Consider the following 52,980-nt stretch of genomic DNA (forward strand, 5'->3'; position numbering starts at 1 on the left):
CCCCGCTCGCCGGCGCGACCCGGCTGGCGCCGCCCTCGCCTCGTGAGCGGAGGGCCGCCCGCCGCGCCGCACGGAGTCCCGGCCGCCGGCGGCTGGTCCGCGCGGCCACGGGCCTGGTGGTCCTCGTCGGCGTGGTCCTCGCCTACCACCTGGGCCTGTACTTCTACGTGGACCACAGCATCCAGCGGGTGGACGCGCTGACGCCCGACGGTCCGGAGGTGCTCGCTCCCGCGCTGCAGGAGGGCGCGGCGACCTACCTGGTCGTCGGCACGGGGCTGCCGGGGGAGGAGGGACCGGGGTCGGTGGCCACCTTGCTGGCGCACGTCAGCCCCGACGAGCAGCGGGCGGTCCTGGTGAGCATCCCGCCGACCGCGCTGGTCGACACGCCGTCCTGCATCCGCCCCGACGGTGAGGTTCGCGAGGCGGTGACCGAGTCCTTCGCCGCTTCACTGCTGGAAGGCGGGCCGGCGTGCACGGTTCGCGCGGTGCAGCAGCTCTCCGGGCTGCGGGTCGACCACTACCTGGGCGTGGACCTCGCCCGGCTGCCCGGCATGGTCGACGCCCTCGGAGGTGTGTCGGTCTGTCTGCCCGCGCCGTCGCCGGCGGTCGCCGCCTCGGCCGATCCGCTCCCGGCCGGCGCCAGCCGGCTGTCCGGGGAGCGCACCACGAGCTACCTCACTCCCGGTGACGCGGGCGCCGACGTCACCGGGGAGGCGGTCGCCGAGCGCGCGCAGCTGGTGCTCACCTCCACCCTGCGGACGGCGATGTCCGCGGGGACGCTCGGGAACCCCGTCACCCTCACCCGCTTCCTCACCCGTGCCTCCGACGCCCTCACCGTCGACGAGGAGGCCACCCTGGGGGACCTGCGCACCTTCGCCGGCACGCTCGGTGACCTCTCCGGGAACGCGGTGCAGCGCATCGGCCTCCCGGTGGCGCAGGTCGGCTACGTGCCGGCCGGCAGCGAGCAGGCCCACGTGCTGCTCGACGCCGCGGCCACCCGCTCGCTGTTCGACGAGGTGATCGAGCGGGGTCGGCTGCCCGAGGAGCTGACCGCACCGGAGGCCGCCGACCCGGCCGTGGCCGCGGCGCCCGCGCCGGCCGCCGCCGAGCAGCCCGTCACCCCACCGGCGCCGCAGCCGCTGACCGCCGCCCCCGCGGACATCACCGTCGAGGTGCTCAACGGCACCGCGACCAACGGTCTGGCCGCCACCGTGGCCGACCTGCTGCGCGCCCAGGGCTTCGGGGTGAGCCAGGTCGGCAACGAGCTCGGCGTGGTGAGCGGGACCCTCGTCCGGTACGGCGCCGGCGCCGAGGAACAGGCCCGCACGGTCGCCGCCGCCATCCCCGGCGCGGTGCTCCAGCCCAGTGACGCGACCGGCGGTGCCGTGCAGCTCGTGCTCGGCCCCGGCTACTCCAGCGTCGTCCCGGTCGTCGTGGGCCCGCCCCCGGCCGCCGAGACGCCCGCGCCCGAGGCCCCCTCCGCGCCGTCCGCCGTGTCGGCCCCCGAGCCGATCGCCTGCTGAGCACAGCCGAGCCCACTGATTGGGCGCTCAGCGTGGTGTCCGCCAGCCCGGAGACCACGCTTTCTGCACAGTCGCGGGAACCGGGCGGGGCAGGGGCGGCCACCCTCCAGGGCACCGCCCCGAGCTTGCGAGGGGTGGGGAGAACGGGGTCCTTCGTCAGCCGAAGCGGCCGGAGATGTAGTCCTCGGTCGCCTTCTGGTCGGGGTTGCTGAAGATCTTCTCGGTCGGGTTGAACTCGATCAGCCGGCCGGGCTGGCCCACCCCGCTGAGGTTGAAGAAGCCGGTCTGCTCGCTCACCCGCGCCGCCTGCTGCATGTTGTGGGTGACGATGACGATGGTGAACCGCTCCTTGAGCTCGGTCATCAGGTCCTCGATCGCCAGCGTGGAGATCGGGTCCAGCGCCGAGCACGGCTCGTCCATCAGCAGCACGTCGGGCTCGACGGCGATGGCGCGGGCGATGCACAGCCGCTGCTGCTGACCGCCGGAGAGGCCGGCGCCGGGGCGGTCCAGCCGGTCCTTGACCTCGTTCCACAGGTTCGCGCCGCGCAGCGAACGCTCCACCAGGTCGTCGAGCTCGGACTTGCGCATCTTCTTGCTGTTGAGCCGCATGCCGGCGGCGACGTTGTCGTAGATCGACATCGTCGGGAACGGGTTGGGCCGCTGGAACACCATGCCGACCTGCCGGCGGACGTCGACCGGGTCGACGTCGGAGCCGTAGAGGTCGACGCCGTCCATGACGACCTTTCCCTCGACGCGGGCGCCGGGGATCACCTCGTGCATCCGGTTGAGCGAGCGCAGGAAGGTCGACTTCCCGCAGCCCGAGGGGCCGATCAGGGCGGTGATGCTGCGCGGCTCGATCGAGACGTTGACGCCCTCGACCGCCAGGAAGTTGCCGTAGTAGATGTCGAGGTCGGACACGTCGATGCGCTTGGCCACTGCAGGTCCTCCAGGGTTGCCCGGTCAGCGACCGGTCTTGGGAGCGAAGAAGCGACTGATGAGCCGGGCGACGACGTTGAGCCCCATCACCAGCATGATGAGCACGAGGGCCGCCGTCCAGGCCCGGTCGGTGGCGAACTCCGGCGGCACGCCCGGCTGGGTCAGCTGGTAGTAGGCGAAGACCGGCAGCGTGGCCATGCGGCCCTCGAACGGGTCGAGGTTGGTCGCGTTGGTGATGCCGAGGGTGATCAGCAGCGGGGCGGTCTCGCCGACCACCCGGGCGATCGCCAGGGTGACGCCGGTGCCCAGGCCGGCGATCGCGGTCGGGATGACGACCTTGACGATCGTCCGCCACTTGGGCACCCCGAGGGCGTAGGAGGCCTCGCGGAGCTCGTTCGGCACGAGCTTGAGCACCTCCTCGGCCGACCGGACGACGACCGGGATCATCAGCACCGAGAGGGCGACCGCCCCGATGATGCCGAGCCGGATGCCCGGGCCCAGGAAGAGCGCGAACAGGGCGTAGGCGAACAGGCCGGCGACGATCGACGGGATGCCGGTCATGACGTCGACGAGGAAGGTGATCGCCCGCTTCAGCCGTCCGGTGGCGTACTCGACCAGGAAGATCGCGGTCATCAGACCGATCGGCACCGAGATCAACGTGGTCAGCGCGGTGATGACCAGGGTGCCCAGGATGGCGTGGTAGGCGCCGCCGCCCTCACCGATGATCCCGACCAGCGAGTAGCTGAAGAACTCGACGTCCAGACGCTCGATGCCGCGGCTGACCACCTCCCAGACCAGCGAGAACAGCGGCACCATCGCCACGCCGAAGGCGCTGACCACCAGACAGGTCACCAACCGGTCGGTGGCCCGGCGGGGGCCCTCCACGGCCCGGGCGAGCGCGTAGACGGCCAGCGTCCCGAGGACGACGGTGTAGAGGACGACGAGCGCGATGTTCAGGTCGAGCACCGGCCAGAGCAGCCCGACCAGGACAGCCGCGCCGGCGAAGCAGGCCCAGGGCACCCAACGGGCCAGGCGCCCGGCGCGCTCGCGACCGCGAGGCGGGGGCGCGCTGCTGCCCGAGGCGACCGGCGCCGTGGAGGTCTGGGTCATCAGTTGGCTCCGGAGAAGTCGGCGCGGCGGTTGACGATGGCCCGGGCCAGCATGTTGACCGCGAAGGTGATGACGAACAGCGCCAGCCCGCTGGCGATCAGCGTGTTGATGTCCAGGCCCGAGGACTCGGGGAACTCCAGGGCGATGTTCGCCGCGATCGTCGACGGGTTGCCGCTGCTGATCAGGTTGAACGTGATGCCGCCGGAGACCGACAGCACGATGGCGACGGCCATGGTCTCGCCGAGCGCCCGGCCGAGGCCGAGCATGGCGCCGCCGACGACGCCGGAGCGGCCGTAGGGGAAGACGGCCATGCGGATCATCTCCCAGCGGGTGGCCCCGAGGGCCAGCGCCGCCTCGCGGTGCAGGCTGGGCACCTGCAGGAAGACCTCCCGGGAGATGGCGCTGATGATCGGCAGGATCATCACGGCGAGGACGAGCCCGACGGTCAGCATGGTCCGCCCCGTGGTGGAGGCGGGGCCGGCGAACAGCGGGATGAAGCCGAGGTTGCGCTCGAGCCACTCGTAGAGCGGCACCAGCTTGGGCGCGAGCCAGAAGATGCCCCAGAAGCCGTAGACGATGCTCGGGATCGCGGCCAGCAGGTCGACCAGGTAGCCGAGCACCTGGGCCAGCCGCCGGGGAGCGTAGTAGCCGATGAACAGGGCGATGGCCACGGCCAGCGGGGTGGCCACCAACAGCGCGATGACCGCGGCGAGCAGGGTGCCGAAGACCAGCGGGGCGATGTAGGAGACCAGGCCGCCGTCCCCCGGGATCTCCTCGGCCGGCGCGATGAGCGCGGGGAACGCCTCGACGAGGAGGAACGCGGTGACCCCGGCGAGGATGACGAGGATGAGGATGCCGGCGCCCTTGGCGGTCCCGGCGAAGACCCGGTCGCCGGGACGGCGGACCGACCGTCCGGTCCCGGGAGGGGACGGGGGTGTGGTCCTGGTGCTGCTCACCGTTGCTCCGTGGGGTGTGGGCCGGACGTGGGGACTCGCGGAGGGTTCAGGGACCGCCCGCGGCCGGGCGGCCGACGGCCCGGGGTGCCGTGGGGCGCCCCGGGCCGCTGCCGGTCATTGTCTGCTCAGCCGGCGGAGATCGCGTCCACCGCGGTCTGGGCCTGCTCGCGCAGCGCGTCGGAGATCGGCGCGGATCCGGACGCCTCGGCGGCGGCCTGCTGACCCTCCTCGCTGATCACATAGCCCATGAAGTCGGCCACGAGGTCGGCGGTCTGCCGGTCGTCGTACCGGACGCAGCCGATGTGGTAGCTGACCAGCACGATCGGGTAGTTGCCGGACTCGGCGGTGTCCCGGTTCACCTCGATGGCGAAGTCGTACTCGTCCCGGCCCTCGAGACGCTCGGAGTTCTCGACCACCGCGGCCGCGGCCTCGGGGGTGGGGGTGACGAACTCCTCGCCGACGCCGATGGCGGCCACTCCCAGGTCGCCGGCCTGGGAGAGGTCGGCGTAGCCGATGGTGCCGATGCCCGCGCTGACCGCGCTGACCACGCCGGAGGTGCCCTGGGCGGCCTCACCGCCGGCGACCGGCCAGTCGCCGCTGGGCTCGTACGGCCACGCCTCGCCGGCCGCGGCGGCCAGGTACTCGGTGAAGTTCTCCGTGGTGCCCGACTCGTCGGAGCGGTTCACCGGGGTGATGGCCAGGTCGGGCAGGGCGACGCCGGGGTTGTCGGCGGCGATCGCCGGGTCGTTCCAGTTGGTGATCTGCTGGTCGAAGATGCCGGCGAGCACCTCGGGGGAGAGGTTGAGCTGGTCGACGCCCTCGAGGTTGTGGACGACCGCGATCGGCGAGATGTAGTTCGGCAGCTCGAAGACCCCGGAGCCGTTGCAGCGCTCCTCGGCCTGGGCGAGCTCCTCCTCGTCGAGGGCCGCGTCGGAGCCGGCGAAGTCGGTGCCGCCCGCCAGGAACTGCTCGCGACCACCGCCGGAGCCCACCGGGTCGTAGTTCACGGTCACGCCCGGCTGCACATTCGAGTAACCGGCTCGCCAGCCCTGCATCGCAGCCTGCATCGCACTGGAGCCGGCACCGGCGATGGTGCCGTCCAGCTGCCCGGAGTCACCGGCGGCGCTGATGCCGCTCTCACCGGCAGCCTCCTCGTTCGCGGCGCCGCACGCGGTCAGCGCGAGCGTGCCGGCGAGCGCGGTCGAGAGGACGGCGGCGCGCGGCCTGGTGCTGAGTCTCACGGCAGTGGCCTTTCGACGGGTGCGCCCGGAGCCATCTGCCGGGCAGCGCGGAGCCAACGGGCACCGACGGTAGGGAGCCGAGGTGGACGTCTCCGGGTCGCTCGATGAACGCGGGATGAACGGCGGTGGAGGCTTCCGTCACGGGCCGTGGGCCGGCTCACGCCCACGGGTGGATGCACCGCGGAGACCGGCGGGGGAAGGGGCTCGCTCAGCCGGTACGGCGCCACGAGACGTCGGCGGCGTACCGGATGAAGCCGCTGCGCTCGTACAGCGTCACCGCCGCCGTGTTGTCCTCCTCGACGTAGAGCAGGACCTGGTGCAGGCCCCGGTCGCGCAGGTGTGCGAGGCCCACGTCGGTGAGCGCGCGCCCCAGGCCCAGGCCTTGCGCGTCGGGGTCGATGCCCAGCACGTAGACCTCGCCGACCGGCTCGGGACCCTCGTCGCCGGGCGGGTGCACCTTCGTCCAGTGGAAGCCGACCAGGGTGGCGTCGCCGTCGACGTCGGGGTCGCCCCGCCAGGCCAGGAAGAACCCGGCCGGGTCGAACCACGGCTCGGCCTCGCGCAGTCGCAGGTCGCCGTCGGTCCAGCTGCCCTGCTCGGGGTGGGTGGCGAAGGCGCGCGCGTTGACCCGCAGCCAGGCCGCCTCGTCCACGCCGGGCCGGAAGGTGTGCACCCGCACGCCCTCGGGCAGGGCCGGCCGGGACGCGGGAGCGCACCCGGCCAGGCTGGGGTTCGGCCGGTCATGAGCGGCCTCGCCGAGGTCGCGGCGCAGTTGCAGGAGGACCCGGGCGCGTTCGTACCCGCCCCGCTGTGCCAGCTCGGCCGAGCCGGGGAGGTCGCCGTGGGCCCACACCCGCAGCGGACGGTCGCCGGCCAGTTTCTCGAGCCGGGCGAGCAGGGCGCGGCCGGTCCCGCGCCGCCGGAAGGCGGGGGAGACGACGAGCTCGGCCTCGGCGTCCCCCGTGCCGACCCCGCCCTCGAACCGCGCGTACCCGGCCAGCGCGCCGTCCGGGGTGGCGGCCAGGACGTCGCGGCCGCCGCCGGGGCCACCGTGCTGCAGCCTCAGCTCGGCCTCCTCCGACAGCGGGCGGACGCCGTCGGCCGCGGTGGCCGCGCGCAGCAGTGCCAGGACCGCGGGCACGTCGGCCGGGCCGAGCCGGTCGACGTCCCGGACGGAGACGAAGGTCAGGACGGGCCTCGGACCAGCTCGGTGTCGTTCTGCGCGGTGTCCTCGGCGACGCGGGCCTCGGCCCGCGCCGCCGCCGCGGTGGCGGCGGCGACCTGCTGGTCGAGCTTGTAGCCCACGTTGCGCACGGTGCCGATCAGTGCCTCGTGCTCGGTCCCGAGCTTGGCCCGCAGCCGGCGCACGTGGACGTCGACGGTCCGCGTGCCGCCGAAGTAGTCGTAGCCCCAGATCTCCTGCAGCAGCTGCGCGCGCGAGAAGACCCGGCCCGGGTGCTGGGCCAGGTACTTCAGCAGCTCGAACTCCTTGTACGTGAGGTCGAGCGGGTGGCCGCGGAGCTTGGCGGAGTAGCTGTGCTCGTCGATCACCAGCTCGCCGGCCTGGGTCACGCCGCCGTCGGCGCCGTCCGCGGAGGAGGCGGCGGACAGGCGGCGGGCGGTGGCCCACTTCAGCCGGGCGTCCACCTCGGCCGGGCCGGCGGTGTCAAGCAGCACGTCATCGACGCCCCAGTCGGCCGACAGCGCGACCAGGCCGCCCTCCGAGAGCACCGCCACCAGCGCCGAGGCGACGCCGGTGGAGGAGAGCAGCCGGCACAGGGTGCGGGCCTGGATCAGGTCGTGGCGGGCGTCGACGAGGACGACGTCCCCCGCGTCGCCGTCGAGCAGGCTCGACAGCTCGGGCGCGACCACGCGGACGTGGTGCCCCAGCAGGCCGAGCGCGGGCAGCACCTCGGTCGTGGCCTGGCGTGCGCCGGTCATGAGCACGAGTCGCATGACGTCTCCTCAAGGGGGAGCCGGGGACGGTGGAGCGCGTCCGGGGGCCCACGACGGCGCTGTCGGTGAGCCAGCAGGATAGCCGACGTGTCGCCCAGCACCCCTCCGATCCATGGTTCGCGACACGTGGGGGTCGGCACGGAGGACGGTGTGCGGTTGGCCGGCGTCGCCGTCCCGTCCGCGCCGCCGGCCTCCGCCACCCGGCCGCTGACCTTCGTCGCCGTGCACGGGCTCACCGGCTCGGTCGCCCGGGCGTCGTTCCTCCGGGTCGTCCCGGGGTCCGGACACGCCGAGAGCGGGGCCACCGCTCCGCTCGTCGAGCGGATCGGGCGCTGGGCGTCTGCCACCATCGACCCGTGACAGCGGCCGAGGTGGGGACGGGTCTGCCCGTCCGGGCGTGGCACCTGGCCGCGGCCGGGGCGGTCGCGCTGGCGACCGCGCTGCTCGTCCTCCTGCCCGGGTACGCCGGCGAGGCGGGACGGCTGGCGGCGGTCGCCGTCCTGCAGGTGGCGCTGGTCGCGGCGTGGGTGCCGGCGACCGGCATCCCGGCCCGGGCCGGCGCCCCGGTGCTCGGGCTGGCCGCAGCGGCCGGTGCGGACCTGCTGCTGGTGGTGCCCGAGCGGCCCGAGATCGGTTCGCTGCTCGCCGTGCCGGGGCTGGGCCTGCTGGCCGCGGTGCTGCACCAGATGCTGCGCCGGGCGCCGCGGCGCGACGTGGTGGGTTCCCTGGCCGGCGTCCTCCTGCTGGTGTGCGCGGTGTCCGCGCTCGCGGTGCTCCTCCTGCTGCCCACCGCCGGGGATGCGCCGGCCGCGACCACGGCGCTGCTCCTCGTCGGGACGACGCTGCTGGTCGGGCACCTGGTCGACCTGGTGCTGCCGCGCCCCCCGGTCGCACCGGGCGTGCCGCGCGGAGTGCCGGCCCTGGTGCTCTCCGTGCTGGCGGGTGCGGTCCTGGCCCTGCTCCGCACCGGCTCCGGCGACGTGGCCACGCTGCTCGCGGCGCTCGCCGCCGGCCTGGTGCTGGGTGCCGTCGCCGCGCTGGTCGGCCTGGCCGCCGGCTACGTCGTCGCGGCCGGGCCGGGTCGGGCCTGGCCGGCGCCGCTGCTCCAGGCGGTGCTGCCGTTCGCCGCCGCCGCGCCGGTCGCGTTCTCCGTCGTGCTGCAGAACGCCCTCTGAGGGGCCGGCCGTGCGAGCGCTGCTGGTGGTGCTCCTGCTCCTGGCCGGCCTGGCACTGGTCGCCGACCGGGTGGGCGAGGAGGTCGCCGAGGCCCAGGTCGGGCAGGTCGTCGCCGAGCGGGCCGGGCTGACCGGCGCGCCGGAGGTGGAGATCGGGGGCTTCCCCTTCCTGACCCAGGCGGCCGGTGGGCGCTACCAGGAGGTCCGGATCTCCCTCGGTGCCGCCGACCTCGGGCAACCCGAGGGCGTCCTCGTCGACGTCTCCCTGCGCGGCGTCGAGGTGGCGCTGTCCGACGTCCTCTCCGGCTCGGTGCAGGAGGTACCCGTCGAACGCGTCGACGGGGCGGCGACCCTCTCCTACGCGCTGCTGGCCGAGCAACTGAGCCCCGGCGCGACCCTGGCCCGGGAGGGCGACCGGGTGCGGGTGGAGCGGACCGTCGACGTCGCGGGGCTGACGCTGCCGCTCACCGCCGTCGGCACGGTGGCGCTCGTCGACGGCGTCCTGGTGGTCGACGTGGAAGAGGCCTCCAGCGGCGGCGTCGACGTGCCCGGCCGCCTCGTCGACCAGGTCACCGACGCACTCGACCTGCGCTACGAGCTCCCGGCGCTCCCCTTCGGCCTGCAGGTCGTCGGGGTCGCGGTCGGCGACGACGGCGTGCGCATCGCCGTCGAGGCGACCGACACGGTGCTGCGCGGCTGACACCCGCGCCGCGCCGACCGGAACACGCGAACGGCGGGCCGGGTTGGTGCCCGACGTGGAGCGGACGGACGGCGCGGTGCTCGAGGGCCCGGGTGCGCACCCGGGCGAGGCCGACCTGACCGTCGTCCAGTTCTCGACGGCGTTCTGCGGGCCGTGCCGCCCGCGGAGCTCGCGACTCTCGTCGATGCGCACGTGCCGGCTGCCGCCTGCCGGGAAGGGAGGGGCCGGTGATCCGTTATTCTCGCGACCGTGGGCCTGCTGCTGACCTCCCGCCGCACAGTCGACCTGTGCCGCGTCGGCAGCTGCCTGTGTCCGGCCTCCTGAGGACGAGGCCGCTCGTCCGGACGCGCTCCCACCGCCGTCCTGCAGCGCTCCGCACAGACGCGCCCGCACCGCCCCGCCGCTGGGTCGCGCCCCATTCCCGCACCGCCTGACCCGTACGCGCACACCCCGACCGCACCCACCGACCACGGGAGGAACACCTCATGAGCCGCAACGACGTGCTCGTCTCCGCCGACTGGGCCCAGGAGCACATCGGCACCCCCGGCACCGTCTTCGTCGAGGTCGACGAGGACACCAGCGCCTACGACAAGGGCCACATCGAGGGCGCGGTGAAGCTGGACTGGAAGACCGACCTCCAGGACCCGCTGCGCCGTGACTTCGTCGACCGCGAGCAGTTCGAGCAGCTGCTGTCGGCCAAGGGCATCGGCAACGACGACACCGTCGTGCTCTACGGCGGCAACAACAACTGGTTCGCCGCGTACGCGTACTGGTACTTCAAGCTCTACGGCCACGGCGACGTCAAGCTGGTCGACGGCGGCCGCAAGAAGTGGGAGCTCGACAGCCGCCCGCTGTCGACCGACGTCGTCGAGCGTCCGACCACCCAGTACGTGGCCAAGGAGCCCGACACCTCCATCCGCGCCTTCCGCGACGAGGTCGTCGCCGCCATCGGCCAGCAGAACCTGGTCGACGTCCGCTCGCCCGACGAGTTCGCCGGCAAGCTGGTCGCCCCCGCGCACCTGCCGCAGGAGGGCGCGCAGCGTCCCGGCCACATCCCCAGCGCGGTGAACGTGCCGTGGAGCAAGGCGGCCAACGAGGACGGCACCTTCAAAAGCGACGACGAGCTGCGCAAGCTCTACGCCGACGCCGGCCTCGACACCGGCAGGGACACCATCGCCTACTGCCGGATCGGGGAGCGCTCGAGCCACACCTGGTTCGTGCTGCGCGAGCTGCTCGGCCACCAGAACGTCAAGAACTACGACGGCTCGTGGACCGAGTACGGCTCGCTCGTCGGCGTCCCGATCGAGAAGGGGGCCTGAGCATGTGCGGCGCTCCCAGGCAGGGCGGCGCGCTCGCCGGCGTGGACCTGACGACCCAGACGGTCATCCAGGGCCAGGTCTGGCACGACGGCGCGCCCGTCGCCGGCGCCTACGTGCGGCTGCTCGACGCCACCGACGAGTTCACCGCCGAGGTGGTCACCAGCCCGGAGGGCGAGTTCCGATTCTTCGCCGCGCCGGGCGAGTGGAAGCTCCGGTCCCTCGCGCCGGTCGGCAAGGGCGAGCGCGTGCTCACCGCCGACGTCGGCCTGAACGAGACCACCGTCGCGATCGACTGACGGCGCCCACCGCGCCCCTCCGACGGCGCCCGCCCGGAACCTGCCCGGCGGGCGCCGTCCTCGTCTCTGGACGGGCTGTTGCAGGTGCAGGCCTGGCAGGACGACGTTCCCGCGGGAGCGAGGTGCAGCCACGCGACCCCCTGGAACAGCCCCGTCTAGGCGATACCGGGCGGCAGGCGGTTGGGGCCTGCCTCGGACGGCCGCGGACGGTCCTCCGGATGGGTCCGGACGGCGACCAGCGCGACGTCGTCCGCCCCGTCCACGGGCAGCATCCGGGCGAGGAGCGTGTCGCAGAGCTCCTCCAGCGGCGTCCCGCCGAGGTCCCGCAGCGCCTCCCGCAGCGCGGCCAGCCCCGTGTCCAGGTCGGAGCCCCGGCGCTCGACCAGGCCGTCGGTGACCAGCAGCAGGGTGTGCCCGTCCTCCAGTTCTACGGTGTGGTCGGCGCGTGGCGCGTGAGGGTCGATGCCGAGCATCAGGTCGGGTCGGGTCTCGAGCAGGGTCGCGGTGCCGTCCGGGGCGAGCAGCACCGGCGGCAGGTGGCCGGCGTTGCTCCACCGCAGCACGCGGGTGCCCGCGACGGGCACGTCCGGGTGGCGCTCGATGCGGGCGAGCACCACGGTCGCCAGCGTGCTGACCGCCAGCCCGCGGGCGACGTGCTCGGTGCGGGACAGCGTCGCCGACGGCGGCTCCTCGTTGTCGTAGGCCAGGGCCCGCAGCAGCCCGCGCAGCTGACCCATCGCCGCTGCGGCGTCGCTGTCGTGGCCCACGACGTCCCCGATGACGAGCATCGTCGCGCCGTCGGGCTGCAGGAACGCGTCGTACCAGTCACCGCCGACCTGCGCCTCGTGGGCGGCGGGGCGGTAGCGCACGGCGACCTGCAGATGGTCGGGCTCCGGCGGCGGGGTCAACAGGGCCTGCTGCAGCCGGTCCGACAGGGCGCGCTGTGCAGCGGCACGCTCGGTCACGCGTCGTAGCTCGGCGGCCTGGCGCTGGGCGGCCAGGCGGTCGGTCAGGTCGCGGAAGGAGACGACCACGCCGGTCACCACGCCGTCCTCCACCGTCGGGACGGCGATCAGCTCGACCGGCACCGGCGTGCCGTCGCTGCGCCAGAAGACCTCGGAGTCGGCGGCGACCGTCCGGCCGGTCCGCAGCGCTCGCCAGACCGGGCACTCCTCCCTCGGGTAGGGCGAGCCGTCGGGTCGGCGGGCGTGGATCACCGCGTGCTGATCGAGCCCGAGCTGCTCTTCCGCGGAGTGTCCGGTGATGCGCACCGCCGCCGGGTTGACGAACTCGACGCGTCCGGAGGCGTCGAGGCCGTAGATGCCGTCGGCCACGTTGGCCAGGACGCGTTCGTAGCGGGCGAGCGCGCGGGAGAGCCGGGTCTCCACCTCGCGGAGGGTCACGCCGTCGGCACCGTGCTCCTCGATGACGCCGTCCTCCTCCGTTCCGCCGGGACCTCCACCTTGCCGCATGCCGACCGGGGACGGGGCGCTGGGTCGACAGACACGCGACGGCGCCCGCTCCGGCCACGTGGTCGGAGCGGGCGCCGGACGAGCGACGTCAGTCGCAGAGGCCGTCGGGGATGGACTCCTCGCACCGGTTGTCGTCGAACTCGACCTCCCCGGTCTCGTCCCAGACGATGTCGGCCGGCTCGTTGCCCTTCGCCTTGTTGTCCTCGACCTCGCCGCTGGGCGCGGTGCCCCCGAAACCGGAGAGGACCACGATGCCGCCCGCGGCCACGGTGGTCTCGGGGCTCTGGGACACGTGGCCGGTGACCTTGTTGTCGCGCACGCGGAACTCGGTCGCGCCGAACATGACGATCCCGGCACCGCTGATGGTCGTGCCGGGCTCCGGCCCCTGGCACTCGGCGTTGTTCTCCTTCACCCGGTTGTCCCGGAGGTCCCAGCCGGCGGCCGGACCCGGGGCGTCGGCCAGCACGAGCATGCCGAGGCAGTTGTGCTCAGCGACGTTGTCCCGCGCCTTGCCGTTGCTGGCGCTGCGGAAGAAGAAGCCGAGCTCGTTGCCGACCGCATGGTTGTCCCGCACATCGGCCTGGGAGTCCGGGCTGTCGCCCACGTAGAACCCCGCTTCGGCGTTCCCGGTCGCCTCGTCGTCCCGGAACGTCGTGCCCGTGCCCACGAAGCTGGCTGCCCCGTAGCCTCCGTTGTCGGCGAACCGGCTGTCGCGGACCTTCAGGTTCTCCGTGCCGACGGCGATCAGGCCGTCACCACTGGCCCCCTTCACCGTGATGCCGCGGATGCTCACCCCCGTCACCGCGTCGCGGACCTCGATCTCGCCGGGGGGTTCTTCGGGGTTGGTGGGCGGGGGCGGAAGGACGACATCGCCCAGGATGCAGATGCCGGACATCCGCGGCTCCTCCGCGGGTGGGGCGGGCTCCTCGCCTCCGGTGCCCTCGCCTCCGGTGCCCTCGCCTCCGGTGCCCTCGCCTCCGGTGCCCTCGCCTCCGGTGCCCTCGCCTCCGGTGCCGCCTTCCTCGGCCTCGCCCTCCCCGAGGGTGTCGCACTCGGTCTGCCCGGCGCCCGCGGGGAGGAGCACCGCGTCGTGGCCGACGAGGGAGAGGTGGTCGGTCGTGATGGTGACGTTCTGCTGGTACTCGCCGGGGTGGAGGACGACGGTGTCGCCGGGCTCGGCGGCGTCCACCGCTTCCTGGATGCTCTCGCCGGGGCGGACCTCGATCTCGTCGCCGTCCCGGTCGCCGTGCTCGTCCCGGTCGTCGTCCCAGTCGTGGTCGTCCCGGTCGTGGTCGTCGTCCCGGCTGTGGGATCTGTCGTCCCCGCCGCGGTACCGGTCGCCGTCGCCCGCGGCGGCCGGTCCGGCCAGTGAGAGGGTCGTGACCGCCGCGACCGAGGCCACCGCCAGGAGTCGTGTCTTGTGGATGCGCATGGGTGCTCCCAGGTCCCGGGCGCCGGCCCCCCGGTCGGCGGACGTCCGTGTCCGCCGCCGCGTCGCCACTGAGTGCGAGGAGCCTCCACCCGGGCTCCGGCGGGCCGGAAGCCCCCGGTTCGGGGGGTCGCGGGCGCCGCTCACCGGGACCGGCCGCCGGCCGGGGCTCAGAGTCCGACGAGACCCGCGAGCTCGCCCATCGCGAGGTCGAAGTAGCGGTCGGTGTCCGTGACGGAGCCGACGAGGTGGCCGAACAGCTCGAAGCTGATCGTCCCGTAGACCGAGCTCCAGGCCAGCAGGGCACGCAGCCGGACGGCGTCGTCGAGCGCGGCGTGCTCCCCGCCGAGGACCGCAGCCGTCTCGTCGCTCACCAGCTCCGGGTCCCGGTCGCCCCCGAGCGCCTCCGGCAGCGCACCGCCGCGGGCCGCGTCGCCGAGGATGCGTCCCAGGACCACGCCCACCCGCGCGGCGGCGGGCACCGTGTCCCGCGGGGCCGCGTAGCCGGGCACGGGGGAGCCGTAGAGCAGCGCGTACTCATGGGGATGCGCCCGGCCCCACGACCGGACGGCGCGGCACACCGCCAGCCAGCGCTCCCGTGGCGGTGCGTCCGGGTCGTCGGCGTCCTCGGCGGCGGCGCCGAGCGCGTCGTAGCCGTCGATGATCAACCGGGTCAGCAGGTCGTCGCGGCTGGCGAAGTAGCGGTAGACGGCCGACGAGGCCATGCCGACCTCCCGCGCGACCGCCCGCAGCGAGAGCGCGGCCGCCCCGACCTCGGCCAGCTGCCGGCGTGCGGCGGCGGTGATCTCGGCGGTCAGCTCCGCGCGGACACGTTCACGGACGGTGGGCGGCACGTCCCCGATCGTCCCCGAAGCGAGCAGTGCACGCAACCGCGAGCGTTGCTCTTGACGCCGGACGCATGCCGTGCGAGCGTCGTCCGCAGCCGAGAGCGCTGCTCTCGACAACGCTCGAGGAGGAGCCATGGCACTGCACGTGATCGTCGGCAAGGGGCCGGTGGGGACGACGACCGCAGACCTGCTCGCCGCCCAGGGGCACCGGGTCCGGGTGCTGTCGCGCAGCGGCGGGACGTCGACCGACGCCGTCGAGCACCGGCGGGTCGACACCACCGACGCCGGTGCCCTCGCCACCGCGGTACGCGGCGCGTCCGCGCTCTACAACGCGGCGAACCCGGCGTACCACCGCTGGGCGACCGACTGGCCGCCGGTCGCCGCCGCGCTGCTCACCGCGGCCGAGCGGACCGGCGCGGTCCTGGTCACGATGTCGAACCTCTACGGCTACGGCCGCCCCGAGGGCCCCATGACTCCGGACACCCCGCTGGCCGCCACCGACGTCAAGGGCCGGGTCCGGGTCGGGATGTGGCGGGAGGCGCTGGTGGCGCACGAGGCCGGCCGGGTGCGGGTGACCGAGGCCCGCGCCGCGGACTTCGTCGGCCCCCAGGTGCCGGCCGCCTCCTCGCACCTGGTCCGGCAGCTGCCGGCGCTGCGCCGGGGGCGGACGGCGTGGGTGGTCGGCGACCCCGACGTCCCCCGCAGCTGGGCGTACCTGCCCGACGTCGCGGCGACGCTGGCGACCCTGGGGACCGACGAGCGAGCGCTCGGCCGGGCCTGGCACGTGCCGAGCGCGCCTCCCCGGTCGCAGCGGCAGGCGCTCACCGACCTGGCGGCGGTGCTCGGCGGGCCGCCGGCGCGGGTGCGCGGGATCCCGTGGCCGGTGCTGCGCGCCGCCGGGTCGGCCTCGCCGGTGATGCGCGAGGTCCTCGACGTCCGGCACCAGTTCGACCGGCCCTACGTCATCGACGCGTCGGCCACGACAGCGGCCTTCGGGCTCACCGCCACGCCGTGGGCCGAGGTGGTCGCGGCGACGGTCGGCGCCGCGCCGGTGACTGCGTGACGAAGGACCCCCGTCCTCCCCGTCCTACGCACGCTCAGGACGGTGCCCTGGACGGGGCCGTTCCAGCACCTCACCCGGCGGTCCTACGGTGGGGCGCATGGTCTCCGCCTGGGTCCTCGTCGCCCTGACCTCGCTCGCGGCGCTCGGCTGCGGATACGGCGCCGCCCGGCTGGCCCGCCGTCCGCGGGAGGCGCGCCGATGAGCGGCGACACCGAGCTGCCGGTTCCCGACACGGTCGACGTCCGCTCCGGCCCGGAAGTCTCCGAGGAGCTGCTGGCCGTGCTGCCGCTGCTCGGCGAGTGGCACGGCGAGGGGCAGGCCGCCGGCGCGGAGGGCGACCACCGCTTCGGCCAGTGGATCCGGTTCAGCCACGACGGGCGCGGTTTCCTGGCCTACGAGTCGCGGACCTGGCGGCTCACCGACGACGGCACGGTCGTCGGGCCCGCCGTCCGGGAGTCCGGCTTCTGGCGGCCGCGCGGCCGGGACGACGTGGAGCTGCTGGTGACCAGCCCCGACGGGCTGGTGGAGCTCTACGTCGGACGGGCCCGGACGACGACCAGCTGGGAGCTGACCAGCGACGTCCTGGCGCGGACGCCGGACGCCCCGGACGTGTCCCGCGCCGTCCGGCTCTACGGCATCGTCGAAGGCGCGCTCATGTACGCCATCGATCGCGCCTCCGCCGACGAGCCGCTGCGGCCCACCATGTCGGCCCGGCTGGAACGGCTCAGGTGAGCACCCCGAGACAGGTCGCCGACCGGTACGTCGACGCCGTCTGCGAGCTCGACCCGATCGTCGCCACCTCGCTGGGCACCCGTCCCGGCGACGACCGGCTGCCCGACCCGAGCCCTGCCGGCCTGGAGGCCGAGGCGCAACTGGCCCGCGGCACCCTCGCCGAGCTGGACCGGGTGCTGGCCGCAGATCCCAGCCTGGACGACGACCCGGTCGAGCGGCGCTGCGCCCGGCTGCTGCGTGAGCGGCTCGGCGCCGAGCTGGCCGCGCACGAGGCCGGCGAGGGGCTGCGGGCGCTGTCCAACCTGTTCAGCCCGGTGCACTCGATCCGCCAGGTATTCCTGCTCATGCCGACGTCCTCGGAGGAGAACTGGGCCGTCGTCGCGCGCCGCATGGCGCGGGTGCCCGAGGCCTACCGCGGGTTCCGCGCCGCGCTGGAGGAGGGCGCCCGGCGCGGTCTGCTCGTCGCGCCGCGGCAGGTGTCGACCGTGGTGGGACAGCTCGGCGAGTGGCTGGCCGGGCCGTTCTTCGCCGGCTTCGCCGCCGGCGGCCCGGACGCGCTGCGCGGCGAGCTGGACGCCGCCGCGGAGGCCGCGGACGAGGCGGTGGCGGAGGTCCGGGACTTCCTCCGCGACGACTACGGCCCGCGGACGGTGGGCACGCCCGACGCCGTCGGCCGCGACCGCTACGCGCTGGCCGCCCGCCGCTGGACCGGCTCCGACCTCGGCGCGGGCGACGGGCTGGAGGAGGCGTACGCCTGGGGCTGGGCCGAGCACCGGCGGATCGCCGCCGAGCAGCGGGCCGAGGCCGAGCGGGTGGTGCCCGGCGGGACGCCGATGGAGGCGATGCGCTGGCTCGACGTGCACGGCCCCGCCGTCGAGGGCGTCGAGGCCATCCGCCAGCGGCTGCAGGCGATGATGGACGAGGCGATCACGGCGCTGGACGGCGTGCACTTCGACCTGGCCGAGCCCGTGCGCCGGGTCGAGGCGATGATCGCGCCGCCCGGCACCGCCGCGGCGCCGTACTACACCCGCCCCGCACAGGACTTCTCCCGCCCGGGTCGCACCTGGCTGCCCACGCTGGGCCGGGAGCGCTTCCCGCTCTGGGACCTGACCTCGATCTGGTACCACGAGGGCGTCCCGGGTCACCACCTGCAGCTGGCCCAGTGGGCGTACGTCTCCGGGCAGCTGTCCACGTACCAGACCTCGCTCGGCTCCGTCGGGGCGAACGTCGAGGGCTGGGCGCTCTACGCCGAGCGGCTCATGGACGAGCTGGGGTACCTCGCCGACCCGGGGACGCGCCTGGGCTACCTCGATGCCCAGCAGTTGCGGGCGATGCGGGTGGTCGTCGACATCGGCATGCACCTGCAGCTGCCGGTGCCGGACGACGCCGACGGGGCCCTCGCCGGGCACCGCGGCCGGCCGTGGACGCCGGAGCTGGCCCGGACGTTCCTGGGCGAGCACAGCGGCGCCGACCCGGCCTTCCTCGACAGCGAGCTGGTCCGCTACCTCGGCCTGCCCGGCCAGGCGATCAGCTACAAGCTCGGCGAGCGGGCGTGGTTGGACGGCCGGGAGGCGGCGCGTCGTACCCGCGGCGACGCCTTCGACGGCCGCGCATGGCACATGGCGGCGCTCTCGCAGGGCTCACTCGGGCTCGACGACCTGGCCGAGGAGCTGGCCCGGCTCTGAACCGAGCCCGGGGGACGGGGTCGGTGGCCGGTCACCCGGTGGGGGTGGGCGCCGTCGGTGTCGTCGCCGGAGGGGGCGCCCCTCCCGGCGGGTCGTCGACCGGGGTCACCTGGCACGCCGCGAGGTCCGCCTCCAGCTGCTCCTGCAGGGGTTGCAGCCGGCGGACGACCTCGTCCAGCCGGGCGGCGTCCAGTGCCGCGGCGGCCTCTCCGAGCTCGTCCACGGCGGCGTAGGCGTCCTGGGCGGCGTTCACGGCGCGCAGGCACGGCGCGTTGACCTCGAACCGGGTCGTGGTCGTGGGGAGGGGTACGTCGGGGAGCAGCCCGCCGTCCGCCGGCAGGTCGCCGGATGCCGAGGCCGGCGGTGGCGCAGCGTCGCTGAGCAGCCCCACGGTGACCGCTCCGACGGTGAGGCCCAGCACGAGGACGACGGCCAGGACCAGCCCCGTGCGGGCTCCTGCCGCCGGGCCGCCCGGAGTCGCCGGCGAGGCCGGAGCCTCCTCGTCGTCGGTTCCGGTGCGCGACTCGGCCATGACGACCTCCTTACACGATGGACGCCGATCTCTACCCGCCGACCGACCGGGGTATCCGGGGCTGGCGGCCGAGCGGACGGCCACGTCGGGAGGCTCCGTGACCGGTCTACCTACCCTCCGGTGGGTCGTCGCCCTGCCCGGGCGCGTGGCGCGGGCGTCGGCACGGGCACTGCGCACCGCGGTGGTCACCGGACGCTGGGTCGTCGTCGCCGCATGGGTGGCCGCTGCCGCCTTCGCCGTGCTGGTCCCCGCAGCCGGGCAGGGCGGTGGCGGCGGCGGGAGCATCGGCAGCCTGCTGCCTCCGGACAGCGAGGCGGTCGCCGTCCAGCAGCGGTCCCTGGAGCACTTCCGCGTCCCCGTCCTGTCGGACACCTCCGTCGTGGTGCACAACCCGGACGGGCTGGACGCGCTCGCCCGTGCGGACGTCGCGCTGTGGGCGCTGGCGCACACCCAGGCCTACCTGGAAGGCGAGGTCCCGCCGGGGACCGGCCAGATCATCGGCGCCGTCCCGCTGCCGTTCGGCTCCTCGGAGACGGCGGTCAGCTACGTCTACACCTCGCCGCGGACCGGGCTGGAGGAACGGGTCGCGCTCGGCCAGCAGTACGCCGCGCACTTCCGCAACCAGCCCGGCGTGGAGACCTACGTGACCGGGGTCCTCCCCGCGCAGGTCCGCCAGGTCCACCACCTCGAGGCCCACCTGCACACCTTCGAGATCGCCACGCTGATCCTCATCGCCGTGGTGGTCGCGTTCGCCTTCCGGTCCGTCGTGGCTCCGCTGGTCGTCCTGTTCACCGCCGGACTGGGCTACCTGGTGGCCCTCCGGGTCCTCGACAGCCTGGCCGCGGCGCTCGGCTTCGCCCTCCCCGACCAGCTGCAGCCGCTCGTCGCCGCCCTGCTCATCGGGGTGGTGACCGACTACTGCGTGCTCTTCTTCTCCGGGTTCCGTCGCGAGCTCGGCCGGGGCCTGCACCGGCACGAGGCGGCCCGCCGCACCGTGCTGACCGAGGGGCCCATCGTGGCGGTCGCCGGGATCACCGTCGCCGCGGGCACCGCCGCGCTCCTCGTGGCCGACTTCCAGCTGTTCCAGGCCTTCGGCCCGGCGCTGGCGCTGGCCGTCCTGGTCGGCATGGTGGTGTCCCTGACCCTGATCCCCGCCCTCATGGCGATCCTGGGGCACCGGCTCTTCCTCACGATCGGGACCGGCCGGCCGGCCTCCGGCGAGCACGCGCCCAGCCGGCTGACGCGCTGGTTGGCCGGCGCCGTCTCCCGGCGCGGCGGCGCGGCGGTGGCGGTGCTGTTCAGCCTGGGACTGCTGATCCCGGCGTCGCTGCCGCTGACCGACCTGCGCATCGACGTGTCCTTCGTGTCTGAGCTGCCACCCGACGACCCCGTGCGCGTGGGGGCCCGGGTGCTCGCGGAGGCCGGTGTCCGCGGGGCCGTGGCGCCCACCGAGGTCCTGGTGGAGGGGGACGGCGTCGTCGCGCAGCGCGCGGCGCTCGAGCGCTTCCAGGCCGCTCTCGAGGAGCAACCGGGGGTGGCCGAGGTTCTCGGCCCGGCGGACACCCCGCTGCAGGATGGCCTCGGCCTGGTCCTCGCCGAGGACGGCGATGCCGCGCGCTTCGTCGTCGTCCTGGACAGCGACCCGCTGGCCGCGCCGGCGATCGCCGACGTGGGCCTCCTGCAGGAGCGGGTGGACGAGCTGCTCGCGGCGTCCGGCGTCGAGGACGTCACCGTGGGCGTCGGCGGCCAGACCGCCATCGCCGCGGAGCTGGCCGAGATCACGCGGGAGAACCTGCAGTCGATCCTGATCGCGGCCCTGATCATCGAGTTGCTGATCCTCTGCCTGTACCTGCGTGCCGTCCTCGCCCCGCTGCTGCTGCTGGCCTGCAGCGCCCTCGGCGTGGCCGCCGCGCTGGGGCTGGCCGTCCTCGTCTTCCAGGGCGCGCTCGACAACCCGGGCCTGCTCTTCTTCGCGCCCTTCACCACGGCCGTGCTGCTCCTGGCGCTGGGCTCGGACTACAACGTCTTCGCGGTCGGCTCCATCTGGGAGGAGGCCGGCCGGCGGCCGTTGGGCGAGGCCATCAGGATCGCGATGCCGGCCACCGCCGGGGCGATCAGCGCCGCCGGCGTGATCCTGGCGGCGACGTTCGCCATGGTCGCCATCATCCCGCTCGGACTGTTCCGGCAGATCGCCTTCGTCATGGCGGTGGGCCTGCTCATCGACACGTTCCTCATCCGCCCGGTGCTCACCCCCGCCGTCCTGACCCTGCTCGGCCGGGCGGCCGGCTGGCCCAGCCGCCGCATCCGCACCTCGCCGCAGGCGCCCGGGGACCGGAACGGGACGGACGACGGCGAGGGCGGGGACGTCGAGCCGGTGGAGTCGGGGCCGGGCGGCCGGGACGTCGCCGAGGCGGGGCGGACCCGGTGAGCCGCGGACGGACCTCAGGCCTGGTCCCCCTGCTGCTGGGCGTCCTCGTCGGGGTGGGGCTCCTGCTGTGGGGGCTCGACCGGCTGGCCCGGGAGGCCGCGGAGTCGTTGCTGGCCGAGGAACTGCAGCAGGCGACGGGGGCGGTGCAGCCGCCGACGGTGGAGATCGAGGGCGGGCCGGTCCTGCTGCAGGCGCTCCGCGGCCGCTACGACGCGGTCGAGGTGACGATGCAGCAGATCTCGAACGGGCCGCTGACCCTCGACGGCGTCCAGGCCGGACTCCGTGGCGTGCACCTGTCCCTGCACGACCTGATCGTCCGGGACGCGGACGCCGTCGTGGTCGAGCGGACCGCCACCGAGGCGCGCCTCGGCTACGACGCCCTCGACCGCTACCTCGGCTTCACCGGCCGGCAGTTGACCGTGGGCCCGGCCGGCCCCGGGGAGGTGCGGGTGGCGGGGAAGGGGCAGGTCCTCGACCGCAGCTACCGGGCCTCGGCCGTGGCACCCGTCGACGCTGCGGCCGCTGCCCTGGTCGTCCGCCCCACCGGCCTGCGGTCCGAGCCGGCCCTCGAGGGAACCGCCGAGCTGCTCGCCACCGAACGCCTCGGCTTCCGGGTGCCGCTGGACCTCCTGCCCTTCGGCCGGGAGATCACCGGGATCGAGGTGGGCGGGGACGCCGTGACCGTGCGGACCACGGGCAGCGGGGTCGTGCTGCGGGACTGAGGCTCAGCCCTCCGGGACGGGGTTGAGCGGGTCGTCGGCCCGCCCCACCCGGTCGTCGGGCGACGCGGGGGCGACCTCGAGGTCGGGTGCGCTCGCCAGGTCGGCGATGCACGCCGCGCTGCCGCCGACGTAGGTGCTCACCAGGTCGATGTCGGTGGTGACGAGCCAGGCGCGGTCGGCCGGCCACCAGAGGTTCGCGCTCTGCTCGTGCGGTTCCGGAGCGAGGTTGCGGGACGCGTCGCGGACGGTGCCGCGGACGAGGACGACGTCGTGCCCGCCGGGCAGCGCGAGTCGGGAGGCGCCGCCGTGGCCGGGGACGTCGTAGCCGAACCCGTCCCAACGGCCGAACCAGCACTCCCCCGGGGTGCCGGTGTGCCGGGCCAGCACCCGAGCCAGCCGGTCGGCCACCGCGACCGGCAGGTGCCCCTCGGCCGGGGCGCCGTCCCAGGTGGGCGGCTGACTGTCCTCGTGGTGGTACTCCCAGCCGCCCGTGATGCCCGCCCACTGCACGAGCGGGTGCGCGACCGTCCCGTTGGCGGCGGCCACCTCCGCCCAGGTCACCTCGACGTCGTCGTCCCCGACGTAGCGGTAGGCGGGGTGGAGGACGGGGGCGTAGGCCCCGAACACCGGCGGCACGAGTGCGGCGACGGTGCCGGGCGCGGGGCGCAGGCTCTCGGCGATCCAGGCGCCGGAGGAGACGTCGGTCACGATGCCGGCTTCCCCGCCGAGGCCCCGCCGCCGAGCTGCACGGCCGCGGCCTCCTCGGAGAACGGACAACCCCCGGGCTGCTCCGCGGCGCCCTGCCTGGCGGTGCCAGGGGGCTGCACGCGGGCCGGCTGGACAAATGCCGGCGGCCCGGGGGTCGGGTGACTGTCCGGTTCTCGCTCGCCGCCGTACGACGGACGGGCGATCATGCCGTCGTTCGGATTCCACTCCGAACGGGCGGCCCATCTGGACGGCGGCTAGCGGACAGCCACCTCACGAGTCCGATAAGAATTCAATTGTTCGGACCACCTCCCTTCTCGTGTACCCCGACGGTACGTCGCGGTCGAGGGGGCGGCAACGCGGATTCTCAGCCGTCAGCGGAATCGCCGACGGTGCGGCCGGGAGGTGACGCCCCCCGCCAGTCGGGGTCGTGCTCGGCTCGGTCGTCGACGGTCTCCCGCTGGTAGACGTCCGGGATCCCGTCGTGGTCGAAGTCGGCGCGCTCGTCCTCGTAGATGCGCTTGTAGCGGCGGTTGCGCAACCGCAGGACGACGGCGGCCAGGAGCGCGGCCAGCAGGGTGCCGGCCAGGATGCCGACCTTCGCGTCCTCGTAGGTGTCCGACCCCATGCCGTAGGCCAGCTCGGTGATCAGCAGGGACACGGTGAACCCGATGCCGCCGAGCAGGGCCAGGCCGAGGACGTCGGGCCAGCCGAGCTCCTCGTCCAGCTCGGCCCGGGTGAAGCGGGACACCAGCCAGGTGGCGGCGGTGATGCCGACCGCCTTGCCGACCACCAGCCCCACGATGATGCCGACGGCCACGCTGTCGGTGATCGACGCCGTCAGCCCGGCGAGCCCGCCGACCGACACGCCGGCGGAGAAGAAGGCGAACACCGGGACGGCGACCCCGGCGGAGATCGGCCGGATGCGGTGCTCGAAGTGCTCGGCCAGACCCGGCCCGGCGTCCGGGCCGCCGGCCGCCGCGCTGCGGACCACCGGCACGGTGAACGCCAGGAGCACCCCGGCGACGGTGGCGTGCACGCCCGATTCGTGCATGAACACCCAGGTGAGCGCGGCCAGCGGCAGCAGCAGCCACCACGAGCGGATCCGCTTCTGCACGAGGAACCCGAAGACGGCCAGCGGGAGGAACGACAGCAGCAGGAACCCGACCGACAGCTCCTCGGTGTAGAAGACGGCGATCACCACGATCGCCAGCAGGTCGTCGACGACGGCGAGGGTGAGCAGGAAGGTGCGCAGCGCGCTGGGCAGGTGGGTGCTGATCACCGCCAGGACGGCGAGGGCGAAGGCGATGTCGGTCGCGCTCGGGATGGCCCAGCCGCGCAGGACGCCGTCCGCCCCGCCCAGGTTGATCAGCACGAACAGCAGGGCGGGCACGGCCATGCCGGCCACCGCCGCGGCGATCGGCAGCGCGGCCCGGCGCGGATCGCGCAGGTCGCCGGCGACGAACTCGCGCTTGAGCTCCAGGCCCGCCACGAAGAAGAAGATCGCCAGCAGGCCGTCGGCCGCCCAGGCGCCGAGGCTGAGGTCCAGGTGCAGCGAGGCCGGGCCCACCCGCGTGTCCCGGAGCGTCTCGTAGGCCGCACCCCACGGCGAGTTGGCCCAGACCAGGGCGACCGCGGCGGCGGCCAGCAGCAGCGCCCCGCCGACGGTTTCCTTCCGGAGGACGGCGGCCATCCGGCTGGCCTCCCTCCAGGAGCCGCGGCCGAAGAGGCGGGTGGGGGTCGTCACGGGGGGCTCCTGTGGGGAGGGGTCGGCGGAGACGTTGCCGACCAGACTTCCCGGCGCACCTGCCGGAACCCTACCGGCGGCCGGCTGCGGACGCCCCGTCCGTAGAAGGGCCCCCTGTCCCCCGCCATGGAAGGACCCCGTCCTCCCCACCCTTCGCAGGCTCAGGGCGGTGCCCTGGACGGGGCCGGCGGCGGGACCCTGCAAGGGGCCTGCTCCGTACAGTGGAGGCCGTGACCCTCCGCTGTGCACGGCCGTCCGGGGACGGTCGGTGAGGCTCGACGGGCTGGCCGGGGGCCGGGTCGGCGTCTGGGGGCACGGGCGCGAGGGGCGCGCCGCGGTCCGCGCCGCGCTGGTCGCCGGCGCCGCGGGGGTGGTGGTCGTCGACGCCGTCCCGCCCACGGACCTCCCGGAGGGCGTGCAGGCCGGCCCGGACGTCGCCGCGCTCGCCGGGTGCGACGTGGTGTTCCGCTCGCCCGGCATCAGCCCCTACCGCGAGGACGCCCGCGCGCTCGCGGCCCGGACCTGCCTCACCTCCGGGACCGGCGTGGCGCTGGCCGAGTTCGCCGCCCGGGGGGTGCCCACGCTCTGCGTCACCGGCACCAAGGGCAAGAGCACGACGAGCGCGCTGGCCGCCGCGGTGCTGGTCGCCGCCGGCCGGCCGGCGGTGCACGCCGGCAACATCGGCACCCCGCTGCTCGACGTGCTGCTGGACGGTCATGTCACCGAGGGCGGGGCCCCCGGCGGGACGTCGCTGGTCGTCGAGGTCTCCAGCTACCAGGCGGCCGCCGTCGAGGGCTGGTCCGGGTGGGGCGCGGTCACCTCGCTGGCTCCCGAGCACCTGGACTGGCACGGCGACGTCGCGACCTACTACCGCGACAAGCTGCACGTCTTCGCCGGCTGCGGGCCGGGCTCGGTGGTCGTCGGCGCGCAGGCCCGGCCGGTCGCCGAGCGGCACCTGGACCCCGCCGTGCTGGTCGACCCGGCCGACGTCGTCCCGGAGGCCCGGCTGGCCGGCTTCCGGCCCGAGCGCCTCGCGGGCGTGCACAACGTCGCCAACGTGCACGTCGCGCTGGCCGCGTGCGTGCGGATGGGCGTGGACCTCGACCGGTCCGGGGACGCCGTCCGCGCCGCCGTCGCGGGGTTCCGGGCCCTGCCGCACCGGCTCTCCCCGGTCGCCACGCGGAACGGCGTCACGTTCGTCGACGACGCGCTGAGCACCACCCCCGTGTCGGTGCTCGCCGCCCTCGACGCCTTCGCCGGGCAGCAGGTCACGCTGATCGCCGGCGGGCAGGACCGCGGGCTGGACTACACCGACCTGGCCCGGGCGGTCGTCGCCCGCGGCGGGACGGTGCAGGCGGTCACCATCCCGGACACCGGCGCCCGCCTCGCCGCCGGCATCCGCGCGGCTGCGGCCGCCGCCGGCGTCGACGCCCCGGTCACCGAGACCGCGTCCCTGGCCGAGGCCGTGGGAGAGGCGCTCCGGACGGCGCGCCCGGGCGGCCTGGTCCTGCTCTCGCCGGGAGCGCCCAGCTACAACCGCTTCCGCAACTACGAGGAGTTGGCACGGACCTATGAACACATCCTCGTCGACGCCGGAGCGCAGCGTGTCTGACCACGTGGCGGACGACGCCTTCGTCGTCGCCGACCGCTCGCTCGACCTCGCCACCGGCGAGGCCGCCTTCACCTACCGGCTGGCCGGTGACGAGTTCACCGAACGGCTCACCCTCGACACCGACCTGCTGCCCGGCGCCGACCCGGCGCGGGTGGACGCGGCACTGGACCTCGTCCACCTCGTCATGGGCACCAGCTACTACAAGCTGCGCGCCGCCGGCCGCGTCGTCGTGCAGCGGCCGGTGACCAAGGCCCAGGCCGCCGTCGCAGAGGCCGCCTACACGCACGGCCTGGGGGAGTTCGCCGCGGTCAACCGGCTGCCCGTGCCGCACGAGGTCGCGTTCGACCTGGAGCTGACCGACGAGCGCCCCGCACCGGTGGACCGCGGCGGCCAGCGTGATGAGCCGGGCGCGCTGCTGCCGGTGGGCGGCGGCAAGGACTCCGCGCTGGCGCTGGTCGTCGTGCAGCCGGCCACCGCGTTGGCGGTCAACCCGACCGACGCCCAGCGGGACGTGGCCCGCTCGGCGGGAGTCCCGCTGATCGGCGTCCGTCGGCGGCTGGACCCGCTGCTGGCCGAGCGCACGCGGGCCGGCGGGCTCAACGGGCACGTGCCGGTCACCGCGATCAACTCAGGCGTGGCCACGCTGGTCGCCGTCCTCGGCGGGTTCGACCCGGTGGTCTTCGCCAACGAGCGCTCGGCCGACGAGGAGACGCTGTCGGTCAACGGCGCGCGGGTGAACCACCAGTACTCGAAGTCCTACGAGTTCGAGCGGCTCTTCGCCGCGGCGGCGGCGGAGGTCGGCGTCACCTACTTCAGCCTCACCCGCCAGCTCTCGGAGCTGGCGACGGTCGCGGCGGTGGCGAACCTGCCCGAACTGCGCGGTGAGATCCTCAGCTGCAACCGCTCCTACACGCAGGCGCACATGGGCTTCCGGGATGGCGGCGAGGCCGTCCAGCGCTGGTGCCTGCACTGCGACAAGTGCCTGTTCACCTTCCTCTGCTTCGCGGTCTTCCTGACCCCGGAGGAGGCGCGGGAGATGTTCGGCGGCGACCCGTTGCGGGACCTCTCGCTGGTCGACGGCTTCCGGCGGCTGTGGGCCACGGAGAAGCCCTTCGACTGCGTGGGGGAGCGCGCCGAGAGCGCCGCCGCGATGGCCCACCTGGCCGGTAGTGCGGCCTGGGGCGACCACCCGGTCGTCCGCGCGCTGGGGGACGAGGCGGCGTCCTTCGCCCGCGTCACCGGTGCGACCGTGGAGGGCTTCCTGCCGCCGCGCGGCGAGCACTCGGTTCCCGACCGGTACCTGGCCTCGCTGCGGCGGGTGCTCGCGGAGGCCCGCCCGCCGGTGACGTGACCGAGCTCGCGAGGTCACGCGGAACACAGCACGGCAGGCGGCACGGAGCCGACCCGCGCCGGCGAGGAGGTCACGTGACGGCCGAGGCGTTCGCGGCGGTCGAGCGGGTGCTGCAGCGCCCCGGCGCCCGCGACGTCACGGGCCTGGCCGGCGCCGTTCCCGGCCAGTTCGCCCGGCTGACCAGGGAGCTCGCCGCCGCCGGGCGGGCCCGCAGCAGGGTCGGCCTGACCACCGGCGTGCACATCGCCTGGGCGCCCACCCCCGCGGCCGAGACCGACGGCCCGGTCGGCACCGCCGTCCTGGCCGCAGCGCTGAGCACGCTCGGGGCCGAGCCGGTCGTGCTCACCGACGACCCGTGCGCGCAGGTGACCGCCGCGTGCCTGGAGGAGCTCGACGCGGGGAGGCTGGAGGTGGTCCCCGTGTCCGCGGGCGGAAGGCAGGTGGCCGACCGGGTGGCGGCGCTGAGGCTGTCGCACCTCGTGGCGGTCGAGCGGCTCGGCCCGGCCGCCGACGGGCGGGTGCTGACGATGCGCGGGTTCGACGTCACCGACTGCACCGCGCCGCTGCATGCGGCCTTCGCCCTGCCGGGCCTGGTCACCGGGGCGGTGGGCGACGGCGGCAACGAGATCGGCATGGGCAACGTGCCGGCCGCCGTGATCGCCGCGTGCGTCGCCCACGGGGAACGGATCGCCTGCCGGGTGCCGGTGGACGCGCTCGTGGTGGCCGGCACGTCCAACTGGGGTTGCTCCGGGCTGGTCGCCGGTCTCGCGCTGCTCGTCCCCGAGCACCGGGCCGCGCTCGCCGCGCTGCTGGAGCCGGCGGTCGACGCGCAGGTGCTCGACGCCGCCACCGCGGCCGGCGCGATCGACGGCGTCACCGGGCGGCCCGGCGCCACGGTGGACGGCGTCCCGGTGGCCGGCTACGCCGACCTGCTCGCCGACCTACGTCACCTGACCCGGGAATAGGCTCGACGGCGTGCCGCACCCGCACCCATCCGAGGACGCCCCGCCGCTGGCCGAGCGCCTGCGCGCCCGCGGGCTGCGGCTGACCACCCAGCGACAGCGGGTCCTGGCCGCGGTCGCCGCGCTCGAGCACGCCACCCCGGAGGCGATCGCCACCCGGCTGCGCGAGGAGGCCGGTTCGGCCGGCGCGGCCCCGGACACCTCGACGGTCTACCGCAACCTCGAGCTGCTCGAGCGGCTCGGCCTGGTGTGGCACACCCACCTCGGCAAGGGCGCGCCGGTCTACCACGCCGCCGAGCACCCGCACCTGCACGTCGTCTGCGCCGGCTGCGGGGAGATCTCCTCGGCCGACCCCGCGTTGCTCGACGGCGCCGCGGAACGTCTGGCCGCCGACCTCGGTTTCCAGCTGGACGTGGGGCACGTCGCGCTGTCCGGGACGTGCCGCGCCTGCCGCGAACGAGCCGGAACGGAGTCCTGATGTCCATCCCGAGCCCCCTGCTGTCACGCCCCGGCGCCGTGCCGGTGGAGGACGGGTCCGTTCCCGGATGGGTCGTCGCAGCGCACTACGGCAGCCCGCTCCGCGAGCAGCGCGAGCTGGCCGAGGGCGCCGGCCTGGTCGACCGCAGCGACCGCGACGTCCTCGTCGTCCCGGGTGCGGACCGGCTGACCTGGCTGCACAGCCTCACCACCCAGCACCTGGAACGGCTCGGCGACGGCACCGGCGCCGAGGCCCTCGAGCTCAGCCCGAACGGGCACGTCGAGCACCACCTCGTGCTCGCCGAGCTCGCCGGCACCACCTGGGTCGACGTCGAGCCCGGCACCGGGGCCGCGCTGCAGACCTACCTGGACCGGATGCGCTTCCTGCTCCGCGTCGAGCCGGCGCCGGCCACCGACGCGTGGGCGCTGCTGTCGCTGGTCGGCCCCCGGTCGGACGCCGTGCTCGCCGCCGCCGGCCTCCCGGTGCCCGCGGAGCCGTACGCGGTCCTCGGCCTGGCCGGCGGCGGGTGGGTGCGCCGGATGCCTCCGCTGGGGGACGGCGCCCCCGCCGTCGACCTGCTGGTGCCCCGCGCGGAGCTCGCCACCCACGCCGACGCACTGCTGGCCGCAGGGGCCGCGCCGGCCGGGCTGGCCGCGTACGAGGCGCTGCGGGTGGAGGCCCGCCGGCCGCGGCTGCACGTCGACACCGACCACCGCACCATCCCCAACGAGACCGGCTGGCTGGCCAGCGCCGTCCACCTGGCCAAGGGTTGCTACCGCGGGCAGGAGACCGTCGCACGGGTGCACAACCTCGGCCGCCCGCCGCGACGGCTGGTGCTGCTGCACCTCGACGGGCTCTCCGAGGAGCTGCCCGGGCCCGGGACGCCGGTGCGGTCGGGCGCCCGCGAGGTCGGTCGGGTCGGCACCGTCGTCCGGCACCACGAGCTCGGCGTCGTCGCCCTGGCGCTGGTGAAGCGGTCGGTCGCGATGGACGTCGAGCTGACCGTGGGCGGGGCCCGCGCCGCGATCGACCCCGACGACGCTCCCGCCGCCCTCGACGACACGGTGGCTGCGGCGCGGGAACGGGTCCAGGCCGTGCGGTCTGGGACCATCCCCCGGTGATCGCCCGACCCCGTGGAGGCCCTGCCGTGACCCCCGAACCGACCCGCGCCGGCGGCACCGCCGTCGACGCGCTGCTGGACCCCGGCTTCCTCGAGTCCGCGGTGCAGCTGCCGATGGCCGACGTCCGCCGGCTGCGCCGCCAGGCCGAGCAGGAGGAGGTCAACCTCTCCTACACCCGGCGGCTGCTGCAGGGCCGGCTGGACATCGTGCGCCGCGAGCTGCAGCGGCGCGCCGAGCACGACGGCCGGTCGCTGGTCGACCTGTTGCCGGAGATCCTGGCGGAGAAGGGCCGCGGCCCGGCCCACGGTCTGGGCCGTCACCAGACGGTGCAGCCGGCGGCGCCCGAGGAGTACGAGGCCTGGGTGCACTCGCTGACGCCGGGCGTCGACCTCTCCGCGGTCCCCGAGCTCTCCGACGCCGAGCTCGAGCAGGCCGCCCGCGGGCTGGCCGAGGCCGAGGGGTCGCTGTCCGAGCGCCGCCGCGGCGTGCAGCGGACCATGGACGGGTTGGCCGCCGAGCTGGGCCGCCGCTATCGGAACGGCGAGGCCGACGTCGCCGCGCTGCTCGCCGACGAGGGCCGGTGACGGACCACCCTTCCTCCCATCGGCCCCGTCCCGAGGCTCACCCCGAGCCTGCGAGGGGTGAGGAGGACGGGGTCCTTCTGCTGAAGGGTGGCCGGTTCCAGCACCTCACCTGGCCGGAGAACCCGGTGCTGGTCGAGGTGTGGCGTTCGGGCTTCCTCGAGTCGGTGCACCGCGGCTCGCTGGTGGTCGTCGGTCCCGACGGCGCGGTGCTGCTGGCCGTGGGGGACGTGGAGCGGCCGGTGCTGCCGCGGTCGTCGAACAAGCCGGTACAGGCCACCGCGCTGCTCGCCGCCGGCTGGACGCCGCGCTCGGATGAGGAACTGGCGATCGGCGCCGGGTCGCACTCGGGCGAGGACGGCCACCGCGAGCTGGTCGCCGCCATGCTGGTCGCTGCCGGCCTCTCGCCGGACGACCTCGGCTGCCCTCCGGCGCTGCCGATGCACGACCCGACCTACGCCGCGTGGCTCGCGGCCGGCCGGGCGCCGGAGCGGCTGGCGATGAACTGCTCGGGCAAGCACGCGGCGATGCTGGCCGCCTGTGTCGCCGCCGGCTGGCCGACGGAGGGCTACCTGGAGCGCGACCACCCGCTGCAGCAGGCCATCGAGGCCCGGCTGGAGGAGGCCGCCGGCACTCCGGTGGCCGCGGTCGTCGTCGACGGCTGCGGTGCCCCGCAGCACGGACTGCCGCTGACCGGCCTGGCCCGGAGCGCCTCCTCGCTGATCGAGGCGGTGGCCGGCACGCCGGAGCGGGCGGTCGCCGACGCCATGCGCGCGCACCCCTGGTTCGTGGCCGGGACCGGCCGGGAGGACACCGACCTCATGCGCGCCGTCGACGGCCTGCTGGTCAAGGGCGGTGCGGACGGGGTGCACGTCGCCGCGTTGCCGGGGCGCGGCGCGGTCGCGCTCAAGCTGGACGACGGCGGGGACCGCGGCCGCACGCCCGCGCTCTGTGCCGGCCTGCTGCGCCTCGGGGTGCCCGCCGGGCAGCTGGCCCCGTGGTCGCTGACCCCCGTTCCGGGCGGGAACGGCGTGGTCGGTGAGGTGCGCCCGGCCGCGGTGCTGGCGGGGTGAGCCCGAACCGGGGCGGTGTGAGGCGCTTCACGCCCGAGTGCTCGCTGCTGCGCTTGCAGGAGCTAGCACCCCGGCCTAGCGTCGGGACGTGCAGAACCCCGGCGAGTTCGTCCGTGAGCAGGTGACCACCGTCCGCGGGAAGGTGGATCTGTTCACGGGCAGTGTCGCGGGGACGGTGGCCGCCGAGCGCTCCAAGGTCGCGGCGACCGGGTCCCAGGTCGGGGAGTTCATCCGGGAGCAGCGCAACGCCGCCCGGGTGTCCCTCCGGGAGCTCGCCCGCGTGGCCGGGGTGAGCAACCCCTACCTCTCCCAGGTGGAGCGGGGGCTGCGCAAGCCGTCGGCGGAGATCCTCGCCGCGATCGCCAAGGGTCTGAAGATCTCGGCGGAGACGCTGTACGAGCAGGCCGGGATCCTCGACCGGCGGCCCGGCAACCCGGACACCGTGGCGGCGATCCGCGCCGATCCGTCGCTCTCGGAGCGGCACAAGGCGGTGCTGCTCGAGCTCTACGACACCTACGTCCGGGAGCACGCCGCGAGCGCCCCCGCCGCAGGGACCGGCCCCTCTGCTCCCACCCCTACCCGTTCCTCGAAGGAGTCCGCATGACCACGCTCAAGGAGTACGGCGAGGCCGTCGCCGTCCGGAACAAGACCGTCCTGCTCGCCGCCGTCGGCGCCGGTGACCTGGCCGTCGAGCGCGCCCGCGCCGTCCTCGGCACGCTGCGCTCGCGCGCCGAGGCCCTCCCCGGCGAGGCCCAGGTGCAGGCCGACCTGGCCACCAAGGAGGCCCGCACCCGCGCCGAGGAGGTCGTCGGCCGCGCCCGCGGTGCCGTGCGCTCCGCCCAGCACGCCGCCTCCGCCGTCCGCCCCGAGGTGGTCGTCAGCACGGTGGCCGGGCTGGTGAGCACCACCCGCACCCAGACGGTCGCCACCGTCGAGACCCTCGCCGTCCGCGGCGCCGAGGTCGTCGAGGAGCTGCGCCGCCAGCCCGGCGTCCGCACGGTCGTCGGCCGCGCCGAGCGCGCGGTGGACGCGGTCGAGGACGCGGTGGAGGAGGTGCTCGAGGAGACCGCCGAGACCGTCGCGGAGGCCTCCGACGAGGTCACCTCGATCGCGCAGAAGACGGCGGCGAAGGCCGAGAAGGCCCTCGACCGGGCCGAGGAGGCCACGCACGAGGTCGCGCAGGACGCCAAGGCAGCCCTCGCCGAGGCCGAGCCCGCGCCGGCCGAGCGCGCGCCCGCCAAGAGGAGTGCGGCGGCGAAGAAGACGAGTGCGGCCAGGAAGGCGGCGCCGGCCGGGACCTCGGCCCGGGTGACCCGCGCCCGCACCGCCAAGCGCACCGACCCGACGGCGGTTCCTGCCAAGCGCAACGGCTGACGAAGGACCCCCTGCCCCCCACCGTGTAAGGACCCCGTCCCTCTCACCCCTCGTAGAAGGACCCCGTCCTCCCCACCCCTCGCAGGCTCGGGGCGGTGCCCTGGACGGGGCCGGTGCCCTGGAGAGGGCCGCGACCCAGGGCCCCGGAGCTGCACCACGCGCTCCGGGGCCCTGTCGTGTCGGGGGCCCGCGTTTCCCGGGGAGGTGTCCGCCGGCGAGTACCCTGCCGGGCATGCTGAGCTTCCAGGGTCTGGTTTACGCGGTGCTCTTCTACGCGGCCCTGGGGCTCGCCGCATGGGCGTTCGTCGACGCCCTCATCCGTCCTGCCGCCGGCTACGTCGCGGCGGGCAAGCTGACCAAGCCCGGCTGGGCGGCCATCCTCGGCCTCGCCGTGCTGATCATCGTGCTGACCCGTACGCCGCTGAGCCTGCTCGGCCTGCCCGCGGTCATCGCCGCGATCGTCTACCTCGTCGACGTCCGGCCCGCCGTCCGCGGGCTGAGCCGGGGCGGCAACAGCTGGTGAGCCGCCGGGGCGCTCAGTACCGGGTGTCCTTCGGGATCACGATCCACAGCAGCACGTAGGCGATGAACTGCGGGCCCGGCAGGATGCACGAGGCCACGAAGGCCACGCGCAGGCCGGTCCGCGAGATGCCGAAGTACCGGGCCAGCCCCGCGCAGACACCGGCGATCACCTTGTGACGCGTGTCGCGGCGGAGGGGCATGCGGGCGGGTGACCTCATGCCCCGACCCTACGGTCGCCGGCCGGCTCCTGCTGGGAGTGTGCGCGACCCAGGCCGAGGACGTGCCGTTGGGCGAATGTGCGCTCATCGGGGTCTTCCCACTGGCGGAAGACCCCGGTGAGCGCACAACGATCATGGGACGGCCGGCTCAGCGGCCGAAGACGCCGTCCGGAGGCTCGGGCGAGCCCACCGCGTCGACGTCGCGTACCGGCTGCACCCTCCCGGCGAAGCGGTCCAGGTCGGCGCCCTCGACCACCCGACTGGGCATCGGGTCGGCGGCACAGCGCCGGACCAGGGCGGGGACCGGCAGCTCGGCGTCCGCGGCGACGGCGACGAGGTTGCCGAACCGCCGTCCGCGCAGCGTGCCCGGCTCGGCCAGCAGGCAGACGTGCACGAAGACCGCGCGCAGCGTGGCCACCTGCCCGCGGGCGAACCGCAGCGGCGGCCCGTCGGCGACGTTGACGACGAACGTGCCCCCGGGACGCAGCACCCGGTGGGCCTCCTGCGCGTACTCCACGCTGGTCAGGTGCGCGGGCGTGCGCGCCCCCGCGAACACGTCACTGATGACCACGTCGACGCTGGCGGCCGGCAGCGCGGCCAGTCCGGCGCGGGCGTCGGTGGCACGCACCCGGACGCGGGCGTCGCGGGGCAGCGGCAGGTGGGCGCGGACGAGGTCGGTCAGCTTCTCGTCGAGCTCGACGACGCGCTGCCGGGAGCCGGGCCGGGTCGCCGCGACGTACCGGGGAAGGGTCAGCGCGCCGCCGCCCAGGTGGACGACGTCGATCGGCCGGCCCTCCTCCGCGGCGAGGTCGAGCACGTGGCCCATCCGGCGCACGTACTCGAACTCCAGGTGGGTCGGGTCCTCGAGGTCGACGTGCGACTGCGGCGTCCCGTTCACCACGAGCACCCAGGAGCCGTCCCGGTCGGCGTCACCGAGGATCTCGGCGGTGCCGCCGTCGACGGGCGTGGGGCCGGGCGGCACGATCGGCTGGGCCTGCCTGCGCGGGCTCATCGGGTCAGTGGGGCGGGACGCACGCCGGTCATCGTGCCCGGCGCGCCGTGCGTGAACGGAGGGAGGGCGGGACGGTGGGGACCGAGGTCGGGCAGGTCTGGCCCGAGGACTGGCGCAGCTGGCGCGACGTCCGGCTGCGAGAGCTTCGCGCGGACCCCGAGGTGTTCGGTGCCACGGCCGAGGCCGAGGCGCGGTACGACGAGGAGCTGTGGCGGTCGCGGCTCGACGGGACGGGCGGCCCGGCGGTGCTGGCCCGCGCCGGGGAGGACGTCATCGGTATGGGCGCGGGTTCCAGCGCGGACGGCGTTCCCGCGGTAACGCCGGTGCGTGTGTCAGACCGGGGCGACGGCGGACCAGCGGACGGTGACCTCGCCGTGCCGCCACCGGCGGCTGGAGCCGACGAACGGCCAGCCCTGGTCGGCGAGTGCCTCGACCGCGGCGGTCCAGCGCTGCCGCGGCCCGAAGGCGGACAGCCCGGCCGCGGTGGCCCACGCGGTGTCCAGCGCCCGGAGGAGCTCGTGCACCGGCTGGCCGGGAACGTTGTGGTGGATGAGGGCCTTGGGCAGCCGCTCGGCGAGGTCCGAGGGCCGGTCGAGGTCCGACACCCGCGCCGAGAGGGTCAGGGTCAGCGGCCCGTCGGCGTCCAGGGCGACCCAGGCCGAGCGCCGTCCCCACTCGTCGCAGGTGCCCTCGACGAGCAGCCCGCCGGGGCCGAGCGCGGCGCGCATCGTGTCCCAGGCATGGGCGGCGGACTCCTCGTCGTACTGGCGCAGCACGTTGAACGCGCGCACCAGCACCGGGCGCAGTCCGGCGAGCTCGAACCCGCCGACGCGGAAGTCGACCCGCGGTGGATCGCGGTCGGCGGCGACGGCGGTCACCCGGTCGGGGTCGATCTCCAGGCCGACCACCTCGAGGCCGTGCACCTCCGGGCCCAACCGGTCGGCCAGCTCGAGCGTGGTCACCGCGGACGAGCCGTAGCCCAGGTCGACGACGAGCGGCCGGGCGGCGTCACGCAGCCGCGGCACCTGGGTGGCCACCAGCCAGCGGTCGACCCGGCGCAGCCGGTTGGCGTTGGTGGTGCCGCGGGTCGGCAGGCCCAGCGCGCGTGCCCGGCCGGCGGCCAGCCGCGGGTTGGCCTTCCTGGGGAGGGTGGCCCGGCGCTTGTGGTCGCCGCCTGCCTCGCTCACCGGCCCAGAGCGTAGACGCGGTTAGCGTGGTGCCGTGCAGGTCCGACGGAACGCCCGCCTCGCGGAGCTGACGACCCTCGGGGTGGGTGGTCCCATCGACCGGCTGGTCGAGGTCTCCGACGCCGACGAGCTGGTCGCCGCCGTCCGCGAGGCCGACGGCGCCGGGCGGCCGCTGCTGATCCTCGGCGGCGGCTCCAACCTGGTCGGTCCGGACGACGGGTGGCCCGGTGACGTGGTCGCCGTCCGCAGTCGGGGCATCGAGCGGGACGGCGGCCGGCTGGTCGTGCAGGCCGGCGAGTCCTGGGACGACCTCGTGGCCCACGCCGTCGAGCAGCGGCTGGCCGGCATGGAGGCGATGTCCGGCATCCCCGGCTCGACGGGGGCGACGCCGGTGCAGAACGTCGGCGCCTACGGCCAGGAGGTCGCCCAGGTCATCACCGTCGTCCGCGTCTGGGACCGGGTGGACGGTGCGGAGCGCGTCCTGAGCCCGGCCGACTGCGGGTTCGCCTACCGGGACAGCCGGCTCAAGCGCGAGCCCGGCCGGTTCGTCGTCCTCACGGTGACCTTCGAGCTCGAGCCGGGGGAGCTGTCCGCGCCGGTCGGCTACGCCGAGCTCGCCCGCACGCTCGGCGTCGCGCTGGGGGAGCGGGCGCCGCTGGCCGACGTCCGCGCCGCGGTGCTGCAGCTCCGCCGCGGCAAGGGCATGGTGTGGGACCCCGCCGACCCCGACAGCCGCAGCGCCGGCTCGTTCTTCACCAACCCGATCGTCCCGGCGACGCACGCGGTGGAGGGCTGCCCGAGCTGGCCGGCCGGCGACGGGCAGGTCAAGCTCAGTGCCGCCTGGCTGGTGCAGCACGCCGGCTTCGGCCGCGGCACGCGCGACGGCCGGGTGGGGACGTCGTCCCGGCACAGCCTCGCGCTGACCACCGAGCCCGGGGCGACCGCCGACGAGCTCCTGGCCTTCGCGGACAAGGTCGTCGCCGGCGTCCAGGAGCGCTTCGGCGTCACCCTGGAGCGCGAGCCGACCGCGGTGCGGCCGTAGCGGAGTCGCAGGCTGACTCTTGCGGTTGTCCGCGCGGTGTCGCGGTCGTGCAGGACCGCAAGACCGTGTACAGGACCGCAAGAGTGGAGTCGGGGCGCGCTAAGCCTCGCGGGCGACCTTGTGCTGGGCGGCCTGTGCCCGCGGGCGGACGACGAGCAGGTCGACGTTGACGTGGTGCGGGCGGGTGAGCGCCCAGGCGATGCAGTCGGCGACGTCCTCGGCGACCAGCGGCTCGCGCACCCCGCGGTAGACGGCGTCGGCCTTCTCCTGGCTGCCGGTCCGGTTGAGGGAGAACTCCTCGGTCTTCACCATGCCCGGCGCGATCTCGACCACCCGCACCGGCTGCCCGCACAGCTCCAGCCGCAGCGTCTCGGCCAGCGTGTGCACCCCGTGCTTGGCCGCTGTGTAGGACGCCCCGCCCCCGTAGCTGATCAGCCCGGCGGTCGACCCGACGAAGAGCAGGTCGCCGGCCCCGGAGGCGACCAGCGCGGGCAGCAGCGCCTTGGTCAGCCGGACGGTGCCCAGCACGTTGACCTCGTAGGTGCGCGCCCAGGACTCCAGGTCGGCCTCGGCCACCGGGTTGGCGTCGAAGGCGCCCCCGGCGTTGTTGACCAGGACGTCGACCCGGTCGAGGGCGCCGGCGAAGTCCGCCACCGAGTCGGGGTCGGTGAGGTCCAGCGGCAAGGCGCGGGCACCGATCTCCTCGGCGAGCGACGTCAGCCGGTCCATCCGCCGCGCCCCGAGGACGACGTCGAAGCCCTCCGCCGCCAGCCGGGTCGCGGCGGCCGCGCCGATGCCGCTGGAGGCACCGGTGACGACGGCCGTCCGCCCCGTGCCGGGCAGCTCGCGGGAACCGGATGCAGGATGGGTCGAGGGGCCGGGCATGAGAACCATCCTGGCGTTGTTGCAGACTGCAATGTCGAGCGGGTGCCTCCCGGCGCCCGGGGAGCGAGGCGGGAGGTCGCACGTGGCCGCTCGCCGCCGTCCCCGGTCGGCCGTGCCCCGGCGGGTGGCGACCCTCTCGGTGCACACCAGCCCGCTCGACCAGCCCGGTGCCGGCGACGCCGGCGGCATGAACGTCTACATCGTCGAGGTCTCCCGCCGGCTGGCCGCTCGCGGCATCGCCGTCGACGTCTTCACCCGCGCGACCTCGAGCGAGCTGCCGCCAGTGGTCGAGATGAGCCCCGGCGTGACCGTGCGGCACGTCAGCGCCGGCCCCTTCGAGGGCCTGGGCAAGGAGGAGCTCCCCGCCCAGCTGTGCGCCGTCACCGCCGCCGTCCTGCGCGAGGAGGCCCAGCACGAGCCGGGCCACTACGACGTCGTCCACTCGCACTACTGGCTCTCCGGCCAGGTCGGATGGCTGGCCCGCGACCGGTGGAGCGTGCCGCTGATCCACACCGCGCACACCCTGGCCAAGGTGAAGAACGCCGCGCTGGCCACCGGTGACCGCCCCGAGCCGCGGGCCCGGGTGATCGGCGAGGAGCAGGTGGTCGCCGAGGCCGACCGGCTGGTCGCCAACACGGCCGACGAGGCCCGTCAGCTGGTCGACCACTACGGCGCCGACCCGCGACGCACCCTCGTCGTCCCGCCCGGGGTCGACCTCGACCGCTTCACCCCCGGCGACCGGGCGGCGGCCCGTCGCCGGCTGGGCGTCGCCGAGGACGCCGTCGTGCTGCTGTTCGTCGGCCGGATCCAGCCGCTCAAGGCCCCCGACCTGCTGCTCGAGGCGGCCGCGCGGATGCTCGCGGACGACCCCGGCCTGCGCGACCGGCTCCGGGTGCACGTCGTCGGCGCGCCCAGCGGAACCGGCCTGGAGGCGCCCCGTCAGCTCGAGCAGCTGGCCGCCCAGCTTGGCATTCCCGACCTGGTCCGCTTCCTGCCGCCCGTGCACGCCGAGCTGCTCGCCGAGCACTACCGGGCCGCCGATGTCGCCGTCGTCCCCAGTCACAACGAGTCCTTCGGGCTGGTGGCGCTGGAGGCCCAGGCCTGCGGGACGCCGGTCGTCGCGGCCGCCGTCGGTGGCCTGCGCACCGCCGTGCGGGACGGCGTCTCCGGTGTCCTGGTGGAGGGTCGCGACCCGGCCGACTACGCGACCGCGATCCGGTCCGTGCTCGCCCGCCGCGAGCTGCTGTCGGCCGGCGCACGCCGGCACGCCGGCTCCTTCTCCTGGGAGCGCACCGTCGACAGCCTGGTGTCGGCCTACACCGCCGCCGCCGAGGAGATGGCCGCGGCCGCGGGGAGCGGGGTCGCCGGCACGCTGATGCGCCCGCCCCGGGTGCTCGGCGCGGTGCGGCCGCTGGGTGCGCAGGTGGCCCGGTGAGCGGCTCTGTCGTCCCGACGGCTCCGCCGTGCGGGAGGAAGTCCGGGGACTCGGTCAGCGGGAGGACGTCGTGAGTCGTGAGGGGACCGTCGAGGAGCTCGACGCGGTCATCGAGCAGACGCTGCGCGAGAGCGACCTGGTGCACGAGCGCCCGGCGCCCGGCCGGTGGCTGGTCGACCTGCCCGGCACCAAGAAGCTCAAGACCGTGTGCGGGCTGATCGTCGGTGAGCACGCGCTCCGGGTGGAGGCCTTCGTCTGCCGGCAGCCCGACGAGAACCGCGAGCAGCTGTGGACCTTCCTGCTGCAGCACAACGCGCGCATGTACGGCGTCTCGTACTCGATCGACGGCGTGGGCGACGTCTACCTGACCGGCCGGTTGCCGCACGCCGCGGTCACCCCCGACGAGCTCGACCGCGTCCTCGGCGCGGTGCTCAGCTACGCCGACGACCACTTCAACACGATGCTCGAGATCGGCTTCGGCACCTCGATCCGGCGGGAATGGGAGTGGCGGGTCAAGCGGGGCGAGTCGCTGCGCAACCTCGAGGCCTTCGCCGACTTCGCCGACCCCGGCCGGAGGTCCCGGACCGGCGGCCGTCCGGACGGCGGGGCGTGACGGCGACCGCACGGTCGCTCCCCGAGGCCGCCGAGGAGCGGCCCGGCTACGCCCGCCGGTGGTGGGTGCTGGCCACCATGACGGTCTGCCTGCTCGTGGTGATCATGGGCAACACGACCCTCAACGTCGCCATCCCCACGCTGCAGCGGGAGCTGGGTGCCACCCAGGGTCAACTGCAGTGGGCGATCGACGCCTACATCCTCGTGTTCGCCGGGCTGCTGTTCTCCTGGGGCGTCATCGGCGACCGGATCGGCCGGCGGAAGGTCCTGTTGATCGGGCTGTCGATCTACACGGTCGCCTCGCTGCTCGGGGCCTTCAGCGGCAGCCCGGCGGAGCTGATCGCCTGGCGGGCGGTCATGGGCATCGGCGGCGCTGCGGTGCAGCCGGCCACCCTCGCGGTCATCACCAACGTCTTCCCGCCCGGGGAGCGCGGCCGCGCCATCGGCGTCTGGGCCGGCACCGCCGGGCTCGCCGTCGCCGGCGGCCCCCTGGCCAGCGGCGCCGTCCTCGAGCACTTCTGGTGGGGCGCGATCTTCCTCATCGCCGTGCCGGTCGCCGTGCTCGGCATCGTGGGGACGCTGCTCGTCGTCCCCGAGTCCCGCGACCCCTTCCCGGGCCGGCTCGACGTTCCGGGCGTCCTGCTGTCGATCTTCGCCCTCGCCGGCGTGGTCTACGGGATCATCCACGGCGGCTCGGGGGCGGGCTGGACGTCTCCGGGTGTCCTCGTGCCGCTGCTCGGCGGGCTGGTCCTGCTGGTGCTGTTCCTGTGGCTGCAGCGACGCTCGGCCCACCCGGCGCTCGACGTCACGCTCTTCCGCAACCCGGCCTTCTCCGCCGCCGCGGCCGCCCTCGGGTTGAACTTCTTCGCCCTCATGGGAGCGACCTTCTACCTCGTCTACTACCTGCAGGGCGTGCGGGGATACGGGCCGCTGGCCAGCGGTGCGGCGCTCATCCCCGTGGCGCTGGGCATGGCGCTGATGGCGCCGCAGAGCTCGCGACTGGCCGAGCGTCTCGGCGCCAAGGCCGTCGTGGGCGGCGGCTTCCTCCTGATCGCCCTCTCGTTCGCCGGCTTCCAGCTCCTCGACCGGACCTCGCCGCTGTGGCTGCTGATCGTCGTCCTGTCCGTGCAGGGCCTCGGCATGGGCGCGGTGATGGCGCCGACGACCGAGTCGATCATGTCGGTGGTGCCGCGGCACAAGGCCGGGGCGGGTGCCGCGGTGAACAACTCCGTCCGGCAGGTCGGGGGCGCGCTGGGGGTGGCCATCCTGGGCTCGCTGCTGTCCTCCGCCTATGCGGCCGAACTCGGCGACGCGGTCGACTCGCTGCCGCCGGCGGCCCGCGACGAGGCCAGCTCCTCGATCATCGCGACCCTCGGTGCGGTCGAGCAGCTCCGCGCCGGTGGGGACGACGAGGCGGCGGTCGCCGCGGGAGCGCTGACCGACCGCGCCCTGGACGCCTTCGTCTCGGCCATGCACCTGACCGCCATAGGCACGGCCTCCGCCGCGCTCGTGGCCGCCCTGGTGGTGTTCACGTGGCTGCCCGGACGACGTCCGCTGGACCGGTCGCCGTCCCCGGAGCCGTCGTCCGGAGCCGCCCGGCGGCCGTGATGCCGAGCGCAGGCCGACCCGCCTGGCGCCGGCAGCGGTTAGCGTGGCGGCGGTGCAGGAGCGTCCCGGGCAGCAGGAGCGTCAGGTCCGGGCCCTCGTGGGCCTGATGGCGGCCACGGCGCTGGTCTATCCGCTGCTGTTGTGCGCGGTGCAGCTGACCTTCGCCCAGCTCGTCGTGGTGGACCTGTCGGGGACGGTCCTGTGGCTGACCGTCGGCGTGGCCTGCAGCGTCGCCGCCGTCGCCGCGCTGCGCTGGGGCGTCGACCGGCCGGTCCGCAGTCCGTGGCTGCTCACCGGCCTGCTGCCGCCGCTGGTGTTCGAGGCCTGGCTGCTGTGGCCGCTGCTCACCGGGTAAAGGACCCCGTCCTCCTCATCCCTCGCACGCTCGGGACGGGCCTCTGGACAGGGCCGAGGACGGGCCGCACCTGATCGGGCAGGATGGCGGCGTGACGACGCCGCCTGCCACCCACACCCTGGTACTGCTCCGCCACGGCGAGAGCGAGTGGAACAAGGCCAACCTGTTCACCGGATGGGTGGACGTGCCGCTGTCGGAGCAGGGCCGCGCCGAGGCCGCCCGCGGGGGTGAGCTGCTCGCCGAGCACGGCGTGCTGCCCGAGGTGTCGCACACCTCGGTGCTCAAGCGGGCGATCACCACCGCGGAGCTCGCGCTCGCCGCCTGCGACCGGCAGTGGATCCCGGTGAAGCGCTCCTGGCGGCTCAACGAGCGGCACTACGGCGCACTGCAGGGCAAGGACAAGGCCGCCACGCTCGCCGCGTACGGCGAGGAGCAGTTCATGATCTGGCGCCGGTCGTACAGCACGCCCCCACCGCCGATCGAGCCCGGCAGCGAGTACTCCCAGGACGGCGACCCGCGGTACCTGATGCTGCCGCCGGAGGTCCGGCCGTCCACCGAGTGCCTGGCCGACGTCGTCGTCCGGATGCTGCCGTACTGGTACGACGCGATCGTGCCGGACCTGCGCGCCGGCCTGACCGTGCTCGTCGCCGCGCACGGCAACAGCCTGCGGGCGCTGGTCAAGCACCTGGACGGGATGGGGGAGGACGAGGTGGTGGGGCTCAACATCCCCACCGGCGTCCCGCTGCGCTACGACCTGGACGACGACCTGCGCCCGGTCAAGCCCGGTGGCGAGTACCTCGACCCCGAGGCCGCGGCCGCCGCCATCGAGGCCGTCAGGAACCAGGGTAAGAAGTAGGCCCGAGAGCACGTCAGTGGCCCCCTCACGATCCGGGAGGGGGCCACTGACGTGTGGTGGTCCAGCGGAGCCGGGGACGGCACTGAGCTGGGGTGGACCGATCGCGAGGGCCCGCAGGCCCCCTGCCGGGCACCGCCCCGAGCTTGCGAGGGGTGGGGAGGAGGGGGTCCTTCCACCGATCGGGACACGGGCAAGGGCTCAGCGACAGCCGGGGACGGCACCTGGCCGCGGTGTCGGCCGGTGGGCCGACAGATCAAGTCGCCGTCGCGTGCATCTCCCGCTCGCCGGTGACGAGGTAGACGACCCGGCGGGCGACGCTGACCGCGTGGTCGGCGAAGCGCTCGTAGTAGCGGCCGAGCAGGGTGATGTCGATGGCCGCCTCCATGCCGTGCGGCCAGTCGTTGCTCAGCAGCTCGCTGAACAGCTGCCGGTGCAGCTGGTCCATGAGGTCGTCCTCGGCCTCGAGGGCGGCGGCCGCCTCGACGTCGAGCTTGGCGATGACGGTCGCGGTCTGGGTCACCAGGCTCTCGGCGACGTGCCCGGCCTCGAGGAAGATCGGCCGTAGCTCCTGGGGGACGGCGGGCTCGGGGAAGCGCATCCGCGCCAGCTTGGCGACGTGGCTGGCGAGGTCGCCCATCCGCTCGAGGTCGCTGATGATGCGCATCGCCGCGGTGATCGTGCGCAGGTCCGTGGCCACCGGCGCCTGCCGGGCCAGCAGGGTGAAGCAGCGCTGCTCGATGCTCTCCCGGGTGGCGTCGATGTGCTCGTCGCCCTCGATGACCAGGTTGGCCAGCTCGATGTCGGCGTCCAGCAGCGAGGTGGTCGCCTTGCTCATGGCCGAGCCGACCGAGTTGGCCATCTGGACCAGGCAGTTGTTGATGTCGTCGAGTTCCTCGTGGTAGTGCTGACGCACCGTCGTCCTCCTCGTCGGCCGGGCCGGCCTGGCACAACGCTCAGGGGTACCCGTGGTTCGAGGCCCCAACGCCCCCAGACCACGAGGGTAGGGCCGCCGTCCGACTCGCCACGGCCCCGGCGGTGAACGGGCGGGCACGGGAACGTGAACAGTGACGATACGAGGTGGTGGCGCCACCCGGAGGAGGGATGTCCGCCGGTCGGCGCGGCCTAGCATCGGCGCGTGAGCTCGACGGTCGCCCTCGTGGTCGGCCTCGTCATCGGCCTCGTCGTCGGCGTCGCCGGTGGGGTCCCGGTCGCCGCGTTCCTGCTGCGTCGTCGGCGCGACGATCGGGGACGCGCGACGCCGGCCGACCCGACGCCGCTGCCGGAGGCGGTCCTGGCGCGGCGGCTGCTCGACCTGATCGACCCCGCCGTCGTCCTGCTCGACCCGGACGACGTCGTCCTGCTCGCCAACCCGGCCGCGCGCGCCCTGGGCATCGTCCGGGAGACCCGGCTGCTCGTGCCCGAGCTGCTGGAACTCGCCCGGACGGTCCACGACAGCGGGCGACGGCGGGCCGAGGTCTCCCTGTCCGCCTCGATCGTCGGCGGCGGTCCCCGGGTGCTCGGGGTGCTCGGGGTGCGGCTGGAGAGCGGACCGGGCCCGGCGCCGGGCCCGGTGGCGCTGGTGCTGCAGGACGTGACGGAGGCCCGCCGGGTCGAGGCGGTCCGCCGTGACTTCGTCGCCAACGTGGGTCACGAGCTCAAGACGCCGGTCGGGGCGCTGTCGCTGCTCGCCGAGGCCGTCGAGGACGCCGCCGACGACCCGGAGACGGTACGCCGGTTCGCCTCCCGCATGGTCCACGAGGCCGACCGGCTCGCCCGCCTGGTCCGCGAGCTCATCGACCTCTCCCGGCTGCAGGGTGGGGAGCCGCTGCCCGAGCTGATGCCCGTCGAGGTTGACACCGTCGTCGCCGAGGCGGTCGACCGGACCAAGCTGGCCGCGTCGGCCAAGCAGATCGCGATCGTCTCCGGTGGGGAGGGCGGGTTGGTCGTGCGCGGCGTGGAGTCGCAGCTGGCGACCGCCGTGACGAACCTGCTCGCCAACGCCGTGGCCTACAGCCCCGAGCACACGCGGATCGCCGTCGGGGCGCGCGCCCGCGGCGGCTTCGTCGAGATCACCGTGACCGACAGCGGTATCGGCATCCCCCGCGAGGACCGGTCGCGGGTCTTCGAGCGCTTCTACCGGGTGGACCAGTCACGGGCCAGCCGCACGGGTGGCACCGGCCTGGGGCTGGCCATCGTCAAGCACGTGGCGACCAACCACGGCGGCTCGGTGAGCGTGTGGAGCGAGGAGGGCCTGGGCTCCACCTTCACGCTGCGGATCCCGCTGGCCGCCCGCGGCGCCGCACCCACCATCCCCAATCCCGCCGGCGCCGCGCCGGCCGAGCACGATCTCGCCGGCGGCCAGGCCGCCGCTGACGCCCCGAAGGGACGGTCATGACCCGAGTGCTGGTCGTGGAGGACGAGGAGTCCTTCTCCGACGCGCTGTCCTACATGCTGCGGAAGGAGGGGTTCGATCCCGTCGTCGCCGGGACCGGGCCGGAGGCGCTGGCGGAGTTCGACCGTGGCGGCGCCGACATCGTGCTGCTCGACCTCATGCTGCCGGGGCTCCCCGGCACCGAGGTGTGCCGCGCGCTGCGCTCCCGCAGCGGCGTGCCGATCATCATGCTCACCGCCAAGGACGCCGAGGTCGACAAGGTCGTCGGCCTGGAACTGGGCGCCGACGACTACGTGACCAAGCCCTACTCCGCCCGCGAGCTGGTCGCCCGGATCCGAGCGGTGCTGCGGCGCCGTGGGGACGTCGACGCGCCGGCGGAGTCGGCTCTGGAAGCCGGCCCCGTGCGCATGGACGTGGAGCGGCACGTCGTCTCGGTGGACGGCGAGCCCGTCCCGCTGCCGCTCAAGGAGTTCGACCTGCTCGAGCTGCTGCTGCGCAACGCCGGCCGGGTCCTCACCCGGATCCAGCTCATCGACCGCGTGTGGGGCTCGGACTACGTGGGCGACACCAAGACCCTCGACGTCCACGTCAAGCGGCTGCGGGCCAAGATCGAGCCGGACCCGGCCAACCCCAAGTACCTGGTGACCGTGCGCGGTCTCGGCTACAAGTTCGAGGCGTGATACCCGGTCGGCCTACCGGCCTCCACCGCGGCCAGGTAGCGGGTCGGCTGGCGCTGAGCCCCACCGCCGCCTCGTCGCGGACCCCTCCGGGGCCCACTCCTCGACGGCATCGCGGCCAGGTAGGAGTCCTTCCTCACTGGCCGCGGCCGGTCTCGTCCTGCAGCTCGTCGATCTTGCGCGACGCGTCGGCCTTGGTGATGTCGTCGGGCACCTCCTCGCCGGCCTCGCGGGCCAGCGTGTCGAGGTAGCTCTTCTGTGCGCCGGTCGCCGGCTCGTCGCCGGTCACCCAGTCCGACGGGTCCTTCTCGGTGGTGCGCTCGGTGTGCTCGTTCGGTTCGCTCATGCGTTCGAGCCTAGGCCCGGGCGGGCTCCGGCGCAGGGCGAACCGGAACGGCTGGACGGCGGCCGACGGTCGCCTCCCGGCGGCGGCCGGTGCGGTAGACGTGCACGGCACCGCAGGGGCACTCGACGTGCAGCGCGATGTGGGCCGGGTGGTTGACCGCCGAGCGGATGCGCCGGTCGGCGACCAGCTCGTCGGTCCTCGTCACGGGGCAGGTGATCAGGAACATGGGGTGAGCGTGCTCGTGCGGAACGGGTCGGACGAGTGGCAGGACCGACCACTTTCGCAGCGTTCCTGCCATCATGTCGGCATGACGGGAATCGGCCGTCCCCTCGTGGTGAGCGCCGTCGTCGCCGACGGCCTGGTGGGCAGCTTCGGGCTGGGCGTCGCGGTGGAGGTCTTCGGCTACGACCGCCGCGCCATGGGCCTGCCCCGGTTCGACTTCGGTCTGGTCACCGAGCACCCCGGGGTGGTCCGCACCGACACCGGGATCCCGCTGACCGTCGAGCACGGGCTCGAGCGGCTGGCCGCCTCGGACATCGTCACGATCACCGCCTGGGAGGTGTGCGACCGCGTCCCGTCCCCGCAGCTGCTCGACGCCGTCCGCGCCGCGCACGCGCGCGGGGCGCTGATCGTCAGCCAGTGCACGGGAGCCTTCGTCCTCGCCGCCGCAGGGCTGCTCGACGGCCAGCGGGCCACCACGCACTGGAAGTACGCCGGCGAACTGGCCGCCCGCCACCCCGCCGTCCGGGTGGAACCCGCGGTCCTCTACGTCGACAACGGCCAGGTCGTCACGGGGGCCGGCACCGCCGCCGGCGTCGACGCGCTGCTGCACCTGGTCCGGCGCGAGTGGGGCGCGGCCGCGGCCAACGCGCTCGCGCGGGAGATGGTGGTCCCGCCGCACCGCGACGGCGGACAGGCCCAGTTCATCGACGCCCCGGTGGCGGGGTGCGAGGACGACCGGCTCGGCGCCGTCCTGGAGTGGGCCGTGGCGCATCTGGCCGAGGAGGTCACCGTCGACGTCCTCGCCCGGCGGGCGCTGATGAGCCCGCGCACCTTCGCCCGGCGGTTCCGCGCCGCCACCGGGACGACGCCGCACGCCTGGCTGCTGGCCCAGCGGCTGGCCGCGGCCGAGACGCTGCTGGAGGGCAGCGACACCTCCGTGGAGGAGGTCGCCCGGCTGGTCGGCTTCGGCACCGCCGCCGGGCTGCGCGAGCAGTTCACCCGCCGTCGCGGGGTGTCGCCGCGGGCCTACCGGCAGACCTTCCGCCGTGCGGTGGCGACGGGGGACGGCGACCGGGCGGCCTGAAGGACCCCGTCCTCCCCACCCCTCGCGAGCTCGGGGCGGTGCCCTGGACGGGGCCGGCGCCTACGTTCCCGGGATCGGCCGGGCGACGCAGACCAGCGAGTCGAGCCGGCCGGCGTTGGCCGAGGCCAGCGGACTGCGGACCACCCGGGTCAGCGCGAGCCCGGCCCGCGCCAGGAGCAGCGCGTGGGTGCGTGGACTGAAGTGCCAGATGTGCTCGGTCGGCTTGAGCGTCCACCAGCGGGTCCCCAGCAGCCGCGCCGGCAGCGAGGAGATGTACGGCGTGGAGAAGAGGACGACGCCGTCGTCGGCGACCAGCGAGCGGACGGTCCGCCAGAACGACAACGGGTCCGGCACGTGCTCGACGGTGTCCCAGGCGCACACGGCGTCGAAGCCGGGGTCCAGCGGCGCCTCCTCGAGCTGGCCGCAGAACACGTCGAGGCCGAGGGTGTCCTGGGCGTGCTCGGCACCGGTGCGGGAGAGCTCGACACCGGACGTCGTCCACCCGGCGTTCCGCGCTGCGGCCAGGAACAAGCCGTAGCCGGCGCCGACCTCGAGCAGCCGGCCACCCACCGGCGGGCCGCCCCGCTCCCGGTCGATCAGCCGCAGGCGGCCGGCCGTCCAGGTGCGTTGCAGCAGCATCGCGGGGGAGAGACGGCCCTCGGCGGGCGGAGCGCTCTCGTCCGAGGAGACCCCGGAGCCGTGGACGCCGCCGGCGGAGGAGACCGCCGAGCCGTAGACGCCGCCCTCGAAATACCGTGGGTCGTCGTAGAGCCGCTGGAGCGCCTCGGGGCGCAGCCGCGGGCTGATGAAGACCAGCTCGCACTGCGGGCAGCGGACCACGCCGAACGGGGCGACGTCGTGCACCAGCGTGCCGGGCACTCGGCACAGGCAGCACACGACGTCCTCGGTGTCCTCGGCCGTCCAGTCCGCCTGCTCTGTCACCGGGTCAGCCTACGGAGCGGCCCGCCCGTTCCGCGGCAGCGGTGGACCCCGCGCCGGGCGTCGCCGTGTCGGCAGGGAGGTCGGGGTCCGACGGGGCGCTCTCGGGGGCGGTCGGGTAGCGCGTCGCCACCAGGCTGGCCAGCCGCCGCCGGACGACGGGGGAGACCAGCCCGTCCCCGCCGTCGGCGTCGAGCAACTCCCCGGGGACGACGACGTAGCGGTCCGGCGCCGCCTCGGCCTGGGCGAGGAAGGCGCGGCGGACCGCCTCGGCGTCCGCGTCGGCGGGGGCGGCGGTGACCGGGGAGTCGACGACGACGGTCAGGTCGGGCAGCAGCCCGCGGGTGGCCCACAGCGACGTCCGGAAGATGCGGTCGGCGTCGAGGCCCTGACCGGCGCCGTGGAAGGCGATCGAGGTGTCCACGTAGTGGGTGTTGACCACCACCCGGTTCCGCTCGAGCGCCGGGCGGATCACCGTCGCGACGTGCTGGGCGCGGTCGGCGGCGGCCAGCAGGGCGGCGGTGTGCGCGCCGACCGGGCGGTTCGGGTCGTCGGTCGGCGTCTCCGGCGCGGGAAAGCCGGTGCCCGACCCCGGCGCGGGCGGGAACAGCAGGCCGCGCACCTGCCGGCCCAACTGGGTGTCACTGGGCTCGGAGGTCACCTCGACCGGGCAGCCGAGGTCGCGCAGCACCTGCGCGAGGTCCTCGGTGTAGCGGCGGGTGAGGTCGCGGTCGGCTCCCTCGACGACGACGAACAGCCCCACGCCGCTGGACGAGGCCGAGAACAGGTCCGACCGACCCCACAGCAGCCGGGCCACGTCGCGGACCCGGGTGTGGGAACGGGCCGGCACCACCTGGCGGGTCGCGTAGGCGCTGACCAGGAGGGCGAGCACGCCGCCGACCAGCAGCGTCAGGCCGGGCCCGGTGACGGTGAGCACCAGGTCGCCCAGGCGGACGTCGTGGGAGCCGATCAGCCCGGCCAGGCCCGGGCCGACGGCCACTGCGAGCAGCAGGACGATCCGCACCGAGGAGATGACGAAGGCGAAGACGCGGCCGCGCAACCGGTCCTCGACCTCGAAGCCGATCAGCGTGTAACCGATGATCCAACTGACGCCGGCGAACAGCCCCACGAGGAACGCCGCGGCGGTGGCCAGCACGAAGTCCCGCAGCACCGACATGGTCAACAGCGCGATACCGGCCAGCCCGATGGCGTGCGTGAAGACGCTGCGCCGCGGGACCGTCGGCAGGATCCGCGGGCCGGTCAGCATGCCGATGGCCAGGCCGGTGAAGACCACCCCGAAGACGACCGAGTAGCCGGCGGCTCCGGCCTGCAGCGTGGCCACGTACAGCTGGGCCACACCGACGGTGAGCCCACCGGCGCCGAACGCGCCGATGACGCCGACGTAGAGAGCGCGCATGAACGGCTGGCCGCGCAGGAAGGCCACGCCTTCCACCACCAGCGAGAACACGTTGCGCTGTCCGCCGTCGTGGTCCGGCGGGGTGCCCGGGATGAGCCTGCGGGACAGCAGCACGGTGGCGGCGCTGAGCCCGAAGCTGCCGGCGTTGAAGACGAGGGCCACGACGATCGCCGTCCGGGTCTCGCCGCCGCCGCCCTCCCCGAGCAGCCGGCTGACCGTCGACAGCAGCGCGAACAGCATGGCAGCGACCGGGACGGCGCCGTACACGGAGAACAGCGAAATCTGGTTGGCCACGGCGAGCCGGTCGCGGGGCACGATCGACACCCACATCGCCTGCTTGGCCGGGTTGGTGAACAACCCGACCGCCTCGACGAGGAACTGGGCGACGTAGAGCCAGGTCAGCTCGTAGGTGACCGCGATGGAGAGGTAGAGCGAGAGCGCCAGCAGCTCGCCGACGACCACCGTCGTCCGCCGGTCCAGCCGGTCGGCCAACGCCCCGGCCAGCGGGCCGAGCACCAGGTCGGGGAGCAGGCGGGTGAGGATGACGCCGGAGATGGCTGCACCCTGCACCGCCAGGGACTCGTCCCGGGTGAGCTGCTGGGCCATGGCCGTGGTGGCCAGCAGGCCCAGCCAGTCGCCGAGGCTGGAGACGGTGATCGCCGCCCACAGTCGGCGGAAGACCGGGATGCGGACCAGCGCGAGGAAGGCGTTGTCCGGCCGTACGCCCTCGGTCCCGGTCCGCTCCCCGGCCGGGGGAGAGCCCGCTCTCGCGTGCCCCTCGATCACTGTCCCCGCCGTCCGCTCGTCCGTCCGTCCGGAGGAAGGGTAGTGGCGGGGAGGTGGCCGGTCAGTGCTCGTGCGCCCCGGAGGAGGGAAACGGGCCGGGCCGCCGGCGCTGCAGCGCGACCGGCACGGGGGCCGGACTGGCCGGATGCGGGGCGACGAGGCCGCGGTCGAGCCGGGCCTCGGTCAGCCGCCGCAGCTCCGCGTAGGCCGCCGGACCCAGCAGCGCGGTGAGCTCCGCGGCGTAGGTGAGGATCAGCGGCTCGGCGGAGACGTGTGCCGCCGGCGAACCGGTGCACCACCAGTGCAGGTCGTGGCCGCCCGGGCCCCAGCCGCGCCGGTCGAACTCGCCGATGCTCGTCACCAGGACCTTCGTGCCGTCGGGGCGCTCGACCTCCTCCTGCTCACGGCGCACCGGCAGCTGCCAGCAGACGTCGGGCTTGGTCAGCAGCGGGTGCAGGTCCTCGCGCAGCGCCATGCGGTGCAACGCGCAGCCGGTGCCGCCGGGAAAGCCGGGCCGGTTGAGGAAGACGCAGGCGCCGTCGACGAGCCGGGTGCGCAGCGACCGCACACCGCCGCCCTCGTCGTCGGCCGCGTCCTCCTCCGTCCATGCGCCGCGTCCCACGGGCGCGAGCTGCCAGTCCTCGTCGGAAAGGTCGGCGACGGCGGCGGTCACGCGGGCCAGGTCGTCCTCGTCGGTGAAGAAGGCGCCGTGGCTGCAGCAGCCGTCGTCCGGTCGGCCCTCGACGACGCCGGCGCAGCCGCGGCCGAACACGCAGGTCCAGGCGGAGGCGAGCCAGGTGAGGTCGGCCCGGACGACGTGGCCCGGATCGGCCGGGTCGGGGAACTCGACCGACTCCCGGGCGAAGTCCAGCGGCACCTCGGGCGGGACGTCGTGCACCGGCCCAGGGTAGGAGGAGCGTGGGGGGACGGTGCTCACCGAGCCACGCCGTCCCGCGGCCCTCCTCCTGCGCGACCTCTGCCGCACCCGCCCGGAGGGCTCCACCGAGGCCCTGCGCCACGGGATCCCCACCTACTGACGACGGCGGGTCCCGGCTGCTGACCAGGGCAAGCCCGCCCCGACGTCGACCGGCAGACTGATTGCATGAGGCTCGGGGTGCTGGACGTCGGATCGAACACCGTGCACCTGCTCGTGGTCGACGCCCACCGCGGTGCCCACCCGACGCCACAGCACGACGACCGCTGGCTGCTGCGCCTGGCCGAGCACGTCGGCAGCGACGACCTCCTGTCCAAGGAGGGGGAGAAGGCGCTGCTGAAAGCGGTGCGCAAGGCGTGCGAGCAGGCCGAGAAGCAGGGCTGCGACGAGGTGCTCGCCCTCGTGACCTCCGCCATCCGCGAGGCCCGCAACGGCCTGGAGGTGCTGGAGCGGATCCGGGAACGGACCGGCGTGGAGCTGCAGGTCACCAGCGGTGAGGAGGAGGCGCGGCTGACCTTCCTCGCCGTCCGCCGGTGGTTCGGCTGGAGTGCCGGCCGGCTGCTCGTCCTGGACATCGGCGGCGGGTCGCTGGAGCTGGCCAGCGGCCTCGACGAGGATCCGGACGTCGCGCTGTCCCTGCCCCTGGGCGCGGGCCGGATGACCCGCCGCTACCTGCCCGAGGCCCGCACCGGGGGCCGCCCCGACCTGCAGGCCCTCGCCGACCTCGATGCGCACGCCGCCGACCTGCTCAAGCCCGCGGCGAAGAAGCTGTTGGCCGGCGGGCCACCGGACCTGGTGACGGCGACCAGCAAGACCTTCCGCACGCTGGCCCGGCTGACCGGCGCGGCGCCGTACTCCGCGGGGTTGCGGGCGCCGCGCCACCTGACCCTGGACGGGCTGGGGCAGCTGCTCGGCTTCGTCTCCCGGATCGAGTCCTCGGCCCTGGCCGAGCTGCAGGGCGTCTCGCCCGACCGCGCCCACCAGATCCCCGGCGGCGCCGTCGTGGCGCGGGCGGCGATGCGGGTGCTGGACGTACCGTCCGTCCGGATCTGCCCGTGGGCGCTGCGGGAGGGCGTCATCCTCCGGCGACTGGACTCGTTGGAGGACGAACGATGAGCACTCCGTCCGGCAGCCGCGGGGAGGGCCGCCGCGACCCGGACACCGGCGGCCGGCCGCTCGCCGACATCCTGCGCGAGGCCGGTGTCGAGTCGCCGACCCGCGGTCGGCGCCGGCGCGGCGACGACCTCGACGACACCGGCGTCCGGCAGCGGGGCTCCGAGGGCGGACGGGACACCGGGCGGGTGGCCGACCGGCCGCAGTTCGG

The 52,980-nt window shown here is 74.8% G+C and carries 53 protein-coding genes and 1 pseudogene; 32 read left to right on the forward strand and 22 right to left on the reverse strand.

What is annotated here, in order from left to right; all coding sequences use genetic code 11:
• Positions 1 to 1,523, forward strand: a 1,523-nt coding sequence (locus E4P41_RS06685; RefSeq protein ID WP_135140128.1) for an LCP family protein, incomplete at its 5' end; no start/stop codon positions are given.
• A gap of 156 nt (positions 1,524 to 1,679) precedes the next feature.
• Here the strand turns inward: E4P41_RS06685 and pstB are convergent.
• The 6 genes from pstB to E4P41_RS06715 all read right to left on the reverse strand — a co-directional run bounded on the left by pstB (position 1,680) and on the right by E4P41_RS06715 (position 7,722).
• Complete coding sequence (gene pstB / locus E4P41_RS06690; RefSeq protein ID WP_135140129.1) at positions 1,680 to 2,459, reverse strand: phosphate ABC transporter ATP-binding protein PstB; 780 nt, start codon at positions 2,457 to 2,459, stop codon at positions 1,680 to 1,682.
• A 24-nt stretch (positions 2,460 to 2,483) separates the two neighbouring features.
• Positions 2,484 to 3,569, reverse strand: a complete 1,086-nt coding sequence (gene pstA, locus E4P41_RS06695) for a phosphate ABC transporter permease PstA (protein WP_135140130.1) — start codon at positions 3,567 to 3,569, stop codon at positions 2,484 to 2,486.
• Positions 3,569 to 4,525: a phosphate ABC transporter permease subunit PstC gene (gene pstC / locus E4P41_RS06700; RefSeq protein WP_135140131.1), complete on the reverse strand. Its 957-nt coding sequence runs from the start codon at positions 4,523 to 4,525 to the stop codon at positions 3,569 to 3,571. The genes pstA and pstC overlap by 1 nt, the downstream gene beginning before the upstream one ends.
• Before the next feature lie 125 nt (positions 4,526 to 4,650).
• A complete protein-coding gene (gene pstS / locus E4P41_RS06705) occupies positions 4,651 to 5,766 on the reverse strand; it encodes a phosphate ABC transporter substrate-binding protein PstS (RefSeq protein ID WP_135140132.1) in 1,116 nt (371 codons plus the stop codon).
• A 208-nt stretch (positions 5,767 to 5,974) separates the two neighbouring features.
• On the reverse strand, positions 5,975 to 6,907 hold the full coding sequence (gene mshD / locus E4P41_RS06710; protein WP_245177152.1) for a mycothiol synthase: 933 nt from the start codon (positions 6,905 to 6,907) through the stop codon (positions 5,975 to 5,977).
• 44 nt (positions 6,908 to 6,951) lie between these two features.
• Positions 6,952 to 7,722, reverse strand: a complete 771-nt coding sequence (locus E4P41_RS06715) for a response regulator transcription factor (protein ID WP_135140133.1) — start codon at positions 7,720 to 7,722, stop codon at positions 6,952 to 6,954.
• 126 nt (positions 7,723 to 7,848) lie between these two features.
• On the opposite strand from E4P41_RS06715, the gene E4P41_RS06720 reads away from it, so the two are divergent.
• From E4P41_RS06720 to E4P41_RS06745, 5 genes are all read left to right on the forward strand, one after another.
• Entirely contained in the window at positions 7,849 to 8,082 is a 234-nt protein-coding gene (locus tag E4P41_RS06720; protein ID WP_135140134.1) for a hypothetical protein, read from the forward strand.
• Positions 8,079 to 8,897: a hypothetical protein gene (locus tag E4P41_RS06725; RefSeq protein WP_135140135.1), complete on the forward strand. Its 819-nt coding sequence runs from the start codon at positions 8,079 to 8,081 to the stop codon at positions 8,895 to 8,897. The genes E4P41_RS06720 and E4P41_RS06725 overlap by 4 nt, the downstream gene beginning before the upstream one ends.
• Positions 8,898 to 8,907: 10 nt before the next feature.
• A complete protein-coding gene (locus tag E4P41_RS06730; protein ID WP_135140136.1) occupies positions 8,908 to 9,597 on the forward strand; it encodes a DUF2993 domain-containing protein in 690 nt (229 codons plus the stop codon).
• A 485-nt stretch (positions 9,598 to 10,082) separates the two neighbouring features.
• Positions 10,083 to 10,916: a sulfurtransferase gene (locus E4P41_RS06740; protein ID WP_135140137.1), complete on the forward strand. Its 834-nt coding sequence runs from the start codon at positions 10,083 to 10,085 to the stop codon at positions 10,914 to 10,916.
• Positions 10,917 to 10,918: 2 nt separating this feature from the next.
• Positions 10,919 to 11,212, forward strand: a complete 294-nt coding sequence (locus E4P41_RS06745) for a DUF1416 domain-containing protein (protein WP_135140138.1) — start codon at positions 10,919 to 10,921, stop codon at positions 11,210 to 11,212.
• Positions 11,213 to 11,367: 155 nt separating this feature from the next.
• Here the strand turns inward: E4P41_RS06745 and E4P41_RS06750 are convergent, their stop codons facing one another.
• The 3 genes from E4P41_RS06750 to E4P41_RS06760 all read right to left on the reverse strand — a co-directional run bounded on the left by E4P41_RS06750 (position 11,368) and on the right by E4P41_RS06760 (position 14,967).
• A complete protein-coding gene (locus tag E4P41_RS06750; RefSeq protein WP_245177153.1) occupies positions 11,368 to 12,615 on the reverse strand; it encodes a SpoIIE family protein phosphatase in 1,248 nt (415 codons plus the stop codon).
• Positions 12,616 to 12,772: 157 nt separating this feature from the next.
• The gene (locus E4P41_RS06755; RefSeq protein ID WP_135140140.1) at positions 12,773 to 14,116 is read right to left on the reverse strand and encodes a right-handed parallel beta-helix repeat-containing protein; all 1,344 of its coding nucleotides are present in this window, start codon (positions 14,114 to 14,116) and stop codon (positions 12,773 to 12,775) included.
• A gap of 167 nt (positions 14,117 to 14,283) precedes the next feature.
• Entirely contained in the window at positions 14,284 to 14,967 is a 684-nt protein-coding gene (locus tag E4P41_RS06760) for a TetR/AcrR family transcriptional regulator (RefSeq protein WP_135140141.1), read from the reverse strand.
• 127 nt (positions 14,968 to 15,094) lie between these two features.
• Between E4P41_RS06760 and E4P41_RS06765 the strand changes: the two genes are divergently transcribed.
• From E4P41_RS06765 to E4P41_RS06775, 3 genes are all read left to right on the forward strand, one after another.
• Complete coding sequence (locus E4P41_RS06765) at positions 15,095 to 16,024, forward strand: NAD-dependent epimerase/dehydratase family protein (RefSeq protein ID WP_135140142.1); 930 nt, start codon at positions 15,095 to 15,097, stop codon at positions 16,022 to 16,024.
• A gap of 198 nt (positions 16,025 to 16,222) precedes the next feature.
• On the forward strand, positions 16,223 to 16,756 hold the full coding sequence (locus E4P41_RS06770; RefSeq protein WP_135140143.1) for an FABP family protein: 534 nt from the start codon (positions 16,223 to 16,225) through the stop codon (positions 16,754 to 16,756).
• Positions 16,753 to 18,441 (forward strand): DUF885 domain-containing protein, encoded by a 1,689-nt coding sequence (locus E4P41_RS06775; RefSeq protein WP_135140144.1) that lies wholly within the window; start codon positions 16,753 to 16,755, stop codon positions 18,439 to 18,441. Before E4P41_RS06770 ends, E4P41_RS06775 begins: the two co-directional genes overlap by 4 nt.
• A 31-nt stretch (positions 18,442 to 18,472) precedes the next feature.
• Here the strand turns inward: E4P41_RS06775 and E4P41_RS06780 are convergent, their stop codons facing one another.
• A complete protein-coding gene (locus tag E4P41_RS06780) occupies positions 18,473 to 18,973 on the reverse strand; it encodes a hypothetical protein (RefSeq protein WP_135140145.1) in 501 nt (166 codons plus the stop codon).
• Between the two features lie 97 nt (positions 18,974 to 19,070).
• On the opposite strand from E4P41_RS06780, the gene E4P41_RS06785 reads away from it, so the two are divergent.
• Both E4P41_RS06785 and E4P41_RS06790 read left to right on the forward strand, forming a co-directional pair.
• Positions 19,071 to 21,401: an MMPL family transporter gene (locus E4P41_RS06785; protein ID WP_245177154.1), complete on the forward strand. Its 2,331-nt coding sequence runs from the start codon at positions 19,071 to 19,073 to the stop codon at positions 21,399 to 21,401.
• Positions 21,398 to 22,123 (forward strand): DUF2993 domain-containing protein, encoded by a 726-nt coding sequence (locus E4P41_RS06790; RefSeq protein ID WP_167760947.1) that lies wholly within the window; start codon positions 21,398 to 21,400, stop codon positions 22,121 to 22,123. Before E4P41_RS06785 ends, E4P41_RS06790 begins: the two co-directional genes overlap by 4 nt.
• Positions 22,124 to 22,126: 3 nt before the next feature.
• Here the strand turns inward: E4P41_RS06790 and E4P41_RS06795 are convergent, their stop codons facing one another.
• A complete protein-coding gene (locus E4P41_RS06795) occupies positions 22,127 to 22,831 on the reverse strand; it encodes a hypothetical protein (protein WP_245177155.1) in 705 nt (234 codons plus the stop codon).
• A gap of 364 nt (positions 22,832 to 23,195) precedes the next feature.
• A complete protein-coding gene (gene nhaA / locus E4P41_RS06800; RefSeq protein ID WP_135140148.1) occupies positions 23,196 to 24,575 on the reverse strand; it encodes a Na+/H+ antiporter NhaA in 1,380 nt (459 codons plus the stop codon).
• Between the two features lie 268 nt (positions 24,576 to 24,843).
• Here nhaA and murD point away from each other — a divergent pair, with 268 nt between their 5' ends.
• The 10 genes from murD to E4P41_RS06845 all read left to right on the forward strand — a co-directional run bounded on the left by murD (position 24,844) and on the right by E4P41_RS06845 (position 33,650).
• Positions 24,844 to 26,187, forward strand: a complete 1,344-nt coding sequence (gene murD, locus E4P41_RS06805; protein ID WP_167760948.1) for a UDP-N-acetylmuramoyl-L-alanine--D-glutamate ligase — start codon at positions 24,844 to 24,846, stop codon at positions 26,185 to 26,187.
• Positions 26,180 to 27,538, forward strand: a complete 1,359-nt coding sequence (locus tag E4P41_RS21945; RefSeq protein WP_167760949.1) for a hypothetical protein — start codon at positions 26,180 to 26,182, stop codon at positions 27,536 to 27,538. The genes murD and E4P41_RS21945 overlap by 8 nt, the downstream gene beginning before the upstream one ends.
• A gap of 74 nt (positions 27,539 to 27,612) precedes the next feature.
• A complete protein-coding gene (locus E4P41_RS06810; RefSeq protein ID WP_167760950.1) occupies positions 27,613 to 28,503 on the forward strand; it encodes a glutamate cyclase domain-containing protein in 891 nt (296 codons plus the stop codon).
• A gap of 10 nt (positions 28,504 to 28,513) precedes the next feature.
• Positions 28,514 to 28,978 carry a Fur family transcriptional regulator gene (locus E4P41_RS06815; RefSeq protein ID WP_135140151.1) on the forward strand — a complete coding sequence of 155 codons (465 nt, stop codon included), beginning with the start codon at positions 28,514 to 28,516 and terminating at the stop codon, positions 28,976 to 28,978.
• Positions 28,978 to 30,099 (forward strand): folate-binding protein YgfZ, encoded by a 1,122-nt coding sequence (locus E4P41_RS06820; RefSeq protein ID WP_135140152.1) that lies wholly within the window; start codon positions 28,978 to 28,980, stop codon positions 30,097 to 30,099. Before E4P41_RS06815 ends, E4P41_RS06820 begins: the two co-directional genes overlap by 1 nt.
• A gap of 26 nt (positions 30,100 to 30,125) precedes the next feature.
• Positions 30,126 to 30,683: an aerial mycelium formation protein gene (locus E4P41_RS06825; RefSeq protein ID WP_135140153.1), complete on the forward strand. Its 558-nt coding sequence runs from the start codon at positions 30,126 to 30,128 to the stop codon at positions 30,681 to 30,683.
• A gap of 125 nt (positions 30,684 to 30,808) precedes the next feature.
• Entirely contained in the window at positions 30,809 to 31,753 is a 945-nt protein-coding gene (locus tag E4P41_RS06830; RefSeq protein WP_135140154.1) for an asparaginase, read from the forward strand.
• An 88-nt stretch (positions 31,754 to 31,841) separates the two neighbouring features.
• A complete protein-coding gene (locus tag E4P41_RS06835) occupies positions 31,842 to 32,357 on the forward strand; it encodes a helix-turn-helix transcriptional regulator (protein ID WP_135140155.1) in 516 nt (171 codons plus the stop codon).
• The gene (locus tag E4P41_RS06840; protein WP_135140156.1) at positions 32,354 to 33,127 is read left to right on the forward strand and encodes a hypothetical protein; all 774 of its coding nucleotides are present in this window, start codon (positions 32,354 to 32,356) and stop codon (positions 33,125 to 33,127) included. The genes E4P41_RS06835 and E4P41_RS06840 overlap by 4 nt, the downstream gene beginning before the upstream one ends.
• Before the next feature lie 232 nt (positions 33,128 to 33,359).
• Positions 33,360 to 33,650, forward strand: a complete 291-nt coding sequence (locus E4P41_RS06845; RefSeq protein WP_135140157.1) for a DUF2516 family protein — start codon at positions 33,360 to 33,362, stop codon at positions 33,648 to 33,650.
• Between the two features lie 13 nt (positions 33,651 to 33,663).
• Here the strand turns inward: E4P41_RS06845 and E4P41_RS06850 are convergent, their stop codons facing one another.
• From E4P41_RS06850 to E4P41_RS06860, 3 genes are all read right to left on the reverse strand, one after another.
• On the reverse strand, positions 33,664 to 33,867 hold the full coding sequence (locus E4P41_RS06850) for a PspC domain-containing protein (RefSeq protein WP_135140158.1): 204 nt from the start codon (positions 33,865 to 33,867) through the stop codon (positions 33,664 to 33,666).
• 148 nt (positions 33,868 to 34,015) lie between these two features.
• Positions 34,016 to 34,879 carry a fused MFS/spermidine synthase gene (locus E4P41_RS06855; RefSeq protein WP_135140159.1) on the reverse strand — a complete coding sequence of 288 codons (864 nt, stop codon included), beginning with the start codon at positions 34,877 to 34,879 and terminating at the stop codon, positions 34,016 to 34,018.
• Between the two features lie 332 nt (positions 34,880 to 35,211).
• Positions 35,212 to 36,066 carry a class I SAM-dependent methyltransferase gene (locus E4P41_RS06860; protein WP_135140160.1) on the reverse strand — a complete coding sequence of 285 codons (855 nt, stop codon included), beginning with the start codon at positions 36,064 to 36,066 and terminating at the stop codon, positions 35,212 to 35,214.
• Positions 36,067 to 36,100: 34 nt separating this feature from the next.
• Here E4P41_RS06860 and E4P41_RS06865 point away from each other — a divergent pair, with 34 nt between their 5' ends.
• On the forward strand, positions 36,101 to 37,108 hold the full coding sequence (locus E4P41_RS06865) for a UDP-N-acetylmuramate dehydrogenase (protein WP_135140161.1): 1,008 nt from the start codon (positions 36,101 to 36,103) through the stop codon (positions 37,106 to 37,108).
• Between the two features lie 99 nt (positions 37,109 to 37,207).
• Here the strand turns inward: E4P41_RS06865 and E4P41_RS06870 are convergent, their stop codons facing one another.
• Entirely contained in the window at positions 37,208 to 37,993 is a 786-nt protein-coding gene (locus E4P41_RS06870) for an SDR family oxidoreductase (RefSeq protein WP_135140162.1), read from the reverse strand.
• Between the two features lie 82 nt (positions 37,994 to 38,075).
• Between E4P41_RS06870 and mshA the strand changes: the two genes are divergently transcribed.
• From mshA to E4P41_RS06895, 5 genes are all read left to right on the forward strand, one after another.
• Positions 38,076 to 39,428 (forward strand): D-inositol-3-phosphate glycosyltransferase, encoded by a 1,353-nt coding sequence (gene mshA / locus E4P41_RS06875; protein WP_135140163.1) that lies wholly within the window; start codon positions 38,076 to 38,078, stop codon positions 39,426 to 39,428.
• A 70-nt stretch (positions 39,429 to 39,498) separates the two neighbouring features.
• On the forward strand, positions 39,499 to 40,041 hold the full coding sequence (locus E4P41_RS06880) for a YbjN domain-containing protein (RefSeq protein ID WP_209307574.1): 543 nt from the start codon (positions 39,499 to 39,501) through the stop codon (positions 40,039 to 40,041).
• A complete protein-coding gene (locus tag E4P41_RS06885) occupies positions 40,038 to 41,648 on the forward strand; it encodes an MFS transporter (RefSeq protein ID WP_245177156.1) in 1,611 nt (536 codons plus the stop codon). The genes E4P41_RS06880 and E4P41_RS06885 overlap by 4 nt, the downstream gene beginning before the upstream one ends.
• Positions 41,649 to 41,700: 52 nt before the next feature.
• Positions 41,701 to 42,003, forward strand: a complete 303-nt coding sequence (locus E4P41_RS06890; RefSeq protein ID WP_135140165.1) for a hypothetical protein — start codon at positions 41,701 to 41,703, stop codon at positions 42,001 to 42,003.
• A gap of 91 nt (positions 42,004 to 42,094) precedes the next feature.
• A complete protein-coding gene (locus E4P41_RS06895) occupies positions 42,095 to 42,859 on the forward strand; it encodes a phosphoglyceromutase (RefSeq protein WP_135140166.1) in 765 nt (254 codons plus the stop codon).
• A gap of 253 nt (positions 42,860 to 43,112) precedes the next feature.
• Here the strand turns inward: E4P41_RS06895 and phoU are convergent, their stop codons facing one another.
• On the reverse strand, positions 43,113 to 43,772 hold the full coding sequence (phoU, locus tag E4P41_RS06900) for a phosphate signaling complex protein PhoU (protein ID WP_135140167.1): 660 nt from the start codon (positions 43,770 to 43,772) through the stop codon (positions 43,113 to 43,115).
• Between the two features lie 222 nt (positions 43,773 to 43,994).
• Between phoU and E4P41_RS06905 the strand changes: the two genes are divergently transcribed.
• Complete coding sequence (locus E4P41_RS06905) at positions 43,995 to 45,254, forward strand: ATP-binding protein (RefSeq protein WP_135140168.1); 1,260 nt, start codon at positions 43,995 to 43,997, stop codon at positions 45,252 to 45,254.
• Entirely contained in the window at positions 45,251 to 45,931 is a 681-nt protein-coding gene (locus tag E4P41_RS06910; RefSeq protein ID WP_135140169.1) for a response regulator transcription factor, read from the forward strand. Before E4P41_RS06905 ends, E4P41_RS06910 begins: the two co-directional genes overlap by 4 nt.
• A 133-nt stretch (positions 45,932 to 46,064) precedes the next feature.
• Here E4P41_RS06910 and E4P41_RS06915 read toward each other — a convergent pair whose 3' ends face one another.
• On the reverse strand, positions 46,065 to 46,274 hold the full coding sequence (locus tag E4P41_RS06915; protein WP_135140170.1) for a DUF3072 domain-containing protein: 210 nt from the start codon (positions 46,272 to 46,274) through the stop codon (positions 46,065 to 46,067).
• Positions 46,275 to 46,284: 10 nt separating this feature from the next.
• Entirely contained in the window at positions 46,285 to 46,500 is a 216-nt protein-coding gene (locus E4P41_RS06920; RefSeq protein ID WP_135140171.1) for a hypothetical protein, read from the reverse strand.
• A gap of 81 nt (positions 46,501 to 46,581) precedes the next feature.
• Here E4P41_RS06920 and E4P41_RS06925 point away from each other — a divergent pair, with 81 nt between their 5' ends.
• The gene (locus E4P41_RS06925) at positions 46,582 to 47,580 is read left to right on the forward strand and encodes a helix-turn-helix domain-containing protein (RefSeq protein WP_135140172.1); all 999 of its coding nucleotides are present in this window, start codon (positions 46,582 to 46,584) and stop codon (positions 47,578 to 47,580) included.
• A gap of 60 nt (positions 47,581 to 47,640) precedes the next feature.
• Here the strand turns inward: E4P41_RS06925 and E4P41_RS06930 are convergent, their stop codons facing one another.
• The 3 genes from E4P41_RS06930 to E4P41_RS06940 form a co-directional block, all read right to left on the reverse strand.
• Positions 47,641 to 48,522, reverse strand: coding sequence for a class I SAM-dependent methyltransferase (locus tag E4P41_RS06930; protein ID WP_135140173.1), 882 nt, complete (start codon positions 48,520 to 48,522; stop codon positions 47,641 to 47,643).
• 4 nt (positions 48,523 to 48,526) lie between these two features.
• On the reverse strand, positions 48,527 to 50,722 hold the full coding sequence (locus E4P41_RS06935) for an MFS transporter (RefSeq protein ID WP_135140174.1): 2,196 nt from the start codon (positions 50,720 to 50,722) through the stop codon (positions 48,527 to 48,529).
• 61 nt (positions 50,723 to 50,783) lie between these two features.
• Positions 50,784 to 51,620: a hypothetical protein gene (locus E4P41_RS06940; protein ID WP_135140175.1), complete on the reverse strand. Its 837-nt coding sequence runs from the start codon at positions 51,618 to 51,620 to the stop codon at positions 50,784 to 50,786.
• A gap of 204 nt (positions 51,621 to 51,824) precedes the next feature.
• Between E4P41_RS06940 and E4P41_RS06945 the strand changes: the two genes are divergently transcribed.
• On the forward strand, positions 51,825 to 52,772 hold the full coding sequence (locus tag E4P41_RS06945) for a Ppx/GppA phosphatase family protein (protein WP_135140176.1): 948 nt from the start codon (positions 51,825 to 51,827) through the stop codon (positions 52,770 to 52,772).
• Positions 52,769 to 52,980, forward strand: a pseudogene (locus E4P41_RS06950) (hypothetical protein); the annotation flags it as partial. The gene E4P41_RS06945 and the pseudogene E4P41_RS06950, both read left to right, overlap by 4 nt.

The sequence above is a fragment of the Geodermatophilus sp. DF01-2 genome (genome assembly GCF_004571065.1).
Taxonomy (GTDB): Bacteria; Actinomycetota; Actinomycetes; order Mycobacteriales; family Geodermatophilaceae; genus Geodermatophilus.

What these genes read in the sequence shown, in the direction of transcription:
- E4P41_RS06740 (WP_135140137.1), top strand. Translation starts at nt 10,083, where the DNA reads ATGAGCCGCAACGACGTGCTCGTCTCCGCCGACTGGGCCCAGGAGCAC.
- pstA (WP_135140130.1), bottom strand. Translation starts at nt 3,569, where the DNA reads ATGACCCAGACCTCCACGGCGCCGGTCGCCTCGGGCAGCAGCGCGCCC.
- E4P41_RS06770 (WP_135140143.1), top strand. Translation starts at nt 16,223, where the DNA reads ATGAGCGGCGACACCGAGCTGCCGGTTCCCGACACGGTCGACGTCCGC.
- E4P41_RS06870 (WP_135140162.1), bottom strand. Translation starts at nt 37,993, where the DNA reads ATGCCCGGCCCCTCGACCCATCCTGCATCCGGTTCCCGCGAGCTGCCC.
- E4P41_RS06820 (WP_135140152.1), top strand. Translation starts at nt 28,978, where the DNA reads ATGTCCATCCCGAGCCCCCTGCTGTCACGCCCCGGCGCCGTGCCGGTG.
- E4P41_RS06715 (WP_135140133.1), bottom strand. Translation starts at nt 7,722, where the DNA reads ATGCGACTCGTGCTCATGACCGGCGCACGCCAGGCCACGACCGAGGTG.
- E4P41_RS06780 (WP_135140145.1), bottom strand. Translation starts at nt 18,973, where the DNA reads ATGGCCGAGTCGCGCACCGGAACCGACGACGAGGAGGCTCCGGCCTCG.
- E4P41_RS06845 (WP_135140157.1), top strand. Translation starts at nt 33,360, where the DNA reads ATGCTGAGCTTCCAGGGTCTGGTTTACGCGGTGCTCTTCTACGCGGCC.
- E4P41_RS06920 (WP_135140171.1), bottom strand. Translation starts at nt 46,500, where the DNA reads ATGTTCCTGATCACCTGCCCCGTGACGAGGACCGACGAGCTGGTCGCC.
- E4P41_RS06915 (WP_135140170.1), bottom strand. Translation starts at nt 46,274, where the DNA reads ATGAGCGAACCGAACGAGCACACCGAGCGCACCACCGAGAAGGACCCG.
- E4P41_RS06755 (WP_135140140.1), bottom strand. Translation starts at nt 14,116, where the DNA reads ATGCGCATCCACAAGACACGACTCCTGGCGGTGGCCTCGGTCGCGGCG.
- E4P41_RS06850 (WP_135140158.1), bottom strand. Translation starts at nt 33,867, where the DNA reads ATGAGGTCACCCGCCCGCATGCCCCTCCGCCGCGACACGCGTCACAAG.
- E4P41_RS06925 (WP_135140172.1), top strand. Translation starts at nt 46,582, where the DNA reads ATGACGGGAATCGGCCGTCCCCTCGTGGTGAGCGCCGTCGTCGCCGAC.
- E4P41_RS06745 (WP_135140138.1), top strand. Translation starts at nt 10,919, where the DNA reads ATGTGCGGCGCTCCCAGGCAGGGCGGCGCGCTCGCCGGCGTGGACCTG.
- E4P41_RS06855 (WP_135140159.1), bottom strand. Translation starts at nt 34,879, where the DNA reads ATGAGCCCGCGCAGGCAGGCCCAGCCGATCGTGCCGCCCGGCCCCACG.
- E4P41_RS06910 (WP_135140169.1), top strand. Translation starts at nt 45,251, where the DNA reads ATGACCCGAGTGCTGGTCGTGGAGGACGAGGAGTCCTTCTCCGACGCG.
- E4P41_RS06945 (WP_135140176.1), top strand. Translation starts at nt 51,825, where the DNA reads ATGAGGCTCGGGGTGCTGGACGTCGGATCGAACACCGTGCACCTGCTC.
- E4P41_RS06765 (WP_135140142.1), top strand. Translation starts at nt 15,095, where the DNA reads ATGGCACTGCACGTGATCGTCGGCAAGGGGCCGGTGGGGACGACGACC.
- E4P41_RS06840 (WP_135140156.1), top strand. Translation starts at nt 32,354, where the DNA reads ATGACCACGCTCAAGGAGTACGGCGAGGCCGTCGCCGTCCGGAACAAG.